This window comes from Lentzea sokolovensis (genome assembly GCF_033949975.1).
Taxonomy (GTDB): domain Bacteria; phylum Actinomycetota; class Actinomycetes; order Mycobacteriales; family Pseudonocardiaceae; genus Lentzea; species Lentzea sokolovensis.
Window position 1 is genome coordinate 341189 of record NZ_JAXAVU010000008.1, and the last position, 56907, is coordinate 398095.

Genomic DNA, 56907 nt, shown 5'->3' on the forward strand with positions numbered 1-56907 from the left:
GGGCCCGCCGGCTCCGGGCGAGGCAGGACCGGTCAGCGCGACACCGAGCACCACTCCTGCTGTGACAAGCGCTACACCGAACGAAAGGAACGGAAGCGGCAAACCAGAACGCATCCGGCAGAAGGTAGCGATCGAATGAGACGAATCCCCCGGAAAACCCTCAAGCATCCCTCGATCGAGTGGTAAAAGAATCGTCACCCACAGCGACAAAACCTACGATGCCGTAACCGACGGTGGCGTAACCAGCGGTTCGTTGTGCATGCTAACTAGTCGCCCGCGGACGGGAGCCCGCGGACAGGCCAGCTCGCACGAGAAAAGGGGGATGTTGTGCTGCTGCGATGGAACAGTCTCGTGTCCCTGGGGGACAGCTTCACCGAGGGCATGGACGACCCGGGCCCCGGGGACACCTACGTCGGCTGGGCAGACCGCTTGGCCGGCATGATCGCCCAGCAGGCGCCTGAGTTCAGGTACGCCAACTTCGCGATCCGCGGCAAGATGCTGCAGGAGATCATCGACGACCAGGTGCCGCTGGCGATCTCGCTCAAGCCCGACCTGGTCACGTTCTGCGGCGGCGGCAACGACATCATGCTGCCGAACAGCGATCCGGACGCACTGGCCGAGGTCTACGAGGTGGCGGTGGCCGACCTCAGGGCCGCCGGGTGCGACGTCGTGATCTTCACGGGCTTCGACACCCGATCGACACCGCTGCTCAGAAGCCTGCGCGGCAAGATCGCCATCTACAACACGCACCTGTGGTCGATCGCCGAGCGCTACCACTGCCGGATGGTCGACCTGTGGGGGATGAACGCGCTGCACGACCGTCGCGCGTGGAGCGCGGACAGGCTGCACCTCTCGCCGGAGGGGCACCAGCGGGTCGCGCTCAAGGCCGCCGAGGTGCTCGGGCTGGCCGACGACCACTCCTGGAACGAGCCGTGGCCCGCGCTGGAGCAGATCGACTGGGTCACCCAGCGGAAGGCCGACCTGAAGTGGGCGCGAGAGCACGTGGTGCCGTGGATCGGCCGCACGCTCCGGGGCGAGTCGATGGGCGACGGCATGGCGCCGAAGAGGCCGGAACTGCTGCCGCTCGCGCGCTGCACCGAGGAGAACTTCCAGTAACAGCGAAAGGCCCGACCGGCATTCTCCCCCGAGTGCCGGTCGGGCCTTCCAGAACGCAGGCGCCTTACCCCCTCGGTAATCCCCCACTCGGCGGCCTGCTAGTCCAACATCCCATGCTTTGGGACCAGACGACTAAACGTCCGCTAAACCTCGGACGACAGTGAGTCCAAAGCGGTCCGCACCTCGACCGCACGGGCCGAGTTGACCTGCGCGTACAGCCGCAGCGCCTCCGTCAATTCCGCTGCCGCAGCAACCCATTCCGCCCGCCGGAGCAACACGCCGCCGAGCACGTGCCTGCCGAAGCCCTCGAGGTACGTGACCTCGGCCACGGCGGCCTGGTCGACGACCTGGCGGGCCAGCGTCTCGGCCTGGTCCAGCGCCCCGGCCTGGAGGTGGAGTTCGGCGAGGTTGGCGAGGCCGCGGATCAACGCCACGTTGTCGCCCGACCGCCGGTACACCTCGACGGCGTGAGCCTGGTGCTGCAACGCGACTTCCACCTGGCCGCGGGCCTGTTCGACCTGGGCCACGTTGTTGAGTCCGTGCGCCTCGCCGACGATGTCGCCGGACTGCTGCGCGAGCTGCACGGACTCCCAGAAGTGCAGCAGCGCCTCGTCGTGTTGCTGCAGGCGGAACAGGACGTCGGCGAGCTGGGCGAGCGTCAGCACCAGGTACTGGCGCTCGCCCAGCTCGGTCGCGAGCCGGTGCGCGCGGCGAGCGTCCGGCAGCAGGACGGGACGTCCCAGCCGGGCGTTCGTCGTGTAGGTCGTGTCCAGCATGAGGACCTGGCCGAGGCGGCTCCCCGTCACCTCGGCCGCGGCCAGACCGAACCCGACCAACGCCACCCACTCGCCGGTGAGTGCACGCACGGTCGCATAGGGGTGCAGCAGTCTGACGAGCTGCCACACCTGGTCGTGCAGGCCCCTTTCAGCGGACGCGTGCACGACCGCGACGATGTTGGGCCATTCCTGGTCGAACCAGTCGACGGGGTCGCCGAACGCCGGCAGCGCCGTGGAACCGTTGTCCCCGAAGGCGAAGTCCAGGCCGTCGCGCGCCGGGCGGATGGCGCGGCGGACGTGGTCGCACGCGACGAGGTAGTAGTTCACCAGGCGCCGCAACGAATCCAGGTCCGGGCGGCCCGCTCCCCGCACGTACAGGCGCACCAGTTCGTGCATCGTGAAGCCGTCCGGCCACGGTTCGACCAGCAGGTTGACCCCGACGAGCTGCGCCAGCCGGGATCGGGCCGACTCGACCTGGATGCGGGTGAGCGCGGCGACGGCGTGAGGCGACATCCAACGGCCGGGCGCGAGCCCGACGGACTGGAAGACCTCGCCCAGTTCGGACGGCAGGTCACGGGTCGACAGGTCCAGCGCCCGCGACACCCCCACCCCCGCCTCCGGCAGGTCGAGGCCGCGCATCCGCTGCCCGTCGTCGGCCAGCTCCCCCACCAGCTCCTCGACCGTCCACTCCGGACTGATCACGAGCTTCGCCGCGGCCACCCGCAACGCGAGGGGCAGCCCTCCGCACAGTTCGGCGAGCTTGCGGGCGGCCACCGGGTCCTCCGACGACAACGGCCTGCCCAGCACCTCGTCGACCAGCGCACGGGCCGCCTCGTCGTCCAGCGGGCCGAGCTTGCGCACGCGGGCGCTGTTGGTGACGACGAGCCGTTCCATGTGGGACCGCGACGTCACCAGCACCACCGAGCCCGAACCGGGCGGCAGCAGCGGCTGGACCTGGTCGAACGACGTCGCGTCGTCCAGCACCACCAGCACGCGGCGGCGGTTGAGCAGCGAGCGGTACAGCCCGACGCGGTCCTCCACGCCGACCGGCACGCCGTCCGCCGGAACGCCCATCGCCACCAGGAACCGGGTCAGCACCTCGCCCGGCTCGGTGTCGCCCAGGGACGCGAACAGCACGCCGTGCGGGAACATCTCGGAGTTCTCGTGCCCCCACGTGATCGCGAGGGCGCTCTTGCCGACACCGGGCGCACCGGTCAGCACGGCGACAGAGGTGGACAGGAGGTTCCTGGTCGAGCACACGTTGTCGAGCCACGACCTGTCGTCGTCGCGGCCGAACAGCCGGGACGCGGACGCGGGCAGCAACGCGGGCGCCACGATCCCGGCGCGCGGGGCGACGGGACGCGACTCGACCGGGCCGATCACGCTCAACGACGGGTCGTCGCGCAGCACCTGTTCGTGCAGCGACCGCAGCTGCGGGCCTGGATCGATGCCCAGCTCCTCGACGGCACGGCGCTGGAACCGTTGGTAGGCCTCAAGAGCGTCGGCGCGCTGACCGGACCGGTAGAGCGCGCGCATGCTGTGGGCGACCAGGCGTTCGCGGAACGGGTACTCGGTGCACAGCCCGCGCAGCTCGCCGACCAGTTCCAGGTGGCGGCCGAGTTCGAGCTCGGCGTCGATGCGTTCCTCCAGCGCCGACAGCCGCAGTTCTTCCAGGTCAGAGGTCATCGGGTCGCCCGGCACGTCCGCGAGCACCGGCCCGCGCCACAGCCCCAGCGCCTCGCGCAACAGGCCCGCCCTGATGGCGGCGGGCTTGCCGCGCGACGACGCCACGAGCTGCCGGGCGCGGTGCAGGTCGAGACGCCACGGGTCGACGGTCAGCTGGTAGCCCGTCGGCGTGGTGCGGATCGTCGCGGAGCCCGCGGGATCGGACTCCTCCAGCACCTTGCGCAGCCGCGAGACGTAGCCGTGCACGATCGTCCGCGCGGTGGCCGGAGGCGTGTCCGTCCACAGCGCGTCGACGATCTGGTCGATCGAGACGGGTCGGTTCGCCTCGACCACCAGCATGGCCAGCAGTCCGCGCATGCCACGGCGGCCCAGCTGGACGAGACGTCCGTCCGCGAGCACCTGGAGTGGACCGAGCACGCCGAACTCGAGTCCGGTTTTGCTCCGCATGCCCCTCCTCCGGTGCGCTGACCTCGTCACTTCAGAAGGTGCGCAACGCCGAGTCTCAGATACAAGTAGGGCCCAAGTTCGCGGGACGCTACTGTTCACACGTGCCGCGAGATCGAAATACCGTGGTTGACCGCGGCGCCGGGTGTCTCCTCGGCGGCGCCCTCGGCGACGCGCTCGGAGCCCCCGTGCAGTACCTCGGCTTGGCCGACATCCAGCGCGAACATGGGCCCGAGGGCGTAATGGGTCCACCGAAGCCCGCGTTGTTCACGGACGACACCCAGCTGACCCTCTTCACCGCCGACGGCTATCTGCGCGCCTGGGTGCGCGGCAAGCGGACCGGCGACTGGGAACCGTCCCAAGAGGTCTGGCACAGCTACCGGCGGTGGCTGATCACCCAGCAGCAACCGGCCCCCGAGCGGGGCGCGGTCGGGTTGCTCGCCGACGAACGGCTGTACGAGAGCCGTTCGCCGGGCCTGACGTGTCTGCGCGCGCTCGCCGCCGAGACACCGTCCACTCCGGAGAACCCGCACAACGAGTCGTCCGGCTGCAACGGCGTCACGCGCACGGCCCCCGCGGGCTTCGCGCCGTCCGCCGCGATCGCCTACGACCTCGGCTGCCGGTTCGCCGCTCTCACGCACGGCGGCACGGGCGGCTGGGTGTCCGGCGGCGCGCTGGCGTTGCTGGTGCACCTGCTCGCCGTGAAGGCGAGGCCGTTGCGCGAGGCGATCGACCAGGTCATCGGCCGGGTGCTGCGCGACGACACGTACACGGCCACGGTCCTGACGCGCGCCGTGGTGCTGGCCGACGACCACGACGGTTCCTCACCCGTGCGCGTCGACCGGCTCGGCAGCGGCTGGACCGGCCCGGAAGCGCTGGCCATCGCGGTCTACACCGTGCTGACGCACCCGAAGCCGTCGCAGTTCGTGGACGCGATGCGCGCCGCCGCCAACCACTCCGGAGGCAGCGACGCCACGGCGGCGTTGACCGGCAACGTGCTCGGCGCGTTGCACGGCACCGACGCGCTGCCCCGCGACTGGCTGATGGGGCTGGAGATGGTGGACGTGCTGGACGCGATGGGCCGCGATCTCGGCATGTCCGCGGTGAACCTGGACTTCAACGAAGACCGATACGCGTAGACAGCCAAGCGCGCGTCGTTGCGAGTCCGCGCTGGTCGTCCGTTCGCCTCTTCGTCGTGACTCGGCGAAGCCCAGTCACGGCGAAGCGGTGGGCGGACGGCCAGCTTCCCGGCGAACGAGCCGGAGTCTGCGAAGCAGCGACCAATAAACACAGAAAGAGCCTGCCGCAGTGCGCTCCCGAATTCGCGCTGCAGCAGGCTCTTCCGCACGAGTAGTTGGTCGACAGCAGGCCGGGACTTGCCCCGAGCGCGAGCTCCGATCCAGCTCTGGATCAACGAAATCATGCCCCGGAGTCAAGGCTCCGTTGGGCGAGCATGTTAACAGATGTGTACCGGAAGTCCAGGGCTCGAGAAGACGCGACGATCTTCGTCGACGATGAAGACCTCGCAGTCCTCCTGCGCCGCCGCCCACTCGATTCCGTCTCTGCCCAGCGCAAACGCCGCTGTGGCAGTGGTATCCGCGATCGCGAGGTCGTCGGAGAAAACCGTCACCGACAGAATTCCCGAGACCGGCTGACCGGTACGACCGTCCAGGATGTGCTGGCCGCGTTCGTACAACGCTGACGTGGCAACGGCTCCGTCCCGCACACCGAGCACGACGCTGAGCTGGTCGGCGAGATCGGGATGCCGAACGCCGACGCGCCAAGGCTTTCCGGGCTCGGGCTCACCTGCCGTGACCACGTCGCCGCCCGCGTTCAGGCAGAACGTCGTCGCGCCGCCCTCGCGCAGCATGTCCGCCGCCCGTTGCACGGCCCAGCCCTTCACCACCGCGCACGGGTCGAGCCCGCGTCCCGGCACCCGTGCCGTGAACGCGCCGCCCGTCGACTCCTCGTACCAGTCGCACAGCGAGAGCACCTCGACCAGATCCGGGGTGAGCTCTTCCCTGGTGAGCTCACCCCGGTCCAGCCGGGACACCTCGCTGCCGGGCTTGAACGGCGAGAACCGGGCGTCCGCCTCGCGCAGCCAGGCGAACGCCCGCTCGGCCAGCGCGGCGTCGCCGTCACGCAGGTCCACCGAGATCGGCAGCCCCATGATCTGCTCGACGCGCCGCACGGCCACTTCTACTTCGCCCCGTCGAGCGCGGCCTGGAGCGACTTCTGGTAACCCTCGGAGGTCGCGGTCGCGCCGGAGACCGTGTCGATGTCCGCGCTCTGCGCCTTCAGCGCCGACTGCCGCAGCAGCGGCAACGCCATCCTGGTCGGGTCGCTGTTGGGCGCCCGCAACGCCTTCACGTCGATGATCTTGGTGCCCTGCAGCGTCACCTGCACCTGCACGGTGCCCTCGGACGTGTTCACCGCGGGCCCGGCGACGTTGCGGTTCTGGGCCTGCTGCTGGGTCTGCTGTTGCGGGGTCGTGGTCTTGGGAGCGGCGCCCGTCGCCTTCGGCGCGGAGCCGGTGGTCTGCGGGACCGTCTTCTGCGGCGCCTGTTGCTGGGTCTGCTGCTGTTCCTGGGCCGGCGGCGCGGCGACCTCGTTGATCTCGCCCTCGTGCGCCGCACCGGGCGAGTAGATCCAGACCGGAACGAGGCCGGCCACGCTCAGTGCCAGAACGGGAATTGCCCTCTTCACGTCGTCGGACCCTCTCAGTTGGCCAGCGCGAAGCGCTCGGCGTGGATCTGGTTGCTGGGCACTCCCAGTTCGTCGAGGCTCTGGATCACCGTGCCGGTCATGCCGCCGGGGCCGCAGATGAAGACGTCGCGGTCCTGCACGTCGGGCACGAGCGCGGCGATGTTCTCCGGGCCCAGCAACGGGCCGTTCGCGGTGATGGTCTTCGACGAACCGGTGACCAGGCGCAGCACCGCGCCCTTGGCCCTGGCGAGGCCTTCGAGTTCACGCAGCAGGACGGCCTCGCGCGGGTCGCTGACCCGGTAGAGCACCACGACGTGACCCTTGATCTCCTCCAGCAGCGCGCGGACCGGCGTGACGCCGACACCGCCCGCGACGAGGAGCGCGTTGGGCTTGGTCTGGTGCATGGTCGTGAAGGCGCCGTACGGGCCTTCGGCGAACACTCGGGTGCCGACCTTGATGTTGCGGATGTCCGCGCTGCCGGTGCCCAGTGCCTTCGCGGTGAGCCGCAGGTACTTGCCGTTCGGCGCCGCGGACAGCGAGAACGGGTTGGCCTGCCACCAGCGGTCCTTGGTCAGGAAGCGCCACAGGAAGAACTGGCCGGCCTTCGCGCCGAGCTGGTCGAGGTCCTTGCCCTCGATGTAGACCGAGACGACGTTGTGCGCCTCGGGCACCACGGCGGCGACGTGGAACTGGTGCTTCCAGTTCCGGTAGAACGGGAGCACCACGCGTCCGATCAGGACGGACCCGAGCGCGAACGCCCACAGGCCCCACCAGTAGCCGGTCGCGAGCGCGGACTTGCGGAACGTGCTGCCGACCGCGACCTGGTGCGAGAACGCGAGGAAGATCGCGACGTAGGTGTACAGGTGGATGAAGTGCCAGGTCTCGTAGGCCATCCGGCGCCGCGCGAAGCGGGCGGAGACGATGCCGACGACCATGATGATCGCCCACGCCACCAGCGCGCGGAGGATGCCCTCCAGCTCGGTCGCCTGCCTGATGACCTCGGCGATCGGGCCTTCGTCACCGGCGTTGCCGAACGCGATGAAGACCAGGTGGCCCATCAGCGTGAAGAAGATCGTGAAGCCGACCCAGCGGTGCCACGAGGTGAGCTTGTCCATGCCCAGGCGCCGGTCGAGCCACGGCAGCCGCGCCACCAGGAGCAGCTGGAACGCCATCGCGAGCGCGCCGTACAGGCCCGCCAGCCGGCCGAAGTTGACCAGCTTGTTCGAGCCGACACCCGCCGCGTTGAACAGGTAGGTCACGAACGCCGCGTTGGCCAGGAGGAACACGTACAGGCCGGCTTTGGCCAGCACCTTGTGCGGCGTCGCCCGGCCGGCCGGAGCCGGTCGCACGGGGTGCTGCAGGGTGGTCGTCACGGCGGGCTCCTCGGTCAGGGCGGTCTCTGGCGGTCGGTCTCGATCCTTGGCGTTCGAGCTGTGGCTCCGCTTTGCACCCGCTGTCGACTTCCTGTCGATCGAGCGCCGGAGCCACCAGGTGACGCACCATGAGCACGTGGACAAGGGGAACTCGGTTCGATTGCTCGTCGTAGATGACGAGCCGCACATCGCTGACCTGGTCGCGACGGTCGCCCGGTACGAGGGCTGGCAGGCCGCGACAGCGCTCAACGGTGAGGAGGCTTTGAGAGAGGCCGCCGAGTTCCAGCCGGACATCGTCGTGCTCGACCTCATGCTGCCTGACCTGGACGGATTCACCGTTCTTGATCGGATGCGGGCGGCAGGGGCGATGGTGCCGGTGGTCTTTCTGACGGCCCGTGACGGCACCGCGGACCGGGTGGCGGGGCTCACCCGAGGTGGCGACGACTACCTCGTAAAACCTTTCTCGGTCGAGGAGCTGATGGCACGTCTTCGGGCCGTGCTGCGCCGCTCGACAGGTCCGTCGTGGAAACGTTCGGTCCTGAAAGTCTCCGATCTGGTGATGGACGAGGACACCCGCGAGGTCCGTCGCGGCGGCAAGCTGGTGACTCTGACGCCGACCGAGTACGAGCTGCTGAGGTACCTGATGCGGCGCTCGCCGGCCGTGCTGACGAAGGCGCAGATCCTCGACCACGTGTGGGAGTACGACTTCGGCGGCCGCTCGAACGTGGTCGAGCTGGTCATCTCCCACCTGCGCCGCAAGCTCGACGACGGCCGCGAGCCGTTGATCCACACCGTGCGCGGTGTGGGGTACGTGCTCCGCCGAGCAGCCGAGTGAGCCGGCGATGAAGTTCGGACTCAAGCCCGTTCGCGACTGGCGGCTAGGCACCCGCCTCGCGCTCGGCCTCGGCGCGCTCGCGCTGACGGTGTTCGTGATCGTCGGCTGGGTCATGGTCACGTCGATGAAGGACTTCCTCGACCGCCGGCTCGACGACCAGATGGTGATCAGCCAGCAGGGCGCGGCCAAGGAGGTCGAGTACTACGGCAAGGTCAGCAAGATCCCGCCGGACTGGTTCGCCGTCGTCTACAAGATCGAGAACGGCGGCGTCACACCCCTGCCCGGCGACCAGCAGCCGCAGGACCGCGAGGAGTTCGACGCCCTCGCGAGGCAGGCGCTGACCGCCGACAAGTTCGAGACCGAGTACCTGCGCGACGAGGGCAAGTTCCGGCTGCGCGCCTGCCAGGTCGTCAAGGACGAGTACATCGTGGTCAGCGCGGCCCCGATGCAGGACAGGGACGGCACGATCTCCCAGCTCGTCACGGTCGGCGTGATCGCGTTCCTGGCCGCGCTGGTCGCGTTGGTGGTGGGCGGTCAGGCGTTGATCCGCAAGGGCATGCAGCCGCTGTCGGACATGGCCGACACCGCGCACGACATCTCGTCGCACGACCTGACCGACTCGGGTGATCTCGCCGTGCGCGTGGACAGCCGAGGCGGCGGCGTGGAGGTCGAGGAGCTGCGTGAGGCGTTCAACAAGATGCTCGCGCACATCGACACGTCGCTGGTCGCGCGCACGGCCGCCGAGCAACGCCTCCGCCGGTTCATCGCCGACGCCTCGCACGAACTACGCACGCCTCTCACGTCGTTGCGCGGCTACGCGGACCTGTTCAAGTACGCGGCGGCCAACGAACCGGGCGAGCGCGAGAAGCACCTGGAGAAGCTGCGGTCGGAGGCGTCACGCATGAGCGTGCTGCTCGACGACCTGTTGTTGCTGGCACGCCTGGACTCCGCGGCGACCGAACCGCCGTTGCGGCCAGAGGAGCTGGACCTGTCGGTGATCGCGGAGGCGGCGGCGGACGCGTTCCGCGCGGGCAGGCCGTCGCACGCGCTGGACGTGGACGCCGACACGGTGACCATGACCGCCGACCCGACCCGGTTGCGGCAGGTGCTCGACAACCTGCTGACCAACGCGGCCGTGCACACGCCCGCGGGCACCACGGTGTCGCTGAAGGTGACGGCCGAGAACGGCTGGGCGGTGATCCGGGTGAGCGACACCGGCCCCGGAATTCCGGAGGCGGACCAGGCGCGGATCTTCGACAGGTTCTACCGCGTGGACGACTCGCGGACCCGTCAGCGCGGCGGCAGCGGCCTGGGCCTCGCCGTGGTGCAGTCGCTGGTGCAGGCGCACGGCGGCAGGATCGAGCTGGCCAGCCGGCCGGGGTCGACGGTCTTCACGATCCGTCTTCCCCGGCGGCCGTGAGCTAGTCGGCCTGCGAGCTCGTCGCCCACAGGTCGATGCCCGACTCGACGGCGTACTTGTCGATCTCGGCGAGTTCGTCGTCGGTCAGCGGCGGCGCCTGCAGGGCCGCGAGGTTCTGCTCCAGCTGCCCCACCGAGGACGCGCCGATCAGCGCCGACGTGACGCGGGGGTCGCGGATCGTCCAGGTCAGCGCGAGCTGGGCCAGCGACTGGCCGCGCGACTTGGCGATCTCGTTGAGCGACCGGATGCGGCCGAGGTTCTGCTCGGTCAGCAGGTCCGTCGACAGCGACTTGCCCTGCGAGGCGCGCGAGCCCTCGGGAACGCCGTTGAGGTAGCGGTCGGTCAGCATGCCCTGCGCGAGCGGCGAGAACGCGATGCAGCCCGCGCCGACCTCCTCGAGCGTGTCCAGCAGCTCCGGCTCGATCCAGCGGTTGAGCATCGAGTACGACGGCTGGTGGATCAGCAACGGCACGCCAGCGCTCTTGAGCAGCTGGGCGGCCTCGCGGGTCTTGGCGGGCGAGTACGACGAGATGCCGACGTAGAGCGCCTTGCCCTGCTGGACCGCGGACACGAGCGCGCCCATCGTCTCTTCCAGCGGCGTCTCCGGGTCGAACCGGTGCGAGTAGAAGATGTCGACGTAGTCGAGGCCCATCCGCGTCAGCGACTGGTCGAGCGAGCTGAGCAGGTACTTGCGGCTGCCCCACTCCCCGTACGGCCCGGCCCACATGTCGTAGCCCGCCTTCGTGGAAATGACGAGCTCGTCGCGGTACGGCCTGAGATCATCCTTCAGGATCTGCCCGAACGTGATCTCCGCCGAGCCGTAGGGCGGACCGTAGTTGTTGGCGAGGTCGAAGTGCGTGACACCGAGGTCGAACGCCCTCCGCGCGATTCCGCGGCCCGACTCGTAGGGCCGGTCGCCGCCGAAGTTGTGCCAAAGGCCGAGCGAGATGGCGGGCAGCTTGAGGCCGCTGCGTCCCGTCCGCCGGTACGTCATCTGGTCGTAGCGCGCGCTATCCGCGAGGTAGGACATGGTGCCCAGAATGTCACGTCCTGATGAGACGGAGCAGGACGAGAAACACATCTTTATGCGGGCAGAGGACGTGCGCGCGAAGGTGCTCGAAACGCAGGACTCGCCCGCAGGCGTGACGATCTACCGGACGTGGATCGACGGCCACCTCGACCTCGACTTCCTGACGATGGTGGGACCGCTGACCCTGGTCGGCTGCCACCTCCCGGAAGAGATGACCCTGCGGCACGCGCAGATCGGCACGATCGACCTCAGCAGCACGAACGTGTGGGGTTTGCGGGCGGAAGGCCTGCGCACCAGGAACTTCGAGATGACCCACGCGCGGTGCGGCGACAAGTTCGACCTCGACCACGCCCAGATCGACGGCACCCTTCAACTGGCCGGCACCAGCGTCGGTTCGTTCTCCGCGTACGGCCTGAAGGTCACCGGCTCCTTCATGGCGACGGAGTTGTACGCGTGGCCGGGGTGGCGCGGTGGATGCGCGCTGTTTTTGGACAACGTCGACATCAACGGCGACCTGGTCCTCGACGACGGCATGATCACCGGGCTCGCCGGTCCCGCGATCACCGCGATCAGCGCGAAGGTCGGCGGCGTGTTCTCCGCCGAGAACGCGATCATCCGCGGTGACTCCGACGCGCTCTTCCTCCTCGAAGCCGACGTCGGCGCGCTGGATCTGCGCAACACCGTGCTGCGCGGGGCGTTGTGCACGGACGGCGCGCGGATCCGTTCCGAGGTGAAGCTCGGCGGGATCGACGCCGTCTCGTCGGAGGCCGACGCCACCATCCGCATGGTGGACACGACGATCGGCGCGGGGCTTCTGCTGACCGGCCTCGTGCGCAGCCGCACGGGCCAGGCCGTGACGCTGCACAGAACGACGGTCGGGGCGAGCCTGACCATCCGCGAGGCGGAGATCGACGCGGACAGCGGCAAAGCCGCGTTGGAGATCAGCAACTGCGACGTCGGCAGCGAGCTCACGATCCGCCCTGACGTTCTCCGCAACCGCGGTGACGGTCTCGAACTCGATCTCTTCACCACGAAGGCAGGCCGGGCACTCGGGCTCGAAGCCGAGGACCTCATCGCGGCCGACGTCTTCACCGTGACACTGAAGGGACTGTCCTATCCGGACGCACCGGAGGACACCGACGCGTGGCTCACGATGCTGCGCGATCACACCTTCGAGTACGAAGCTCAGCCGTACCAGCAACTCGCGGCCGTGCACCGCGCTGCCGGCCACGAGCACACCGCACGGCGCGTGCTGATCGCGCAACAAGAGGACCTGCGCCGTCGCGGCGACCCCGGGAACAAGCTGTGGCACCGGTTCCTCGGCGTCACTCTGGGCTACGGCTACCGCCCCTCCAGGGCGGTGATTGGCCTACTCGTCACGTTCCTGCTCGCGCTTTGTCTCGTGTGGACAACCAACGCCTATAACGGCCTGACACCGGCCAAGGACCGCCCCGCCGACTCGTGTTCACCTGTGAACAGAATCAGTCTTGCGGCGGATCTCGCGATCCCGCTGGTGAAGCTCGGTGGCACACCGAGATGCGAACTGGCGAACGGACCAGCCGGGCAGTGGGCGACAGGGGCGGGCTGGGTCGTGCAGATCCTGGGCTGGTCGTTCGCCACGCTCAGTGTCGCGGGCTTTACCGGACTCGTCCGCAAAAGCTGACCGTCGTACCGCCGGAATGAGACGAGGGCCCGCCCACCTGGGCGAACCCTCTTCTCCAATGGAGCCGGCGAGGGGAATCGAACCCCTAACCTTTCGCTTACAAGGCGAGTGCTCTGCCAATTGAGCTACGCCGGCCGGCTCGTGTTCGCGAACATCGTAAGCGCCCGTTGCGGGTGCTACCTGCGGCGAACGGTCTGCTCTCAGTGTGATCGGATTGCTCCGACCGGAGTCGGACCAACCAACTGAGTGGGTCAATGCGTCGGAGTGAGCGCCTTGACCAGGTCAGGAGGGTAACCAACGGACAGTGATCATGTCCTCCTTTTCGGGTCGCCCGATCGGAGGTGGCCGACGACACAGCAACAGTCGAAGTCCCCGTCACGATCACACGACGGAGGTGCTCAAGATTTCCACGAACAGCCTGCACGGCCCCGCTCTGCCCGATGACACCACGGTTCACCTGGTACTCGATCTCGCCCTGAAGATCGGTGAGGTCCAAATGTCCAGTGGGGCCGGCGCGGCCGATGTGACAGCGACGATTCTCTCGGTCACCGAGAGCTATGGACTGCCGCACACCGAAGTCGACGTGATCTACACCTCTATCAGCGTGTCGTGTCATCGCGGCACAGAGGCGTTGCCGATCACGTCGATACGCGTCGTCCGACAGCGCAGTCTCGACTACACGCGGCTTGCGGACGTTGAGCATCTCGTGCGCAATCTGGGGCCGATCGAAGAAGCGCACGCACGGCTTGAAGACATCACGAACGCCAAGCACCCGTATCCGCGTTGGGTCGCCACCGCCGCATGGGGCGGAATGGCCGCCGCCGTGGCGTTCCTCGTGGGCGGCGGGCTGGTGCTCGCGCTCACCGCCGCGGCCATCACCGCCGTCGTCGACCGGGTCGGGCGAATCCTCAACCGCCGCAACCTGCCGTTCTTCTTCCAGCAGCTCGTCGGCGGTGCGCTCGGCACGGGTGCGGCGCTGGCCATCTTCTCTACCGGGTTGCTGCCGGTGCGGCCGAGTCTGCTCGTCGCCGTCGGGATCGTCGTGCTGCTGTCCGGGCTCGCGCTCGTCAGCACCGTGCAGGACGCGATCTCCGGCTACAACGTCACCGCCGCGGGCCGCACGGTCGAAACCGTGCTGCTCAGCGCGGGGTTGATCGCGGGTGTCGCGCTGGCGATCCGCGCGGCCGTCCACTTCGGACTGGACATCAGGCTCAGCGACCCGTTGCCCGCGCTGATCTCCGCGGTGCCGATGCAGTTCGCGGCCGGCGCGGCGACGAGTGCGTTCTTCGCGCTCGCCTGTTACGCCCGGCCTCGCGCGCTCGTCGCCGCCGCCATCTCCGGCGCGATCGGCACGGCCGCCTACGGACTCATGACCAGCTTCGGCCTGGACGCGCTGCTCGGTTCTGCCGTGGCCGCCGCGATCACCGGGTTCGGCGGCGCGACGATGACCCGCCGGCTGCGCATCCCGACGCTCGTCGTGGTCCAGGCGGGCGTCGTCCCGCTGCTGCCCGGCTGGACCACCTACCGGGGCCTGTTCCAGCTCACCGCGGAGGGCGATCCGGCCGGTCTGAGCACGCTCGTGTTCGCGAGTGGCATTGCTCTCGCTCTGGCCGGAGGGGTCGTGTTCGGCGAGTACCTGGCACAGCCGGTGCGCACCGGACTGGGCCGTCTGGAACGCAAGTTCGCTGGTCCGCGCATGTCCGGGCCGCTCAAACCCTCCAAGCGTCGTTTGGAGTGAAACTCGCTGTGACGGGGGTTACACGGCACGCCGACAGCACGCGTCCGCACTAGCCTCAGATCCGTGAGCATGGACATTGGCGAGAACGGGGCGGAATTCGTAGTCGTGGCCAACCGGTTGCCGGTTGACCTGGAGCGCTTGCCTGACGGAACCGAGCGGTGGAAACACAGCCCTGGCGGTCTCGTCAGCGCTCTCGAACCGTTCCTCCGCTCACACAGCGGCGCCTGGGTCGGCTGGCCCGGCGTCGCGGACACCGAGGTGCCGCCGTTCGAGGACGACGGCCTCCTGCTGCACCCGGTGGAGCTGTCCGCGAAAGAGGTCGAGGACTACTACGAGGGCTTCTCCAACGGCACCCTCTGGCCGCTCTACCACGACGTCGTGGCGCAGCCCGCGTTCCACCGGCACTGGTGGAACGCCTACGTGAAGGTCAACCAGCGCTTCGCCGACGCGACGGCGAAGGTCGCCGCGCAGGGCGCGACGGTGTGGGTGCAGGACTACCAGCTGCAGCTCGTCCCGGCGATGCTGCGCGAGCAGCGACCCGACCTCAAGATCGGCTTCTTCCTGCACATCCCGTTCCCGCCGGTCGAGCTGTTCATGCAGCTCCCGTGGCGCACGGAGATCATCCGAGGCCTTCTCGGCGCCGACCTGGTGGGCTTCCACCGGCCCGGCGGCGCGCAGAACTTCCTCTGGCTGGCCCGCCGGCTCGTGGGCCTGGAGCCGAGCCGCGGCACCGTGGGTGTCAGGACCCGGCCAGGTGTCGTGCAGGTCGGCGACCGCACCGTGCGCGTCGGCGCGTTCCCCATCTCGATCGACAGCGCGGGGCTCGACGCGGTCGCCCGGCGCAAGGAGACGCAGGCCCGCGCGAAGCAGATTCGAGCGGACCTGGGCAACCCCAAGCGCATCCTTCTGGGCGTGGACCGTCTCGACTACACGAAGGGCATCGACGTCAGGATCCGCGCTCTGTACGAGCTGATCGCGGACGGACGCGTGGACCCCGAGGACGTCGCGATGGTGCAGCTCGCAACGCCCAGCCGGGAGCGGGTCGACCACTACGTGACGATGCGCAAGGACATCGAGCAGTCGGTCGGCCGGATCAACGGCGAGTTCGGACGGGTCGGCAAACCCGTCGTGCACTACCTGCACCAGTCGGTGAACCGCGAGGAGCTCGTCGCGTTCATGAGCGCGGCCGACGTCATGGTCGTCACGCCCGTTCGGGACGGAATGAACCTCGTGTGCAAGGAGTACGTGGCCTGCCGATATGATCTTGGTGGAGCTCTGGTGCTCAGCGAGTTCGCCGGCGCTGCCGCAGAACTGACCAGTGCGTTCCTGGTGAACCCCCATGATCTGGACGGTGTCAAGAACGCTCTGCAGGCCGCCCTCGACATCGATCCTGCTGAAGGCCGCCGTAGGATGCGCGCGCTGCGCCGCCAAGTCCTCACCCACGACGTTGATCGCTGGGCAAGGTCGTTCCTGGAGGCGTTGGGCACGCAGACCTCGGTCTGAATCCTTTCAGATCCCCATGACCCATCGAGTGCTCCAGGAGGGGCGTTGACCGCCGAGGCCCTCCCCGCCGAACTGCGCCGCGCGATCGTGCAGCTGGCCAGGACCCCACGACTGCTGGTCGCCAGCGACTACGACGGAACACTCGCGCCGATCGTGGCCGACCCGGAGGCGGCTCGCCCGCTTCCGGAGTCGGTGAACGCGCTCCGTTCGCTGGCGAGCCTGCACGAGACCACCTCAGCCGTGATCTCCGGTCGCGCGCTGCGCGACCTGGCCACGCTGTCCCGTCTGCCTGGCGAGGTCCACCTAGTGGGCTCGCACGGCTCCGAGTTCGACGTCGGCTTCGTCCACGCGCTGGACGCGAACGCCAAGGCGTTGCTGCGGCGCATCGAAGCCGAGCTCGAAGAGATCGCCGACGGCCAAGAAGGCGTCCAGCTCGAGGTCAAGCCCGCCTCCGTCGCGGTGCACGTGCGCCGTGCCGCGAGCGAGGCCATCGGGGAGGCCGTGCTCAGCGCCGTCCGCTCCGGCCCGTGCACCTGGGAAGGTGTGCAGGTCACCGAGGGCAAGGCCGTCATCGAGCTCGCCGTCGTCGAGACCGACAAGGGCCACGCCCTCGACATCCTGCGCCACCAGGTCGGCGCCACCGCGGCGATCTTCCTGGGCGACGACGTGACGGACGAGAAGGCGTTCGCCCGCCTGTCCGGCCCTGACCTCGGCATCCGCGTGGGTGCCGGCGAGTCGCTGGCCGAGCACTACGTGGCCGACCCCGCCGACGTGGCGACGGTGCTGGCGTTCCTGCTGGAGGAGCGCCGCGCGTGGCTGCACGGTGACCAGGCCGTGCCGATCGAGCGCCTGACCATGCTGGCCAACGAGCGTTCGGTGGCCCTGGTGACGCCGGACGCCAAGGTCAACTGGCTGTGCCACCCCGAACCGGACTCCGCGGCGATCTTCGCGGACCTGCTCGGCGGCCCCGCAGCCGGTCACTTCTCGATCAAGCCGGAGCACGGGTCGCTGCCGCTGGGCCAGCGCTACCTGCCGGGCACGATGATCGTGGAGACCCGCTGGTCGCGGCTCCTGGTGACGGACTACCTGGAGCACGACCTCGCCTCGCACCGCACGGACCTGGTTCGGCGGATCTCCGGCTCGACCAACGCGGTGATCACGTTCGCGCCGCGTCCGGAGTTCGGGCAGGTGCCGGTGCGGCTACTGCGCGAGCGCGACGGCCTGCGCGTCGTCGGCACCTCGGACCCGATGGTGCTGCGTTCCCCCGGTGTCGACTGGGAGATCACCTCGGACGGCGTGCAGGAGACCGCACGCGCCGTGGTCCGCCCACGTGAGGGTGCGCCGGTGTTGCTGGAGCTGCGCTGCGGCACCGACGACATCTCCGAGCACGCTCAGGCCGAGTCGGTGCGCCGTGACCGCGCCGCCGGCTACTGGTCGGACTGGGCGGCGGGCCTGCACCTGCCGAAGGTGCAGACCGACCTGGTGCTGCGTTCCGCTTTGACGCTGCGCGGCCTGGTGCACAAGGACTCCGGCTCGATCATGGCCGCGGCCACCACGTCACTGCCGGAAGAGCTCGGCGGCGTCCGCAACTGGGACTACCGCTACTGCTGGCTGCGCGACGGCGCGATGACCGCCGCCGCACTCGTGTCGGTGGGCTCGTTCGCGGAGGCCGACGGCTTCCTGGCGTGGCTGCACGGCGTCCTGGAGACCATCCCGGGCCCGGAGCGGCTGCACCCGCTGTACACGCTGCACGGCACCCAACTCGGCGCCGAGGCCGTCATCGAGTCGCTGCCCGGCTACGCCGGCTCCCGCCCGGTCCGCGTGGGCAACCTCGCGAACCAGCAGGTGCAGCTCGACGTCTTCGGCCCCGTCGTCGACCTGGTCGTGCAACTGGCCACCGCCCGCGGCTCCCTGTCGGACGCCGACTGGACGATGGCCGGGGCGATGGCCGAAGCCGTCTCCCGACGCTGGCACGAGCCCGACCACGGCATCTGGGAGGAACGGCACGCACCGCGCCACCACGTGTACTCGAAGGTCATGTGCTGGCTCACGATCGACCGAACGATCAAGCTCGGCGAACAGTTCGGCCGCGAACTCGACCCCTCGTGGGTGCCACTGCGCGACACCATCGCCACGGACGTGCTCAAGAACGGCTGGAACGACGAGGTCCAATCCTTCACCACCGCCTACGACGGCGACGACCTCGACGCCGCCTCCCTGTTCGTGGGCCTGTCGGGCCTCATCGACCCGACCGACGAACGCTTCCAGTCGACCGTCACAGCCATCGAGGCGGAACTGCGGTCCGGCTCCACCGTCTACCGCTACCGCCGCGACGACGGCCTGCCAGGCGACGAGGGCGGCTTCCACCTGTGCGCCGCCTGGATGATCGAGTCGTACCTGCTCACCGGCCGTCGCACCGAGGCCGAAGAGCTGTTCGGCCAAATCGTCGCAGCAGCAGGCCCCACCGGCCTGCTACCCGAGGAATACGACCCGATCGCCGAGCGCTCCCTGGGCAACCACCCACAGGCGTACTCGCACCTGGGCCTGATCCGCTGCGCCCAGCTGCTCTCGCAGTGATCTCGTAGTTCTGCTGCCGCCGCGGTCCTGCTTCAGGGCCGCGGCGGTGTCATTTCCAGGATCTCCGCTGCGCTCGAAGGCCATCGACTGGGCCTTGGCCGGCGCCACGTGTGCAGTGGCCGAGGCTGGGCCCACCGCTCCCCCGCGCGATTCCTCCTGACGCAACGCGCGAACCCCGGATTTGGTTCCTGCTCTGTCCACAGGCTACCCCGGATCCGGATAGCGCCAGGTCAGCGCTTCGCAAGCCTGTGGACAACTCGCGATCAAGGTCAGCTGTCGATCCAGCCGGCTACCTGAAGCCGTGCGAGAGCTGTCCGTCGTGGGCATGAGTGTTCAGGGCCGCGGCGGCACTTTCTCGATGATTTTCGCGGTCCCCGGCGAGCTGCCGTGCAACGTGATCACGTCGCCACGGATGAGATGCGCCCACGCCGGCGGCACGAACGGCCTGAGCCGTGCGGTCGCGCGTTCGCCCGGACCCAGCACCGGCTTGGACTCGATCCACAGGGCGGCGACCCGCTGGTGTTTGCCGGTGACGTCCCACATCGGGCGTTCTCCCCTGGCCCGCAACGGTTCCGCGTCTACCGACAGGGTCAGCTCGACCCGCAGCAGGCCTTGGATCGACTCCACGCAGCGCCACTGGAACCAGGTCTCGTCCTGGTCCATCTGGGTCGCCGCCTCGGCGAGCAGGGCCCAGTAGCGCGGGGTCTGCCAGGTGTGGCCGTCGAAGTCACCCAGCAGGGTGAGGACCAGTTCCCACTCTTCGAGGTCGAGGTAGTCGAGCAGGTCTGAGCCCTGCACCTCCGCGGGCACCAAGGACGCCGCGAACCGCAGTAACTCACCTATCTCGCTGTCGTGTCTCCCCAACACTCGCGTATTCGATCACAGTCGCGGTACCGGCCACCGGTTGTCCCTCGTGCATGGTGATCACGTCGCCCGGCACGAGGTGCCGCCACCCCTCGGGCGACAACGCCGCCAGCCGGACGATCGCGCGGCCACCGGCCTCCAGTTCGGGCTTCGACTCGATCCACGTGATGGCCACCCGGTAGTCGCCGCCGCCCACGTGCCACAGCGGTCTGAGCACGCCCTGCGCCGGAATCGGGTTCCGCGTGCTCGGCACCAACTGGAGGTCGGCGCGGATCAGGCCGAGCCGAGTCTCGGCCTCCCGCCAGTGGAACCACTGGGACGGCAGGTACAGCTCCTGAGCCGCGGCCGCCAGCAGCTTCCAGTACACCGAGGTCTGCCAGGCGATGCCGCCGAAGTCGCCGAGCAGGTCGAGTGCGAACTCCCACTCGTCCTGCTCGAGGTACTCCCGCACGTCCGCGGCCGAGGCCCCGGAGTCGCTGCGCGCGTCGCCTGGCACGAGTGCGACAGCACGGCGCAGCAACTCAGTCATCTTCTGGCTTGTCCTCGGACTTGCTGCTGCGCTTGCGGTTCAAGCCGAGCAGTTCCAGCGCCGACACCAGATCGTTCGCCACCAGCGCCCGCACCCCGTCCGGCAGCGGGCCGTGGTCCGGCGGCACCAGTGCCTTCTTGAACCCGAGCCGCGCGGCCTCGCTGAGGCGCTTGCCGACGCCGTTGACGCGCCTGATCTCGCCGGCCAGGCCGACCTCGCCGAGCACCACCAGGTCGGCGGGCAGGGCGATCTCGCGTTCCGCGGAGGCCACGGCCAGCACCACGGCCAGGTCCGCGGCCGGTTCGACCAGTCGCATGCCGCCCACGGTGGCGGTGAAGACGTCCTTCTGGAACAGGTTGACCTTGCCTCGCTTCTCCAGCACCGCCAGCGCCATCGAGATGCGCGCCGAGTCGAGGCCGCTCACCGCGCGGCGGGGTGCTGGCAGGTTCGTCTTGGCCACCAACGCCTGCACCTCGCCGAGCATCGGCCGCTTGCCCTCGACGATCACCGTGACGCAGGTGCCCTCGACCGCCTTCTCGCGCCGTGTGAGGAACAAGCCGGACGGGTCCGGCACGCACGCGATGCCGTCGTCGCGCAGCTCGAAGCAGCCCACCTCGTCCGCCGCGCCGTAACGGTTCTTGATGCCGCGCAGCAGCCGCAGACTGGAGTGACGGTCGCCCTCGAACTGCAGCACCACGTCGACCAGGTGCTCCAGAACCCTGGGCCCCGCAACGGATCCGTCCTTCGTGACGTGTCCAACCAGGACGACCGGAAGGCCGCGCTCCTTGGCCATCGCGATCAGTCCTGATGCGACAGTCCGCACCTGCGTGACGCCACCGGGCACGCCCTCGACGCTCACCGTCGACATGGTCTGGATGGAGTCGACGATCAGCATCGACGGCTTCACCTGGTCGACCTGCCCGAGCAACGCGCTGAGCTCGCTCTCGGCCGCCAGGTACATCTCGCCGTGCAGGTTGCCGGTGCGTTCCGCGCGCAGCCGCACCTGCCCCGCGGACTCCTCACCCGTGACGTAGAGGCAACGGCCGTGCGACTCGGCCCAGCGATGTGCCGTCTCCAGCAGCAACGTCGACTTGCCCACGCCGGGCTCACCGGCCAGCAGCACGACGGCACCGGGCACCAGGCCGCCGCCCAGCACCCGGTCGAACTCGCTGACACCGGTGGAGAGCGCCCGTGCCGACTCGATGTCGACCTCGCCGATGGGCCGCGCCGCGGACGTCGGCGCGCCCGCCACCACGCGCGTCACCGACGCGGTGCCTCGTTCCTCGATGCTGCCCCACGCCTGGCACTCGGGGCAGCGGCCGAACCACTTCGCCACCTCGTGCCCGCACTCGGCACAACGGAAGATCGGCCGCGCTGTCTTCGCCACGAACCGAACGTTAGAGCACAGGTCTGACATAAACGTGCGCCGCAGGTCAGAGGGTTTCCAACAGAAACTTCAAGATTTTTCGGCGGGTTTGTCGATCCGGCCCAGGGCTCGTTCGACGCATCAGTGGAAGGACACGACAAACCTGGAGGACACAGTGAGCACCGCAACCGTTTCCGCGACGCAGACCCGCAAGTTCGCTCTCGGCCGCTACGCCACCGTCGTCACCCGCGTGCTGACCGGCCTGCTGTTCGCCACGACCGGCCTGAACGGCTTCGTCATGTTCATGCCCGCCCCGGATCCCAGCACGATGGCGCCGGAGGGCCTGGCCTTCACCGGCGCCCTCTACGCGACCGGGTACATGTTGCAGCTGACGTCCGGTGTGCAGCTTCTCGCGGGGCTCCTGCTGATCGCCGGCCGGTTCGTGCCGCTGGCGCTGGCCCTGCTCGCCCCGGTGGTCGTGAACATCTTCCTGTTCCACGTCTTCCTGGAGCCGAGCGGCATGGTCATGGGCCTGCTCGTGGTCGCCGCCGAGATCGGCCTGGCGTGGGCGTACCGCGACAAGTTCCTGCCGATGCTCAAGGCCTCCTGAACAAACGCGAAACGCCGCCCCCTGAAGCCAGGAGGCGGCGTTTTCGTGTGTCAGGGGGTCAGTGACCGCCGGACTCGTGGCCCTCGCTCGTGCGCTTGTGCTCGGACGGCGCCACGGGCACCTCCAGCGTCACGGAGCCGGCCTTCTCGAACAGGAACGTGACCTTGACGGTCTGGGCCGCCACCACGTCGCGGTTCAGCTTCTTGAGGGTGCAGCGGATCTCCAGCACCTCGAGGCTCGGGTCGACCGCGGCCGACGACGAGGTCGGCGCGACGGAGGAACCCGACGGGCGGCCGCTCGACGACGCGCCCGAGGACGGCGACACGTTCGAGGACGACACGCCCGAGGACGGGGCGCCGGACGACGGCGTCACCGACGACGACGGGTTCGAAGAGGACGGGTTCGACGACGGGGCACCCGAGGTCGGCACGACCGACGAGGACGAGGCAGCGGACGACGAGGGCGCGGAGGACTTCACCGGCGCCTTCGAGGCGTCGTACTCGGCCCGCAGCGCGTACTGCGCCGGGATGTCCTTCGAGCCGACGACCTCGGCCTCGGCTTCCGAGGCCTCCGACTTGATCGACAGCAGCTTGTCCGGGGCGGAGCCCGAGTTCGCGATGACGAACGTCAGCGGCGCGTCTTCGCCTTCGTGGTACCGGTTGCCGTCCGGCGGGAAGGCGAGCATGACGTTGCGCACCGCGATCGGGCCCGCGTTGCCGCTCGCACCGTCGACGGCGGCGACCTGGGTGTCGGTCTGGGTGACCTGACCGGCGCTGCAGCCGACCGCCACCAGGCCGAGGCCCGCGGCCAGCGCTGCCGTCACGATCATCCGGCGAGACACTCCTGAGTTCACGGCTCCAGCGTCCTTCCTAGGGAACAACCACCAGGCAAGGAGCCTAACCGGGAGCCGAATCGAGGACGCGACGGGATGCCAGTCGATCTTCGATGAGACGTACCTTGCACGCGAACAGGTGGTTTGTCAACCCCCCGCATGGCCCTGACCAGCACTAACGGATCATCGAGCAGCGATCGGAGGGTTGCCGGACGTGTTAGGATGGAGGCATCGAAAGGGGCAGAGGACACATGGTTTTCAAGGTCGGAGAGACCGTCGTCTACCCGCACCACGGTGCCGCTCTCATCGAAGCAATCGAGACCCGCGTGATCAAGGGCGAGGAGAAGAAGTACCTCGTTCTCAAGGTAGCGCAGGGCGACCTCACCGTTCGGGTTCCCGCTGACAACGCCGAAATCGTAGGCGTGCGTGACGTTGTCGGCCAGGAAGGGCTCGACAAGGTTTTCGAGGTCTTGCGTGCTCCCCACACCGAGGAGCCGACCAACTGGTCTCGGCGGTACAAGGCCAATCTTGAGAAGCTCGCCTCTGGCGATGTGAACAAGGTTGCGGAAGTGGTGCGCGACCTCTGGCGGCGCGAGAAGGATCGCGGGCTTTCCGCCGGCGAGAAGCGGATGCTGGCAAAGGCGCGGCAGATACTGGTCAGCGAGCTGGCGCTGGCCGAGGGCACCGACGAGGACAAGGCCGAGGTTCTCCTCGACGAAGTTCTCGCCACCGCCTCGTAGTTTTCTCAAACAAACAAATCAGAGCATCGGACTTAGTCGCGAACATGAGTGTTGTCGCGCTCGTGCCCGCGGCAGGGCGAGGTGAGCGTCTGGGCTACGGGATGCCCAAGGCGCTCGTGCCGGTCAACGGCGTCCCGCTGTTGACTCGTGCCGTGCGGGGTCTGTTCGAGTCGGGCCAGGTTCAGCACGTCGTCATCGCAGCTCCACCGTCCGATGTGGACTTGGTGCACACCGCAACCGCCTCGCTGGCTCCGGCCGGCGGGGCGGTGCACGTGCTTTCAGGGGGAGCCGAACGCACCGACTCGGTGCGCCTCGCCCTCGAACACGCGCTCCGCGTGATTCCGGACACCTCGATCGTGCTGGTCCACGACGCTGCCCGTGCCTTCACCCCTCCCGAGGTCATCGCCGACGTCGTCGCCGCTGTGCGCGGTGGATACGAGGCCGTCATCCCGGTGCTTCCGGTCGCCGACACGATCAAGCAGGTGAACGAGGTCGGAGTGGTCGTCTCCACACCTGATCGAGCCGGTCTGCGGGTCGTGCAGACCCCGCAGGGTTTCCGCGCCGAGACTCTCAAAGCCGCCTATTGCTCCGGTATCGCCGCGACTGACGACGCCGGTCTCGTCGAGAAGAACGGTGTCGCCGTGCACACGGTTCCCGGGCACGCGCACGCCATGAAGATCACCACGCCGTTCGACCTCGCGGTCGCGGAAGCACTGTTCAGCGGAGGCCAGAAGTGAGGATCGGCCAGGGCGTCGACGTCCACCCGATCGAGTCAGGCCGGGAGTGCTGGATCGCCGGTCTGCTGTGGGAGGGCGTCGACGGTTGCGCCGGCCACTCCGACGGCGACGTGGCCTCACACGCCCTGTGCGACGCGCTGCTGTCCGCGGCGGGTCTGGGTGACCTGGGTGCCGTTTTCGGCACGTCAGACCCGCGCTGGTCGGGCGCGCACGGCGTTGTCCTGCTCACGGAGGTGCGCCGCCTCGTCGAAGAGGCCGGATACCGTGTGGGAAATGCCACAGTGCAGGTCATCGGCAACGAGCCGCGCATCGGCAAGCGCCGCGACGAGGCCCAGAAAACGCTTTCCGACGCGGTGGGCGGTCCGGTCTCGGTCGCCGGCACCACCACGGACGGCCTGGGTCTCACAGGGCGAAACGAGGGCATCGCGGCGATCGCGACAGCCCTGCTGTTCCCCGTAGCCTGACGAACATGGCCACGCTTTCAGAAACGCAGCGCGAACTCCTCGACAGCCCGAACTACGCCACGGTCGCGACGCTGACCAAGGACGGCAGCCCGCAGACCTCGGTCGTCTGGATCAAGCGCGATGGTGACGACGTGCTGTTCTCCACCGTCGTCGGCCGGGCGAAGGAGCGTCACCTGCAGAACGACCCGCGGGTGAGCATCACCGTCATCAACAAGGACAACCCGTACCAGTACAGCGAGTTCCGCGGTGACGCGTCGCTGACCACCGAGGGCGGCGCCGAGCTCATCAACGAGCTGTCGCACAAGTACCTCGGCAAGGACTACCCGGGCGACGCCGGCACGGACAACGTCCGCGTGATCGTCCGCGTCAAGGTCGCCAAGACCACCGGAAACGCCTAGCTCGGCTGCCTCTGCGCGGGCACGTTGAGCACGGCGAGGCCGCCGTCGAGGTCCACCCGGCTTCGCGGCGGCGCGCCGTCCCCCTCGTCGTCGCGCAGCAGGCGTTCCTCCTTGCGGAACTCGATCTCCTCGCGCTTGCCGGCCTCGAACGTCGCGCCGAGCTCACCGATCCCGGCGGTGGACATCGGCGTGCCCTTCTTCTTGCCCCGCACGAAGCGCTCGACCACGGCGAGCACGAACAACGCCGCCACCAACGCGGGTAACGACATCGCGAACAGGAACCCCAGGCTCATACCTGGACAACTCCCCGTACGTCGGTGTGGTTCCCGCCACTAACATGCGCCTCGTGCCCAAGTACGACGTTTGTCTCTCCTTCGCCGGCGAAGACCGCCCCTACGTCGACGAGGTGGCCCGCCACCTCACCGAGCTGGGCGTCTCCCGTTTCTACGACACCGACGAGCAGGCCGATCTCTGGGGCAAGAACCTCGTCGAGCACCTGGACCAGATCTACCGCCACGACTCGCGCTTCTGCGTGATGTTCATTTCGGAGGCCTACGCCAGGAAGATGTGGACCAAGCACGAGCGGCAGTCCGCGTTCGACCGCGCCCTGGTCTCCGACACCGAGTACGTGCTGCCCGTCCGGTTCGACGACACCGAGATCCCCGCGCTGCGCGTCGGCACCGGGTACCTGGACATCCGCAACCGCACGCCGCGCGAGCTGGCCGAGATGATCGCGAAGAAGGTCGGCGCCCCGGTGGCCGGACCGCGGCCCGGCTGGGAGTACCAGCTGTTCGCCGACACCGTGGGGCTGCACATGCGCAACCTCAAGGACAAGCGGATCAGCCACGAGATGGGCAGCGTCAAGCCGAAGCGCATGATCACCGCGGACGTGGACGCGCTGGACACCTTCATGGCGCGCAGCCGCACGTTCGACGGCATCATCAACGGCATCGCGGACCTGCTCTCCCCCGGCAGGCTGCAGAGCGCGTTCGGCCCGGCCAGCAAGCCCGGCGACAGCGACAAGATCAAGTACCTGGCCAACAGCTTCGTGGAGGCGTACGAGAACCTCCTCGACTGGTCCGCCGACCTGCGCGGCACCACGACACCGGACCGCTTCACCGCGCTCTACAAGGCCGCGTCCCAGCTCGCCGACCAGCCGCTCCAGCAGATCGAGCAGTTCGTCGAGGAGTTCGCGGCCGCCAGCGTCCGCGGCACGGGCGATCTGCGGCTGACCCTGTCCTACGACGCCTCGCTGGTCGAGGCCGAGCTCAAAAAGGTCCAGACCACCTAGCCGTTCGGCACGTAGAGTCGGGGGCGTGACGATCCGCGCCGCGCTCTTCGACTTCTCCGGCACGCTGTTCCGGCTCGAACACCCCGAGCTGGAGTCCAACGGTGCCCTGATGCGTGCCCTCACGGCCCCGGTCGGCATCGCCGACGGCATGGACCCCGAGCTGGCCGACGGCTGGCACCGGCGCGACCTCGACCCCGACGTGCACCGCTGGGTGCACGTGAAGGTCCTGGAGGACGCGCTGGTGCCCGACGCCGAGGCCTTCTACGACAAGCTGCTGCACCCCGAGTCCTGGCAGCCGTACCCGGACACCAGGGCGGCGCTGGAGCACCTCAAGGACGTCCCGGTCGCGGTCGTCAGCAACATCGGCTGGGACATCCGCAGCGTGTTCGAGCTGCACGGCCTCACGCACCTCGTGGACGAGTTCGTGCTGTCCTACGAAGAAGGCGTCATCAAGCCGGACCCGAAGATCTTCACCACCGCGTGCGAACGGCTGGGCGTCGATCCCCGCGATGCCGTGATGGTCGGCGACAGCGAGGAGGCGGACGGCGGAGCGGAGTCCATCGGTTGCTCCTTCCGGCTCGTCAACCCGGTTCCGACGAGTGACCGCCCGACCGCTCTTTTGGATGTGGCCCGTACCATTCCCGTGTGAGCCTCCACATCTACGACACGGCGAGCCGGTCCATGCGGGAGTTCCACCCGCAGGTCAACGGAACGGCGTCGATCTACGTGTGTGGGGCGACCGTGCAGGGCGTGCCGCACATCGGGCACGTCCGCAGCGGCCTGAACTTCGACGTCCTGCGCCGCTGGCTCGCCCGCGACGGGGCTGACGTCACGCTGGTCCGCAACGTCACCGACATCGACGACAAGATCCTCACCAAGGCCGCCGACCACGGCAGGCCCTGGTGGGAGTGGGCGTACACGCACGAGCGCGCCTTCGAGGACGCCTACGACGCGCTGGGCTGCCTGCCGCCGTCGTACGCGCCGCGCGCCACCGGCCACGTCACGCAGATGGTCGAGCTGATGCAGCGGCTGATCGACAAGGGCCACGCCTACGACGTCGACGGCGACGTCTACTTCGACGTGCGCTCGTTCCCCGAGTACGGCGCGCTGTCCGGGCAGCGGCTCGACGGCGTGGAGCAGGGCGAGACGGCGGTGCGCGGCAAGCGCGACCCGCGCGACTTCACGCTGTGGAAGGCCGCCAAGCCCGGCGAGCCGTCCTGGCCGACCCCGTGGGGTGACGGCAGGCCCGGCTGGCACCTGGAGTGCTCGGCGATGGCCACGACGTACCTCGGCAGCACGTTCGACATCCACGGCGGCGGGCTCGACCTGATCTTCCCGCACCACGAGAACGAGCAGGCCCAGTCCCGCGCGGCCGGCGACGGCTTCGCGAACTACTGGATGCACAACTACTGGGTGACGCTGTCCGGCGAGAAGATGGCCAAGTCGCTCGGCAACACCGTGTCCATCCCCGCGATGCTGGAACTGGTCCGCGCCCAGGAGCTGCGGTACTACCTGGTCTCGCCGCACTACCGGTCGCACATCGAGTACTCCGAAGAGGCGTTGCAGGAGGCGGTGACGTCCTACGGGCGCATCGAGTCGTTCCTGCGCCGTGTCGCGGAACGCGTCGGCCCGATCGAGCTCCGCGGCGACATGTGCCCGGACTTCGTCGTGGCGATGGACAACGACCTGAACACGCCCCAAGCCGTGGCTGCGCTGCACAACAAGGTGCGCCAAGGCAACACGGCACTCGCCGACGGCGACCACGAGACGGCCCGTGCGGCCGCCGAGTGCGTACGCCGGATGGCTGACATCCTCGGCGTCGACCCGTTGTCGCCGAAGTGGAACGACGCGTCGTCTGCCGATCTCGGCATGCGACAGGCGTTGACCACCCTGGTGGATCGACTTCTCGTCGAACGCCAAGAAGCCCGCAAGAGCAGGGATTTCGCGCGCTCTGACGCATTGCGCGACCAGCTGCACGACGCGGGCATCGCCGTCGAGGACACCCCCGACGGTCCGCAGTGGACTTTGAAGGACGACTGACTTCCGTGGCTGGCAATTCCAAGCGCAAGGGCGCGATGCGCAATCCGGGCTCGAAGAAGGGCGCGGTCGTCGGCTCCGGCGGGCAGAAGTCCAAAGGGCTGACCGGCAAGGGTCCGACGCCGAAGGCGACCGAGCGCCCGAACCACCCCGCCTACAAGCGGGCGAAGGTGGCGGCGAAGACCGACGCGGTCAAGACGCAGCGCCGGCACACCAAGGAGAAGGCCTCCGCGGAGACCGTGGCGGGCCGCAACCCCGTCGTGGAGTGTCTGCGCGCGGGCACTCCCGCTACGGCGCTGTACGTGGCGCTGGGCATCGACGCGGACGACCGCGTGGCCGAGGCCGTGCGCCTGGCCGCCGACCGAGGCATCACCGTGCTGGAGGTCGCCCGCGGTGAGCTCGACCGGATCACCGGCGGCGCGATGCACCAGGGCCTCGGCCTGCAGGTGCCGCCGTTCGAGTACGCGACCGCGGACGAGCTGCTCGACCTCGCTCAGCGCGCCACCACGCCGCCGTTGCTGGTGGCTCTGGACGGCGTGACGGACCCGCGCAACCTGGGTGCCGTCGTGCGGTCCGCGGCGGCGTTCGGCGCTCAGGGCGTCGTGGTGCCGCAGCGGCGCAGCGCGTCGATGACGGCGGTCGCCTGGCGCACCAGCGCGGGCACGGCCGCCAAGATCCCGATCGCGATGGCCACGAACCTCACCCGGACGCTGCGCGACTGGGCGGAGGCAGGGCTGATGATCGTCGGCCTCGACGCCGACGGTGACGTCGACGTCGACGGCCTCGACCTCGCGACGGGCCCGCTCGTCGTCGTGGTCGGGTCGGAAGGCCGCGGCCTCGGTCGTCTGGTCAAGGAGACGTGCGACCAGACCGTGTCGATCCCGATGGCGAAGGGCGTCGAGTCGCTCAACGCGTCCGTCGCGTCCGGTGTCGTACTGGCCGAGATCGCTCGTCGCCGCCGTCTCGACGCCAAAGGCTGACGCGTCAGACGGCCTTGTCTGACAGTTGCCTGACGTTATCGGCTAGTTCGCGACGCTAAGCGCCTTCATTCGCCGACGTTAGTGATCGTTTTCCTCGCCTGCGAAACCGGTTTCGTTACGCGGGCGGGGAAACGAGATCTCCACACTTGCCAGAACTTCGCGACTCATCGGGATGACAAACGGCGTGGCCTATTCCGCGCCACTCCCGGGCGCGGGTACCTTCGTCTCGATCGCAATTCGCCTGTTTCACCAGGTAGGAGCCGGTGCGGGTTGCGCCGGTCGGCGGAACACGAGACATCCGTTTGGCACCGGCTGACACACACCGTGACCATTTGGGGTCCAATCAGGCGACGCCGAGGTCAACTGTGAAGAAGATCAGCTCTACGTTTCGCTATTGTAACTACTTTAGGTAACTGCTCTGCTCCGTTTAGGTACACACTGTGGTAGGACAGACGTTGAACGGTCAGACAGCTTCTACCGTGATTGTCGTTAGGAATTGATTACCACCGGCGGGGGCGACGTGACTCGGCGTAGAGCGAATCGGGACGTGCCGATTCACCGCGCGCGGGGAGCGGCTGTCCGGAGCACCGCATGACGACCCGCGGCGCGCTCCGCGAGCTCGTGGGTTTGCGCGAGTTCCGCGCCATGTGGATCGGCTCGACCGCTTCGACCGCCGGCGACCAGCTCGCGGCGGTCGCATTGTCACTGCTCGTATTCGAGCGAACACAATCCGCTGCCTGGACCGCTCTCACGTGGTCGCTGACGCTGTTCCCGCCACTGATTTCGGGCCCGTTGCTCGGCTGGGTCGCCGACCGGTTCCCACGACGCACCGTAATGGTGACGACGGCCTGGATGCAGGCCGTGCTCATGGGCGCGATGGCCATTCCCGGCATGCCCCTGTGGGCCATGATCGTGCTGCTCGTGGTGGTTCTGGCGATCTCCTCGCCGTACCTCGCGGCCCAGGAGGCGAGCCTCCCTCACGTACTCCCGCCGAAGCGCTACGACGACGGTGTGGCGCTCTTCGGCACGTCCGTCGACATCGCCCAGATGGCGGGTCTCGCCGCCGCGGGCTTCCTCGTCGCCCACAGCGGCCCCGGCCTCGCGCTCGGGATCAACGCGGTCACGTTCGCCGCCCTGGCGATCCTGGTGCAGACGTCCGTGAAGCACCGCCCGGCCGCCGATCCGCTGGGCCGCAAGAAGAAGGACGACGAAGAACCGCGCGGCGTGCTCACGCTGATGGTGTCAGAGCCGCGATTGAGGACCCTGCTGGGCGTCCGGCTGCTCGCCGGCCTCGCGATGGTCCCGGAAGGACTCGCGGTCCCTCTGGCGGCGAGCCTGAACGCGGTGTGGGCGGTCGGACTGATCCTCGCCATCGAACCCGCCGCGAACGTGCTGGGTGTGGCGCTGCTCTTCCGTCTCGTGCGGGATCCGGCGAAGCGAGAACGGCTGATCGGCCCGCTGGCGATCCTGTCGCTGGCGCCGTTGATCATGTTCGCTTTCAACCCGAACCTGACCTGGACGATCGTTTTGCTCGTGATTGCCGGTATAGGCGGGGCTTATCACACACCCGCTCGTTCGGCGTGGATGCGCCTGCTACCGGACCAGTACCGCGGAAGGGCTTATGGCATTGGGCGCGCGGCGTTGCGTTCGAGCCAGGGCGGTGGAATGGCGCTGGCCGGTGTCGTCGCTCATTCGATCGGATCGGTGACGGCCACGATCGCCGGCGCGGGCGGCATCGGACTGCTGCTCGCGACGCAGGCAACCTTCGCCTGGCGACGTGCTCGGGGTCGCGACGGCACGAAGGCGGTGGCAATCTGAAACAGAACGGTCACCAATAGCGATATCCGTCGTAGAGGCACCATGATGATCTGGATGCGAGATTGAAGCCGACTAGAGGAAGGGTGCGTTCAGAAGTCTCGGTTGCACATGGAAGGACACCTCCTCGTTGCGACAAGCGGCAGCGCGGTGGTCTACGACCTGGTCAGCGGCGGCTTAGCTCATGACTTGCCATGAGCGTAGGGGGTCGTGGTGAAGAACAGTTTGACTGATCGCGGGCGATCGCGGGCACTCGGCTTGACTCCGATTCGCAACTGGGACCTTTGGACCGTTGCGCCCAGTGCGATCGCATACTTTTTCGTGCTCGAAGCGGCCGTGGCCGTTGCCGCCATCTGGCTGCTGACGAAGCTCACCGACGTCGCGACCACCGACTGGCTCCGCTTCGCCGCGCTCATCGCCGCGATCACCATCCACCTGACCGTCGTGCGCAGAGCGGAAGAAGCCCGCCGCAACGAGGCCTCAGGCCCCCACATCGACCTGACCTCGGTCTGGACCTTCGCCGCGGCCGTGGCGCTGCCCGGCGGCCTGGCCGTGATCGCCACGATCTGGATGCGCATCCTGATCCAGCCGATCGCCCGCCGCCAGCCCTACCGCTTCGTCTTCGGCACCGCCTCCATGCTCGCCTCGACCCTCCTGTCGTGGGCACTGGTGCACCTGTCGGGCGTCTCGCTGGCCGCCACCGGGAACATCCCGACGGACCTGAGCCTCGTCCTGATCCTCGCGATAGCCGCCGTCGTCTACTGGCTGGTCCAGGTGATGACCGTCGCGGCCGCGTTCAAGATCGTGACGCCGAACTCGAAGATCCTCGACTTCCTGGGCTCCAAGGTCGACAACATGCTCGAGATGAGCACGCTCGGCGCCGGCGCCATGCTCGGCATGCTCATGACGAGCCACTGGGTCGGACCGCTGTTGCTGACCGTGCCGGTGATCCTGGTCAACGCGCTGCTGTCACGCGCGGGTGAACGCCGGACCCACCTGGAACGCCTGCTGCGCGAACAGGAACAGCTCCACCAGCGCCTGGCCGCGGACGCCCACACCGACTACCGGACGGGCCTGCTCAACACCAACGGCCTCACCGAGTATGCGGGCCGCCTGGCCGAACGCTGCCGCCTGGACGGCGAACCGATGACCGTCCTGGTGATCGACCTCGACCACTTCAAGCGCATCAACGACACCTGGGGCCACCCGGCGGGCAACGCCGTACTGGCCGAGGTGGGCCGGATCCTGCGCGAGAAGCTCCGCCCCGGCGACGTGGCGGGCCGGGACGGCGGCGAGGAGTTCGTGGTGGCGCTGAAGGACACCCCGGTGGCCCAGGGCGTGACGATCGCCGAACGCATCCGCGAGGCCATCGGCTCTCTCGCCGTCCCGACCACCGACAAGCACCGCAACGTGGTCACCCTGTACGGCCGCGAGATCCAGCCCCCGGAACCGGAAGGCGAGTCGCTGCAGGCGATCTCGGCGTCCATCGGCGTGGCGGTGATCCCGGACAACGGCCCGGACATGGCCACCGCCCAGCACTCGGCGGACGCGGCGCTCTACAAGGCCAAGGAGAACGGCCGCAACCAGGTGCGCGTGGCAGGCCTGGACATCCCACCGCGGCTGATGCCCGCGCCCCGTCAGGACGACGTGACCAAGCCGATCAGCTCACGCAGTGCGTGACCGTCGCCAGGACACGGCGCGGCAGAGCAGGTAGATCACGAAGCTCAGTGCCGTCACGAGGGCGCTGACGGGAAGCGCCGGCACGAGCGACAGCAGGATGCCTCCCACCGCGGCGATCTCGGCGAAGACGACGGACAGAATCGTGGCCCTCAAAGGCGACGCGGTGAGACGCATCGCCGCGGCCGCCGGCGTGATCATCAACGCCAGCACCAGCAACGCGCCCACGACCTGAACGGACAGCGCGGTCGCGACACCGACCAGCACCGCGAACACGATCGACAGCGTCCGCACCGGAACCCCGCGCGACACCGCCACGTCCGGGTCCACCGACGCGAAGAACAACGGCCGGTAGATGAACGCCATCACGACCAGGACGGCGATGGACGAGATCACCAGGAGCTTGAGGTCGGTGGAGTCGACGCCGACGATCTGACCGGTCAGCAGACCGAACTTGTTGGACGTGCGCCCCTTGTAGAGCGCGAGCATGAGGATGCCCATGCCGAGCCCGAACGCGAGGATCGCGCCGATCACCGAGTCGCGGTCGCTCTCTCGGCGCGACAGCACACCGAGCAGCACCGCGGCGATGATCGACCCGGCCAGCGCGCCGTACCCGATGCCGATGCCGAGCAGCAACGCCGCCGCGCCACCGGTGAAGGCGAGCTCACTGGTGCCGTGCACCGCGAACGCCATCTTGCGCGTGACCACGAGCGGCCCGAGAACGCCGGCCACCAGCCCCAGCACGGCGGCCGCGATCAGCGCGGTCTGCACGAAGTCCAGTTCGAGCAGGTCGAAGAACGTCACGACGCGGCCTCCGCCGACAGGTGGTGCGTCTGCTCCTCGCAGGCGCCGGCGCCGACCACCAGGATCTGGTCGCGCACGCGCACGACCTCGACCGGCGTCCGGTACAGCTCGGACAGCGTGCGAGAGTTCATGACCTCTTCGGGCGTACCGACGCGGAACCGCCCGCCCACCAGGTACAGGACCCGGTCGACGAGCGGCAGCACGGGATTCAGTTCGTGCGTCACGAAGAGAACCGCGGTGTCGGACTCACGACGCCGTTTGTCGATCAGCTCGGACACGATCCGCTGGTTCGCGAGGTCCAGCGACAGCAACGGCTCGTCGCACAGCATCACGGTCGGGTCGCCGACCAGGGCCTGCGCGACCCGCAACCGTTGCTGCTCCCCGCCGGACAGCACCCCGATCGGCGAATCCGCATAGCGAGTGCCGCCCACGGCCTCGATGGCCGCGTCGACGCGGATCTTGCGTTCCCGGCGGCCGCCCAGCCCGAAACCCCACCGGTGGCCGTCCAGGCCCAGCCCGACGAGATCGCGGCCGCGCAACGTCATGGACTGGTCGAGCGCTCGCTGCTGCGGGACGTACCCGATGGAGTGGTTGCCGCCGGCGATCGAGACCGTGCCGGAGGACAGCGGCTGCAGTCCGAGCAGCACGCGCATCAGGCTGGTCTTGCCGGAGCCGTTCGGCCCCAGGACCGCGAGGAACTCACCGGGTTCGACGTCGAGGTCGAGCCCGTCCCACAACACTCTGTCCCCGTAGGACAACCGGGCCCCGCGTAGCGAGATCGCGCTCATGCCTTGAGCGCCTGCGTGAGCGCGTCAACCTGCTTGCTCATCCAGTCAAGGTAGCCGGTCACGCCCTCGGGCAACGTCTCGGTGACCGCGACGACCGGAACGCCGGCGGCCCTGGCCTTCTCGACCACGCTCTTCGTGACCTGGTTCTCGGTCTGGGTGTTCTCCACCAGGACGTTGACCTGCTTGGACTCGACCAGCTGGTTCATCGACGCGAGGGCGGCGGCCGGCACGTCCGACTCCTCCTCGATGGCCTTGCTGAACGCCTCGGGCGTCACGTCCTCGGCACCGGACTCGTCGATCAGGTAGTGCGCGATCGGCTCGGTCGACGCGACCTTGCGGTCCTTGCCGACACCGGCGACCTTCTTCTCCAGCTCCTCGAGCTTGGTGGTGAAGTCCGCCGTGTTCTTCTCGAACGTCGTCTTCTTGTCCGGCGCGATGGCGCCCAGCTCGTTCGCCGCGGCCTCGGCCACCGCCTGGACGGTGTGCAGGTCGTACCAGACGTGCTCGTTCACGCTGTGGTCGTGACCGTCGGCGTCGGGCGCGCCGGTCTGCGGTTCCGCGTGGTTGTCGCGCAGCGGGAACGCCTCGATCTTCTTGGTGGCGTCGCTGGTGATCAGCTTGGCGAAGAAGTCGTCGTAGCCACCGCCGTTGAACACGACCAGCTTGGCGTCCTTGACCAGCGCCGCGTCCGCGGGCTTGCTCTCGTACGAGTGCGGGTCGGCCGCCGGGTCGTCGAGCAGGGCCTTGACCTCGACCTCGTCGCCGCCGACCGCCTTGATGACGCTGCCCCACACGTTGGTGGAGGCGACGACCTGGATCTTGCCGCTGTCGGCAGACGGCGTGGTCGTGCCGCAGGCGGCCAGGCTCACGACGGCGAGAGTGCCGACCAGAGCGTTGCGGAGAGTCATCACGCCGTCCCTCGATCAGGTAATGGAAACCGTTGTCGAGTTCAGTTTACGACACGAAAAAGCCCCCGACGGTCACGCCGGGGGCTTGAACGTGTGACTCAGGACTCCAGGCGCTCGCCCGTCTCGGGGTGGAACAGGTGGATCTCGGTGTCGTCGCGCACGGCGACCTTCACGTGCTGCCCCAGGGTCGGCGGTGTGCGGCCGTCGACGCGGACGACGAAGCGCTGCGACGAGTCGCCGATCTTCACGGCACCGTGCACGAGCGCGTCGGCACCGAGCTCCTCGACCAGCTCGACGGTCATCTCCATGCCCTCGTCGGTCGACGGCACGATGCCGAGCGCCTCGGGCCGGATGCCGAAGGTGACCTCGTCCAGACCGCCGGCGGCCTCGTGCGCGGCACGGCTCAGCGGCACGATGATGCCGTCGAGCTTCGCGCCCTCCGCCGAGATCGGCACGGTCTTGAGGTTCATGGCCGGCGAGCCGATGAAGCCCGCGACGAACGCGTTGGCCGGACGGTCGTACAGCGCGCGAGGCGTGTCGCACTGCTGCAGCAGGCCGTCCTTGAGCACCGCGACGCGGTGGCCCATCGTCATGGCCTCGACCTGGTCGTGCGTGACGTAGATCGTGGTGGTGCCGAGACGCTGCTGAAGAGCGGCGATGTTCGCACGCGTCTCGACGCGCAGCTTGGCGTCCAGGTTGGACAGCGGCTCGTCCATGAGGAACACGGACGGCTCACGCACGATGGCGCGACCCATGGCAACGCGCTGACGCTGACCGCCGGACAGCGCCTTCGGCTTGCGCTCCAGGTACTTCTGCAGGTCGAGCATCTTGGCGGCCTCTTCGACCTTCGCCTTGATCTCGGTCTTCGGCACACCGCGCAGCTTGAGCGCGAAGCCCATGTTCTCCGCGACGGTCATGTGCGGGTACAGCGCGTACGACTGGAACACCATCGCGATGTCCCGGCCCTTCGGCGGCACGTTCGTGACGTCCTTGCCACCGATCTGGATGGCGCCCTCGTCGATGTCCTCGAGGCCCGCGAGCATGCGCAGCGCCGTCGACTTGCCCGAACCGGACGGGCCGACCAGCACCAGGAACTCGCCGTCGCTCACTTCGAGGGAGAGCTCGTCGACCGCCCGCACCGGCGGGTTGCCGGAGAAGATCCGCGACGCCTTGACGTAGGACACCTCTGCCATGTGACGCACCTTTCACCGCTTGTCTGGGCGCGACGTTATGCATTGCAAGCGCTTACGGGAACAGACGTAAGCGCTTACGTTGCACCGGTTCGCAACGTAAGCGCTTGCGTTCAGGGGTCTGGACGAACCACCACGGTCGCGAGTCCACAAAGGATCGTCGACAACATTGACACATCGACGGGAATTGACCGGAACTCCGCCGAATCGCGCAAAGGTCGACGAAAGCCGCGAAGCCGCAGGTCAGAGCAGTTGAAGGAATTGTCATTCATTTGGCCTGCACCCAATTTGACGAATCCCATACTCTTTTAGCCCGCTCATATCCAGCACACAGGACACGCACTCCGCGGAGGAGATCGATGCAAGCCGGTCGTCATGGGGAGGAGGCTGCGCGAACCGAGACAGGGGAACCGGAGAAGCCCGCACCGGACCGCCAGCCCCGCGAGCAGGCGAAGATCCTCGTGGAGGCCGTCAGCAGGTTCCTCCCTCGATGGGAAGAGGAATCTGAGAAGCCGGCACCGGACCGGCGGCCCCGCAAGCAGGCGAAAATTCTCGCGGCCGGCGGAGGCGTTGCGGCGGCGGCAGTCCTCGCGGCCGTTCTCGCCTTTCCGCTCGGCACGCCCACACCCGGACCGAGCAGCACGCCCACGGCGGCGCCGACGACGACGCAGCCCACCGGTTCCTCGTCCGAGCCGCCTGCCTCGACGACTTCAGCCCCCAACGGTCCTGTCCCCGCGCCGCCGACCGGCACGAGCCCGCCCTCCGACAGGCCGGGCGACGTGACCACCACGACGCCGGCGCCCAGCGTCTCGACACTCGGGGCGCTTCCCGGCCGCTACGACGGTGTCCAGGAGAAGCGCGTGGTCGAGCTCATTCCTCAGGATCGGTACAACTGGGTCGACATCGAGTACTGGCGCCACGACACGTCCACCGCCGGCGAGCTGCAGATGGACGGCACCGGCGTGCACACGGCCGTGGGCGCCCAGCTCGCGGTCATCCCGGACACACCGCTCGCCAACCGTGAGCGCTGTGCGCAGGTGACGTCGTGGCGGGACCGCGTGGAGTTCGGTGAGCTGCACGTGGGCAGTCAGCTGTGCGGGCGCAGCCGCGCCGGGAGGTACGCGTCGCTGGAGGTGCGGACGCTGCCGTCCTCCCCGTCCAGCGACGGCCGGTTCATCTTCTACGGCATCACGTGGAACTGAACGGAGTTCCGGCCCCACCGGCAGGCAGACCGGAACTCCGCTCGGCTAGCCCTTCACGGCGCCGGACGACAGCCCGGTCACCAGGAACCGCTGTACCAGGTAGAACACGATGACGGCCGGAATCGCGACCAGAATGGACGCGGCGGCGAGATGCCCCCACTCGGTCCGGTTCTGCTGCACGAACACCTGCAGCCCCACGGCGAGCGTCTTCGACTCGTCCGCGGCGGACAGGAAGGCGGACGCGAACGCCACCTCGCCCCAGGCCGTCAGGAACGCGTAGAACGACGTGACCGCGAGTCCCGGCTTGGCCAGCGGCATGATCAGCCGCCAGAACACGCCGAACGGGGAGAGCCCGTCCACGCGGCCCGCTTCGTCGATGTCCGTGGGGATCGTGTCGAAGTAGCCCTTGAGCATGTAGGTGCAGAACGGCACCGCGGTCGTGCAGTACACGAGCACGAGGCCGATCGACGATCCCTGCAGCCCCAGCGCGATGAGGATGTTGTACAGCGGCACGATCAGCACCGCGAACGGGAACATCTGCACCACGAGGAACGACATCATCAGCGATCGCTTGCCGGGGAACCGGAAGCGCGACGCCGCGTAGCCCGTCGTCGCCGACAGGAACACCGCGATGATCGTCGTCAGCAACGCGATCAGCACCGAGTTGCCGAACCAGGTGAGGAACGCGCCCTTCTCGCCGGCCAGGATCCGCGTGTAGTTGTCCAAAGAGGACTCGTTGAACAACTGCGGCGTGGTCTCGACCGCGCGGGCGTCCGGCTTGAACGACGTGACGAGCACCCAGAAAACGGGGAACACGGCGACCAGCGAGGCGATGATCAACCCGGCGTGCAGGCCGATGGACGCCAGCGGCGACCGGTCGGTGCGCTTGAGACGGCGCTCCGGTTTCACCATCTGCAAAGAAGAAGCGTCGAGCGTCATCACCACACCTCGCCTTGCTTGCGCAGCGCACGGCGGTACACCGTGGCGAAGACCAACAACACGGAGAGGATGAGCACGCCGTAGGTCGACGCGATCGCGTAGTCACGTGAGGCGCCGGAGAAGAAGCGCTCGAACGCGTACGTGACGAGGATGCGCGTGTTCGGGTTCGGGCCGGCGATCAGGTAGATCACCGGGAACATGTTGAAGGTCCAGATGATGCCCAGCAGGATCACCGTCGACGACACCGAGCGCAGGCCGGGCAGCGTCACGTTCCGGAAGCGCTGCCACGGCGTCGCGCCGTCCATCTCCGCGGCCTCGTACAGGTCGCCGGGGATCGACTGCAGGCCACCGAGAAGCGCCACCATCATGAACGGCACGCCGAGCCAGACGTTGACGACGATCACGGCGAACAGCGCCCAGTCGGACTGGCCGAGCCACACCGGGTCGGGCAGGCCGACGGCGCGCAGCAGCTGGTTGATGATCCCGTACTGCGCGTTGAACATGTACTTCCACGCGAACGCGCTGATGAACGCGGGCACGGCCCACGGCAGGATCAGCATGACGCGGTAGAGCGTGCGGCCCTTCACCTCGCGGTTGAGCAGCAGCGCGAGGCCCAGGCCGATCACGTAGTGGAGGAACACACAGCTGAAGGTCCAGATGAGCGTGCGGACCAGCGTGCTCCAGAACGCTCCGTACGACGAGTCGCCGGACAGGACGTTCAGGTAGTTCTTGAAACCAACGCCGTCGTACGTCGCCGGCCGGTCGAGCACCGGGTTCGCGATGTTGGCCTCGTTGATGTTGGTGAAGGTGAAGAACACGCCCTGGGCGAGCGGGTAGAGCACCAACACCGCGATGACCACCACGACCGGCAGGACCATCGCGTACGCGTACCAGTGCCGTTCCAAGAACCGGCGCACCGAAGATCTCCCTCCGACTAAAAGGGTGGCCGGGAGACCCCGGCCACCCGGTCACTGATCAGCCGATGGAGTACTCGGGAACGACGGTGTCCTTGTAGGCCTTGGCGACCTCGTCGAGCGCCGCCTTGGCCTCCTTCTTGCCGGCGAGGACGTCGGCGTAGGCGATCTTCAGCGGGTCGAACAGCTGACCGCCCTCGGGGATCCACGGACGGGCGTGCGCGGCCTTGGCGACCGGCTCGAACGCGGACACGACGGCGTTGGACTTCACGTCGGCGTTGCTGTACGCGGACTTGCGGGTCGGCAGCAGGCCGAGCTCCTTCGCGACCTGGGCCTGCGACTCGGCCGAGCTCATGCACTGGATGAACTTGATCGAGGACTGCTTGGCCTTGGTGCCCTGGCGGACCACGTAGTCGTGGCCACCGACCGGCGCGCTGCCCTTGCCGGCGGTGTCACCGGGGACCGGCGCGATGCCGAGGTTCGCGGCGTCGGTGAACGCGGCACCCTTGAGGTAGTCGGCGACGGCCCACGGACCGTTGATGACCATGGCGGCCTCACCGGACGAGAACGCGGCCTGCATGTTCGCGTACGAGTTCGTCGGGTCGAGCGCGGTGGACGCGGCCTTGGCGTCGAGCAGGCCCTTGGCGGTCTGCAGCGCCTTCACGTTGTCCGCGGAGTTGACCACGATCTTCTTGGCGGAGGCGTCGACCAGGTCGCCGCCCGCGCCGTAGATGAACGGCAGCGCGTAGTACGCGTCGTTGTTGAGGAAGAACGACTTCTCGCCACCCAGCTTGGCGGCGGCGGCCTTGAGCTCGTCCCACGTCTTCGGCGGCTCGACACCGGCGTCCGCGAGCTTCTTCTTGTTGTACAGCAACGCGAGCGAGTCGGTGACCTGCGGAACGCCGTACGACTTGCCCTCGTACTTCGTGGAGCCCAGCGGAACTTCCAGGAAGTCGCCGGTGTCCTTCGCGAGGTCGGTGTCGCTCAGGTCGGCGACGAGGCCGTTCTTCGCGAGCTGAGGCACCCAGGCGACCTCGGAGCGGAACACGTCAGGCCCCTGACCGCCCTGCGCCGCGGTCTTGTAGTTGTTCAGGGCCTGGTCGAACGCGACGGTCTCGGTCTTGACCTTGTAGCCGTCCTTGGTGGCGCAGGCCTCCGCGATCTTCTTGAAGACCGGGCTCTCGTTGGGACCACTGGTGTCCCAGAAGGTCACTTCGCCCGAGTCGGTTCCGCTGTTGCTGCTCGATCCACCGCTTCCGCAGGCGGTGAGCACGAGGGCGACACCCGTCGCCATGGCGGTCACGAGGGTTGTCCGTCGCATCGTTGCTGCCGTTCCCTCCAGCTGGGGCCTCATCTCCGAGTGAGACAAGGGTCTTGCAAGGTTTTGCGATAATGTTGCGGGCGATTTCACTACCAGAACCATGGTCAGGTCAAGACGTCGACCGTAACCAAGCCGTAACGGCGCTGTCTTGCAAACGCTCGTTGCAAATTTTTTCTGAACACGGCAGGCTTGCGCCAGACCTGATCTGAGCTGGGAGGCAACGTGTCCGGACTGTCCGAGATCGCGAGGGCAGCCGGGGTGTCCATCTCGACCGTGAGCCGTGTTCTCAACAGGCGCGCCGGTGTGAACGAGGAGACCCGGCAACGGGTGCTGTCGGTGCTCGCGGAGATGCCGTACACCCCGCGCGGCCTCGGTGCGTTGCAACGCACCGGCGTGATCGGCCTGCTGGTGCCGGAGCTCTCGAACCCGGTCTTCCCCGCGTTCGCCGAGGCGCTGGAGACGCGGGCCGCGCGCCTGGGCTACTCGTCGCTGCTGTGCAACACCCGCAGCGGCGCCCCGATGGGCGAGGAGGAGTACGTCCGGATGCTCCTGGCCCGCGGGGTCGAGGGCATGGTGTTCGTGTCACCGGAGATCACCAACGTCGAGGTGCCGCTCGGTCAGGCGCCCCGCCCGAGCTACTACGCGAAGCTCCTGGCGGACGGCGTCCACATGGTCTTCCTGAACGGTGCCACGCCCGCGCTGGACGTGCCCGACGTGACGGTGGACGAGCAACTCGCGGGTTACATGGCCACCAAGCACCTGATCGAACTGGGCCACGAACGGATCGGGTTCGTCTCGGGTCCGGCGCGCTCACTGCCGTCGCGCCTGAAGCGCGCCGGATGGGCCGCCGCGCTGGAGGAGAACCACCTGCCGGCGGGCTCGGAGTACGTCGCGCACGCGCCGTTCAGCGCGGAGGGCGGCGGCCAGGCCGTGGCGCAGCTGCTGGACACGGTGACGCCCACGGCGGTGATCTGCTCGTCCGACCACATGGCGCTCGGCGTCATGCGCGAGGCACACCAACGAGGGATCTCGGTACCCGGAGAGCTGTCCGTCGTCGGGTTCGACGACATCCCATTGGCTGCCTATTCTTCGCCCGCTTTGACGACGCTGGCCCAGCCGATCGAGGAGATGGCCGCGGCCGCGATCGACGAGCTCGTGCTGCGCCTGGATCCCGATCGCCGCAGGCAGGGGACCGACAACTACACCCGTGTGTTCCGGCCGCGGCTCGTCGCGAGGGAATCGTCTGCGCCTCCGAAATGAGATGACCGATTGACCTAATTGGTCTGGACCAACTTCTGAACAAGGCAGATGGGTCAACCTGCGCGGATGCGTCATTTGAGGGACGCAGGTCACCCTGACTTCACGAATTGGTTCTGAACCGTTACGGTCCTTTCATGGCGCGGTCGATGCATGTGCGACGTCCGGCAACGTTGGCCTCTCTGGCCGCTGAGCTGGGCGTTTCCCGGACAACGGTGTCCAACGCGTACAACCGGCCCGACCAGCTCTCGCCCGAGCTGCGTCGGCGGGTGTTGGACACGGCCCGAAGGCTGGGTTATCCCGGCCCGGATCCTGTTGCGCGTTCGTTGCGCACTCGCAAAGCCGGGGCGGTGGGCCTGTTGCTCACCGAGAACCTCTCCTACGCGTTCCGCGACCCGGCCGCGATCGGGTTCCTGGAGGGCCTCGCGCTCGCGTGCGAGGACGCCGGAACCGGTCTGCTGCTGGTCCCCGCCAACCCCGAGCGCGAGGACGTCGCTTCCGTCCACCGTGCCGGTGTCGACGGCTTCGTCGTCTACTCGGTGCCGGACGACGACCCGCACCTCGCCGCCGTGCTGGAACGCCCGGTGCCCACCGTCGTCTGCGACCAGCCGGATCTCGGCACCGTGGACCGCGTCGGCATCGACGACCGCGGCGCGATGTACGAGCTCGCGAAGCACCTGATCGGGCTGGGCCACCGTCGCATCGGCGTCGTGTGCATGCGTCTCGCACGTGACCGCAACGACGGCTTCGTGACGCCGGACCGCCAGCACGCCGCGCACTTCCACGTGCAGCGCAACCGCCTGTCGGGCCTGGCGGAGGCGTTCAGCGAGGCCGGCGTCGACTGGTCGCAGGTGCCCGTGGTCGAGCGCTTCGACCACAACATGGTCTCCGGCGCGTCCGGCGCGGCCCAGGTGCTCGACCGCGACCCGCAGATCACCGCCCTGATCTGCACCTCGGACGTGCTGGCGCTGGGCGCGATGACCGAAGCCGCCCGCCGTGGCCTGCGCGTGCCCCACGACATCACGGTGACCGGGTTCGACGGCATCCGCGCGGGCGAGGAGGCCGGGCTCACGACGGTCCGTCAGCCGGTGCTGGAGAAGGGCCGGGCGGCGGGCAAGCTGCTGCTCGACACGAACGAGCGCACGCGGCCGCGGTCGGTGAACCTCGCGACCGAACTGATCATCGGCAACACGTCGGCGGCGCCGCGCGGTGGCGCCGAGGAGCGCTGGTTCGGGCCGTGAGGCCTAGTGCTCGAGTCTGAAGACCACGGGTGAGCTGGCCTTCCCGGCCAGCTTCGCCACCAGCAGGTAGTCGCCGGGCCCGACCCGCGTGTGCGCGCCGCAGCCCGGCGTCGAGGTCGAGCCCGCCCACTTCGTGCCGTAGTTGAAAGCTTCCTTGGGCTGCATCACGCGGGTTTCCGTGCCCACCGCCGAGAGGCAGTGGTTGCTCGACCACAACACGGTCGCACCGTCCGCGGTCAGCACGGTGAGCTCGCGGTGCTGGCGTCCGATGTCCCTGATGCACGGCACCGGGCCGGTGTTGACGACGTCCATCGACAGTTCTGGCTGGTCACCGATGGTGTAGAAGGGCTTGTTGGCCTTCGCCACGACCCCGATCACGTCGTCAGGGCAGGGCTGCGGCGGCCCGGGAGGCGGAGGCGGCGGGGTGGTCTCCGTCGGCGAGGGCGGCGGGGTCGTTGAGGAGGACGACGCGGCGGCCGGGCTCTCGGACATGCTCGGCGGCGGGTTCGAGGACGACGCCGCGGCCGCGTTCGTGGGCTGGGCGGTCTCGCCGTCCGAGCCGAACATCCCGACGATCCAGATGACGAGCAGGAGTGTGACCAGCGCTGCCCCGATCGCGGCGAGGCGGCGGCGCCAGTACACCGTGGGCGGCAGCGGACCTGTGGGCTCGATCACGGCCCGAACGTAGCCCGACCAGGTCTGATCCAGGCGTAGGCGAGCGTCGCTCGATCCGGTGAACGTGATATTGAGCGGAAACCCCTTGTGAACGTGCGCTAACTCCGGTTCCAATCGACGCGGGGTCCGCCGGTAGGCCATGGAGGTGTGTCACATGACCGCGATCGACGAACTGCTCAAGCGGAACTACGAGCTCGGGAACGTGGTTCCAGGAGATCGCTCGTCCGCGAAGCCGTCCCTGCAGGTGGCGATTCTGACCTGCATGGACTCGCGCATCCGGGTGTTCGAGATCTTCGGGTTGAAGCAGGGTGAGGCGCACGTGCTGCGCAACGCGGGAGGGGTCGTCACCGACGACGCCATCCGCTCGCTCGCGCTGAGCCAGCGCAAGCTCGGCACGCGCGAGGTGCTGCTCGTGCACCACACGAACTGCGGCCTGGAGATGGTGACCGAGGACGACTTCAAGGACGAACTGGAGACCGACACCGGTCTGCGCCCGACCTGGGCCGTCGAGGCGTTCAAGGTCGTCGAGCAGAGCGTGCGCGGGTCGATGGCGCGGCTGCGGCGCAGCCCGTTCATCCCGCACACGGACAAGATCCGCGGGTTCGTCTACGACGTGCACACCGGTGAGCTGCGCGAGGTCGACGCCGCCGAGACCGCCGCAGCCTGAAGTTCGTTGTGAAGGGCCCCCTCCGGGGGGCCTTTTCGTTGCGCGACAATGGCAGGCGATGAATCACGAGTTGCTGTTGGGCTGGTGGGACACCACCGCCCGTGACCTGCCGTGGCGCCGTCCCGACTGCACCGCCTGGGGCGTGCTGGTCAGCGAGATCATGTTGCAGCAGACGCCGGTCTCCCGCGTCGAGCCGATCTGGCACGAGTGGCTGGCGCGCTGGCCCGTGCCGTCGGCGATGGCCGCGTCGTCGCAGGGCGAGGTGCTGCGGATGTGGGGCAAGCTCGGCTACCCCCGTCGTGCCATGCGGCTGCACGAGGCCGCCACCGCCATCGCACGCGACCACGGCGATGTGGTGCCGTCGGACATCGAGACGCTGGAGTCGTTGCCCGGCATCGGCAGCTACACGGCTCGTGCGGTGGCCACGTTCGCGTACGGGCAGAAGTGCGCTGTCGTCGACACGAACGTCCGGCGCGTGGTCGCTCGGGCCGTGCACGGAGCCGGTGACGCCGGTCCGCCGTCGACCAAGCGCGATCTCCGTGACGTCGAGGCGATCCTGCCAGAGGCCCAGGACGACGCCGCTGTGTTCTCGGCGGCGTTGATGGAGCTCGGGGCGTTGATCTGCACGGCGAAGAACCAGAAGTGCGCGGACTGCCCGTTGTTCGCGGAGTGCGCGTGGCAGCTGAACGGCCGCCCGGCCTACGCGGGGCCGGAGAAGAAGGTGCAGAAGTTCGCCGGCACCGACCGTCAGGTGCGCGGCAAGCTGCTCGACGTGCTGCGGGGCGCGCCCGGCCCGGTGCCCAAGTTCCAGCTCGACGTCGTCTGGAACGACATCACGCAACGCGAGAAGTGCCTGGTCTCGCTGCTGGACGACGGCCTGGTCGAGCAGACGCGCGACGGCCTGTTCGCACTGCCTGGGGAGCACTGATGCACGCGCTGGTGGCGTTCTTCGACGACGAGGCGGACAAGAAGGTCCGTGAGCTGCAACGACGCGTGGGCGCGAAGCACGAGTACCCGCCGCACCTGACCTACGCCGTCGCGAGCACCATCGGCCCCAAGGTCCGCAAGGAGCTCCGCGAGGACCTGGAACGGCTGTGGCTGCCGGACCTGTACCTGCACACGCTCAGCACGTTCTCGACCTCGGAGAACGTGCTGATGCTGGGCGCCGTGGTCGACACCGAACTGCTCGCGGTCCACTCCGCGATCCACGACGTGCTGGCGAGCAAGGTCAAGAACCCGAGCGCCTACTACCTGGCGGGCAACTGGGTGCCGCACTGCACGCTCGTCCACGACGTCGACGACGAGGCGATGAAGGCCGCGTTCGCCGCGGTGTTCCCGGTCGAACCGATCCGCGCGAAGGTCCGCGAGGTGTCGGTCGTCGACACTCAGACCGGCGAGATCGACGTGCTCAAGAAGGCCTCGACGGCGCCGCGGTAGACCCACGGCGCGGTGGCGTGCACCAGGTGGCCGGCTTCCTCGACGTAGAGGTACCGGCCGTCTGAACGCCGTGCCGCGTCTTCCATCTGGTTCGGCAGCTGACCGCCCTTGCCCGCCTCGATGACGAGCGACGGGCACCGCACGGCGTCGATGAAGTCCCAGTACGCGCGCGTGCCCCAGTGGCCGGCGATCTCGTAGAGGTCGTCCATCTCGGCGATCAGGTGCCAGCCGTCCTCGCGTTCCTCGAAGTACTCGGCGAACACCGGCGAGCCGAAGTACGACGTCACGTGCCCGAGCGACTGGAAGGGCACCGGCCAGGCGTCGAAGAGCCACTTCCACTCGTCGATCGTCCTTCCCCTGTTGTCCGGGGCGAAGTCCTCGACCACAATCGCGCGCACCAGGTCCGGACGGGCCGCCGCGAGACACCACGCGTGCAGCCCGCCCATGGAGTGCCCGATCACCACGGCGGGCCCGAGGTCCAGGTCCTCGATGGCGGCAGCGGCGTCGGCGACGAAGTCCTCGGTGCGGAACGGCCCCCGCCGCGGGTTTCGGCCGTGTCCGCGCTGGTCGATCCCGACCACGCGGCCGAACGGCCGCAGCCACTGCGCGACCGGCCACCAGGCGGTGGCCCTGCTCATCAGACCGTGCAGGAGCAGTACGCCTTGACCCGTTCCGCCGAACTCCACCACCGACACAGGGATGATTAAACGCATGAAGGCCCGCCCGTACCTGATCGCCCTGGTGTTGATCGTGCTCGTCGCAGGTCTGCTCGTCGTGTTCAGAACGCCGAGCAACGACCCGGCGAAGCAGCAGGAGACGTCACCGGAGGCGGCTGTGGAGGCCGGTGCGGGCGCGGGCGACCCCTACTACCCGACGGACGGCAACAGCGGTTACGACGTCACGCTCTACGACCTCGCGATCACCTACGACCCCGGGGCCAAGCAGCTCGACGGCGTCGCGTCCGTCACCGCGACCGCCACGTCCGACCTGTCGCGCTTCAACCTCGACCTGAAGGGCCTGAAGGTCAGCGAGGTGAAGGTCGGCGGCCAGCCGGCGAGGTTCGCGCAGGAGGGCGACCACGAGCTGGTGATCACGCCTGCTGCCCCGCTCGCGAAGGGCAAGCCGTTCACCGCCGTCGTCACCTACGGCGGCAAGCCCACGACGATCGACGACGCCTCGCTTGGCCGCAGCGGCTGGCAGGTCTCGTCCACCGGTGGCGCGTTCGCCGCAGGTCAGCCGCACTCCGCGACGACGTGGTTCCCCGCCAACGACACCCCGCGCGACAAGTCGGCGCTGAAGATCGCGGCCCGCGTCCCCGACGGCTGGACGGCGATCTCGAACGGACTCGAAGGCCCGGTGACGCGCGACGGCGGCTGGACGACGTTCAACTGGTCGGAGGAGACGCCGCTCGCGACCTACCTGGCCACGGTGGCCATCGACAAGTTCGAGGTGGTGCGCTCCCGGCTGCCGAACGGCACGCCGGTGCTCGACGCCTACGCCCCCGGCACGTCCGCCGCCAAGAAGCCGATCCAGGCCCAGGGCCCGGAGGTCCTCGCGTACCTGGAGACGAAGTTCGGCCCGTACCCGCAGCGCGCGGCGGGCAGCATCTGGGTGGCCGACCAGATCGGGTTCTCGCTGGAGACCCAGACCCGGCCGATCTACGCCGCGTGGGCGGACCTGGAGACGGTCGTGCACGAGAACGCCCACCAGTGGTTCGGCGACTCGGTGTCGATCAGGAGCTGGGCCGACATCTGCCTGAACGAGTGCCTGGCGTCCTACGCGCAGTGGCTGTGGCTGGAGAAGGAGGGAACGGACCTCGACCAGCGCTACCGCGAGGGCGTCGAGCAACGGCGCGAGCGCTCGTCGTTCTGGGCGCCGAAGCTCTACGACATGGGCAAGGGCAACGAGTTCCGCGGCGTCTACGACAAGGGCCTCATGGGCATGCACGCGCTGCGCAAGACGGTCGGCGACGACGTGTTCTTCAAGGCCCTGCAGTCGTGGACGGCCGAGCACCGCGACGGCAACGCCACCTGGCCGGAGTTCGAGGAGCACTTCAAGCAGGCCTCCGGGAAGCCGCTGGACGGGTTCTTCAAGGCCTGGTTCCGTGACTCGGGCATTCCCGACGATCAGTACCTGCTGCCTGTCGGAGTCCGGCGCTAGAGTCGGTGTCATGGCAGTCGTGAAGATCAACGCGATCAAGGTCCCCGAGGGCAACGGCCCCGAGCTGGAGAAGCGGTTCGCCGCCCGTCTGGGCGCGGTCGACAACCAGCCCGGTTTCCTCGGCTTCGAGCTCCTGCGCCCGGTCGCGGGCGAGGACCGCTACTTCGTCGTCACGCACTGGGAGACCGATGAGGCCTTCACCGCGTGGCGCGACGGCGAGGCAGGTGCGGCCGCACACTCCGGTGAGCGCGCACGGCCCGTGTCGAGCGGCGCCGACCTGCTGGAGTTCGAGGTCGTGCTCGGGAGCAAGCCCAAGCAGTGATCGAGCAGTCCTACGACCAAGCCGCTGAACTGATCGCCGGCGCGGACGCCGTGCTCGTCTGCGCCGGTGCGGGCATGGGGGTGGACTCGGGTCTCCCGGACTTCCGCGGTACCGAGGGCTTCTGGCGGGCGTATCCGCCCTACGAGCGCCTCGGGCTGAAGTTCGAGGAGATCGCCGACCCCGTGCACTTCGCCGACGATCCCGCGCTGGCGTGGGGTTTCTACGGCCACCGGCTCAACCTGTACCGCGAAACGGTGCCGCACGAGGGTTTCGCCGCGCTGCGCTCGTGGGGTGCGCGCGTCTTCACGTCCAATGTGGATGGTCAGTTCCAGAAGGCGGGCTTCACGGACGTCGCCGAGGTCCACGGTTCGATCCACCACGCCCAGTGCGTGGAACCGTGCACCGACGACATCTGGGAGTGCTCGTTCGACGTCGCCGTCGATCCGTCGACGATGCGCGCGGTGGGCGAGTTGCCGTCGTGCCCTTCGTGCGGTGGGCTGGCGCGGCCCAACATCCTGATGTTCGGCGACTGGGGCTGGGTACCGCATCGCAGCCGGCAGCAGCTGGACGAGCTGACGGAGTGGCGGCGTTCGCACCGCCGGCTCGTCGTGATCGAGATCGGCGCCGGCACCGCCGTGCCGACCGTGCGGCGTCAGGCCGAGCTGGCGAGCGCGGCTTCCGGTTCGCTGATCCGGATCAACACCCGCGAGCCCGCGGTGCGGCACGGCCGGGGCGTGTCGCTGCCGGTCGGTGCCTTGGAAGCCCTCACAGCCTTGGCACGACGAACTGCGTGACGACGGCCCGGTGATCGCTGCCGGGCAGGTCGAACACGTCCACCGTGTCCACCAGGACCTTCGAGTCCACCAGCACGTGGTCGATGGTGACCGGCGGCGGCCAGAACCCGCTGTTCGAGGGCCAGGTGTGGATCAATCCCTTGCCGACCTGGTCGGCGGCGTCGACGTAGCCCTTGTTCAGCAGCCGCGTGAGGCCGACGTGGTCGAGCGTGGCGTTGAAGTCGCCCGCGAGCACCCTGATCGCACCGGTCGAGTCGGGTGAGGGCAGGCCGGCGAGCTCACGCTGCCACGCCTCCGGCCCCGCGGTGACGACCGGCGGCAACGGATGCACCGAGACGACCTCGATGTCCTTGCCCGGCAGGTCCACCAGCGCACCGGCCTGCTGCAACGAGCCCGGCGGCGTCAGGTTCCGCTGCGAGAGCGGGAACTTCGAGGCGAGCCCGCTGCCGGAGCCGCCCGGCTCGTCCAGGAAGACCCGGTTGGGCAGCACCTGGTTCAGCCCGGCCCGGTCGAGGTCGCGCACCATGTCGGGCGTCAGTTCCTGCAGCGCGAGGATGTCGATGCCGCGCTTGCGGACCTCCTGCACGATGAACTGCGCGTCCGCGATGCCGGTGAGCACGTTCGCCGTCATCAGCCTGACCTGCTGCCCCACCCCGTTGGGCCGCGCGTCGGAAAACGCCCGCGGCGCCACGTTCGCGACCAGCACGATTCCGACGAGAGTCATCGTCAGCCCGACGACCCACCTCTTGCGGAACAACGCCAGCAACCCGACGAGCAGGCCGACGACGGTGACGTAGGGGGTCAGCGACGTCACGGCGATCATGTATCGCGACCCGTCGATGCCGAGCAGCCTGACCAACGCCGCCGCGACGAACGCGATCGCGCTCAGGACCAGCAAGAACGTGGCGATCCCGCTCCTGGCCGGCTTCACCTCGGTGGTGGCCACGCCGTGCAGTGTGCCCGAACGCGCGTCGGTCTCCGGTGTGGTCCTCACACCCGAATGGACGGCCGGCACCCCGCCCCCGTTGCCCGCGAAAAATTGTCAGACCCCTCCGCCATGCTGATTCCAACCGACTCAGAGGGGGCCCGATGGGAGCCAAGGACTGGATGCTCTTCTACGCATCCGACGACGTCAGCAAGGTGCTGCGGGCAGCGCCGAAGATCGACCGCGAGGCCACGGCGGCCTTCGTCGAACGCCTCTACCCGTCCCACGACATTCGCCCGATCGAGGACGGCAACCTCCACTACGGCAACCCACCGGAGGGCAAGGTCTACGCCGGCGTCTTCGAGGGCCTGTCGATCATCTGCACGCGGGACGCGGCCGGCGACTCCTACACGGACCTGCCGGAGCAGTTCGTCAACGAGGCCGCGGGCCGCACCCTGTACCTGCACGCGATGCACAGCGTCGTCGACTTCTTCTCCTACGCCATCTGGGCACCGGACGGCACAGTGCGCCGCGCGTACAGCCTCTCCCCCGACAGCGGCGTGATCGCCGACGTGGGCACTCCCCTCCGGTTCGAGGAGAAGTACCTGGCAGGCGACCCGGAGTTCCTCGAATCCCTGGACTCCGACGACGAGTACCCGTTCCGCTTCCACCCGCTCGACCTGGCCGAGGCGGCCCTGCGCGCCCTGTTCGGCTTCAACTACGAGGGCGCGTACGAGGACGACGACCCGGAGCTGGAGGACGTCGTGCTGGCGGGCTACGCCGTGACGCCCCGCTGACTGCCGGGAACGAGGCTGAGGAGGTCGATGATCGCGTCGACCTTCCGCAGCAGGATCTGCGGAAGGTCGACGCGACCACGTCCGGGTTGAACACGTGAGCCGCGCCGACGAGGTCACTGGTGAACGCCACGTAGGCGTGGTCCACGGACACCGGCAGTCTCAGCGGCATCCACAGCGACCGGTCCTCGCTCTCGACGGTGCGCAGCATCTCGCTGACCCGAACCCGCCATCCGTTCCGCGAGAAGTCCAGCGCGTAGTCGAAGCTCGATCCCGACGCCCGGCCGAGCCACTTGAGCACGGTCCCGTACTGGCTCGCCATCGCCCGCGTGAGGTCAGCCGACCACGGCCGCGCACCGGTTCGCCGGTCCGCGGCCGTGCCACCAAGGCTGTCCGCGAACTCGGTCAGCTCGGCCAGGCGGGCGCGTTCCGCCTTCCTCCGGCCGCGCAGCACCAACCCGCACGCCACGGCGGCGAGAACGCCGACGCAGAGCACGAAGAGCTAGAGCCGCACTTCCCAGGTCTGCAACGTCAGACGGTCGCAGCAGGGTGCCGCGGCCGCGCGCCCGGCATGCGGTCGAGCAGCCCGACGATGACGTCGACCACGCCCATCAGCTCGTCCGGGTGGATGGGGTGGAACACCACCAGGTAGACGAAGCCCGACTCGAAGGTCAATGACATCCCCTTCGCCCAGAGGGGAAGGGCTTCCTCGTGGTCGAGGAGCCAGTGCAACGCGTCGAAGTTCAGTTCCCTGGCCGCCGCCGCGGGGTCACTGCCGTACGCGGAGAACTCCTGGTCCATGGGCGGCAGCAGCGGCACCGGCAGCCACTCGGAGCCGTCGCGTTTCGCGGTCGCCGGCTCATAGCCGACGATCTGCTTCCACACCGCCTCGAGTTGGCCGGGCGACAACGGTTGTCCGCTGTTGATGCTGTACTTGTTCGGCCGCGTGACCTTCAACGGCGCCAGGCGAGCGGTGGCGATCTCGATGCGGTGCTCGTGCATCCAGTGCACCCCGAGGCCGCGGTTGTCGTACCGGACAGACGCCTCGGTCGCTCGCACGTGCCACTGACCACGCTGGAAGTCGAGCGACAGATCGAACTGCCGCTTCGACCGGAACGCGATCGAGAACTCGTTCTCGAACGGCTTCCGCAGGTCCGCCGTCCACATGCCCGCCTCGTCAGGACCGAGCACCTTGCCACCGAGTCGCTGCGCCAACGGGGTCAGCGCGGCGATCTGCGCGTCCCGGGCCTTCGCGTGGTTGCGGAACTGGAGCAGGCGCCGCACGACCAGAAACGCGATCGCGGCGGCGGTCCAGGCCAGGAAGTACGGGGTCAGGATGATCTCGTGCCAGATCTTGAGAAGAATGTCCATGATCAGATGTCCAGATACCCTTCGATGCGCTGCTTGGGATGGTCGGTCCCGATGTCGCGGTACTCGCCGGCCTTCTGCTGCATCGACGTGTTCCGAAGACCCTTCTCATGAGTGGGGTTGAGCTGGGCCGCCGCCTCGTTGCCCGCCGCTTCACCCATGGACTTCCAGAAGCCCTTGTTCAGGCGCTCACCGGCCTCGCCCTTCGAGCTGTTCAGCTTGTCGCCCCACTGCTTGTGCAGAGCCGTCCTGGGCAGGCCTGCCAGTGCCTTGTCCGCCGCCTCGACGCCTGCCTTCCGGTCCGCCATGGCCTTCTTGAAGCCGGTGCCGAGATTCTTTGCCCTGCTCGCCAGGCTCCGCAGAAAGTCCATGATCTTGGTGAGCAGCTGGCGCAGCCTGGCGACGATGCGCGACACCCGGCCCGCCGTGGACGCGACCCGGACACCGGTCGCGGCGCCCGCCGCAGCGGTGGAAGCACCACAACTCGGCACCGCGGCGGCCAGTGCGGGAATCCAGATCATGATCAGCCAGGTGATCAGCTCGGTGAGGATCGCCTTGATGACATCCTCGATGACCTGCATGACCATCGACGACATCATCAGCAGCTCTGCCAGTTCGCCCGCCTGGCCCGCGACCCCGTCGATGCCGTGGGCGAACTCGCCCAGCTTCGTGGCAGCCGCCTCGGACGCGCTGCCGCCCCAGGTCGTCACGGTGCTCTGCAGGTCCTCGGTGAACCTCGTGCTCAGGTCGGAGATGCCCTGAGCGATCGCACCGAAGTTCTCGCCGGCCTGCTGCAACGCCGGACCGTCGCCACTGACGAAGTGGATCGCGTCTTCCAGCGGCTGCACGATGGCGATCAGGAAGTTCAGCCCCTGACCGACCAGAAAGCCGAGCGGGTCCGTCACCATCCCCTGGCCGAACTCGACGACCGAGGTGACCAGCGCGGTGCCCTCGGAGCTCAGTCCGGCGATGCCACCGGTCTCGCCCGTGCTGCCCGCGGCTTCCTTCGCCTTGACGAAGTTGCCGTAGATCGGCGCGTTCTCCGCGGCCTTCTCGCCGAGGGTCTTCTCGCCGACCTTGATCTCGATCTGGTGCTCGCCGCCCTCGCCGGCGTAAAAGGACTCCTCTGCCATGCCGGCCTACCCCCTGTCGACCTGGATGCCGTCGAGCAACTTCTTCAGGGCCGCTTCCTGGTCCGCGTAGCCCTGGGCGGTGTCGCGGAACTTCTCCGCACCGGAGTCCAGCCCTTCGGTCATCGCGGTGAGCGTCTCCTTGAGATCACCGAGCATCTCCGTGTACTGCTGCTTCACGAAGATCCCGACCACGCCCCACGACTTGTCGCCGACGTCGGACTTGTCGACGAGACCCGTGACCTCACCGGCGAACCCGCGGTGGCCCTGGAGCTTGTCGGCGTACTCCCGCAACTCCTCCGGTTCGACGCTGAACCCGCTCACCGGCCGTCCTCGTCGTCGAAGAGGTTCAGGAACTTGCCATCCTTTGTGGACGGAGCGGCTGGCGGCGGCTGCGACCTGTCGTCCCAGGCGTTGCCGCGCATGATGTTCTGGTCGGAGAAGTCGTCGTGCGGTTCGGGCGCGGGCCTGCGCGGCGGCGCGGGCGGCTGCCGCACCTGGCCCGCGTTCGGGGGCGGCGGGGGCATCGGTCGCGCGGGAGGCATCGGCGGCCGAGGCGGTGCCGCGGGGGCGGGCTCGTCGGTCCTCACGGCGCGGAGTTCCTCTTTGGACATTCCGAAGAGCTGCGCCTGGGTTTCGAGAACCTGGTCGGACAGCTTCATGTCGTCGCCGATCGCGCCCTCGACGATGCCCGCCTGGCGACGGGCGGCCTCGGCCACGGCCTTCTGCAGCGTCGACATCAGTTCGGCGGCGAGGGCGTGCGGTGGGCGGCGCATCGCCTGGTCGGTCAGCCGGATGTCCTTGATGCTGCCCGACGGACCTGCCACCACCGTCACGGCGCGGTCGGCCGAGGTGGCGACCGCCTCCAGTTCGGTGAGTTGTTGCTGCATCTCGCCGACCTTCGCGAACTGCTGGTCAACGCGCTGCATCTGAGACTGGAACCGCTCGAACTGAGCGACCAACTGCTCGAACGCCGCCGATGGCACAGGGACCTCCTCCTGGACTCACCCGCGCAAGATCACGCGAGCGGAAGACATGGTGGCAGGAGGAGTTTCCGGTTCGCGGCGAAACGGACGAATCGAGGTAGCCGGGTGATCCACACGACAGGGCGCTCAGACGAGAACGGCCCCCAGGCCGGAAGCCTGGGGGCCGTTCTCATGTGCTGCCTAGATCACTCGGACTCGTTCGCCGGAGCGTCCTGCGGCTCGATGGCCGCGGGGGCCGCGAGCTCGACGGGCGGGGCGTCCGGGACGCGGTTCGGCTTGGCCTCGCCGCGGAACACGAACTTCGCCTTGTCGTGCTGGTCCGACTCGCCGTCCCAGCCCTCGACGTCGGTGATGATGATCTGGCCCGGCTGGATCTCGCCGAACAGGATCTTCTCCGACAGGGTGTCCTCGATCTCGCGCTGGATCGTCCGGCGCAGCGGGCGGGCGCCCAGCACCGGGTCGAAGCCGCGCTTCGCGAGGAGCATCTTCGCGCGATCCGTGAGCTCGATCGCCATGTCCTTGTTCTTCAACTGCTGCTCGACGCGGGCGATCATCAGGTCCACCATCTTGATGATCTCGTCCTGCGTGAGCTGGTGGAAGACGATGATGTCGTCGATGCGGTTGAGGAACTCGGGCCGGAAGTGCTTCTTCAGCTCGTCGTTGACCTTGTTCTTCATGCGCTCGTAGTTGGACGCGGTGTCCTGACCCGAGGTGAAGCCGAGGCCGACGGCCTTGCTGATGTCCGACGTGCCCAGGTTCGAGGTGAAGATGATGACGGTGTTCTTGAAGTCCACCGTCCGGCCCTGACCGTCGGTCAGGCGGCCGTCCTCCAGCACCTGGAGCAGCGTGTTGTAGACCTCCTGGTGGGCCTTCTCGATCTCGTCGAAGAGCACGACGGAGAACGGCTTGCGGCGCACCTTCTCGGTGAGCTGGCCGCCCTCTTCGTAGCCGACGTAACCGGGAGGGGCACCGAAGAGCCGCGACGCGGTGTACCGGTCGTGGAACTCGCCCATGTCGATCTGGATGAGCGCGTCGTCCTCGCCGAACAGGAAGTTCGCCAGCGCCTTCGAGAGCTCGGTCTTACCGACACCGGACGGGCCGGCGAAGATGAACGAGCCGGAGGGGCGCTTCGGGTCCTTCAGACCGGCGCGGGTGCGGCGGATCGCCTGCGACACGGCCTTGACCGCGTCGACCTGGCCGATGATCCGCTTGTGCAGCTCGTCCTCCATGCGGAGCAGACGCGTGGTCTCCTCCTCGGTGAGCTTGAACACCGGGATGCCGGTCCAGTTGGCGAGGACCTCGGCGATCTGCTCGTCGTCGACTTCGGCGACGACGTCCAGGTCACCGTCCTTCCACTGCTTCTCCCGCTCGGCCTTCTGGCCCAGGAGCGTCTTCTCCGCGTCACGCAGCTTCGCCGCGCGCTCGAAGTCCTGCGCGTCGATCGCGGACTCCTTGTCGCGACGGACGTCCGCGATCTTCTCGTCGAACTCGCGCAGGTCTGGCGGCGCGGTCATCCGGCGGATGCGCATGCGCGCGCCGGCCTCGTCGATGAGGTCGATCGCCTTGTCGGGCAGGAACCGGTCGTTGATGTACCGGTCCGCCAGCGTGGCGGCGGCGACCAGCGCGGAGTCGGTGATCGAGACGCGGTGGTGCGCCTCGTACCGGTCGCGCAGGCCCTTGAGGATCTCGATGGTGTGCTCGAGCGACGGCTCGCCCACCTGGATCGGCTGGAAGCGGCGCTCCAGCGCGGGGTCCTTCTCGACGTGCTTGCGGTACTCGTCGAGGGTGGTGGCACCGATCGTCTGCAGCTCGCCACGAGCCAGCATCGGCTTGAGGATCGAGGCCGCGTCGATCGCGCCTTCGGCGGCACCCGCGCCG

General features: G+C 68.4%; 55 protein-coding genes and 1 tRNA gene (1 of these 56 running past the window's edge). 30 read left to right on the plus strand and 26 right to left on the minus strand.

Annotated elements, in window-relative coordinates; all coding sequences use genetic code 11:
• Nucleotides 1–327: 327 nt before the first annotated feature.
• Complete coding sequence (locus SK854_RS16210) at nt 328–1116, plus strand: SGNH/GDSL hydrolase family protein (protein ID WP_319975925.1); 789 nt, start codon at nt 328–330, stop codon at nt 1114–1116.
• Nucleotides 1117–1259: 143 nt separating this feature from the next.
• Here the strand turns inward: SK854_RS16210 and SK854_RS16215 are convergent, their stop codons facing one another.
• A complete protein-coding gene (locus SK854_RS16215; protein ID WP_319975926.1) occupies nt 1260–4025 on the minus strand; it encodes an AfsR/SARP family transcriptional regulator in 2766 nt (921 codons plus the stop codon).
• A gap of 122 nt (nt 4026–4147) precedes the next feature.
• On the opposite strand from SK854_RS16215, the gene SK854_RS16220 reads away from it, so the two are divergent.
• Entirely contained in the window at nt 4148–5161 is a 1014-nt protein-coding gene (locus SK854_RS16220; RefSeq protein ID WP_319975927.1) for an ADP-ribosylglycohydrolase family protein, read from the plus strand.
• A gap of 317 nt (nt 5162–5478) precedes the next feature.
• Here the strand turns inward: SK854_RS16220 and SK854_RS16225 are convergent, their stop codons facing one another.
• The 3 genes from SK854_RS16225 to SK854_RS16235 are packed head-to-tail and all read right to left on the minus strand — an operon-like array spanning nt 5479 to nt 8101.
• Nucleotides 5479–6213, minus strand: coding sequence for an FAD:protein FMN transferase (locus SK854_RS16225; RefSeq protein WP_319975928.1), 735 nt, complete (start codon nt 6211–6213; stop codon nt 5479–5481).
• A gap of 8 nt (nt 6214–6221) precedes the next feature.
• Nucleotides 6222–6728: an FMN-binding protein gene (locus tag SK854_RS16230; protein ID WP_319975929.1), complete on the minus strand. Its 507-nt coding sequence runs from the start codon at nt 6726–6728 to the stop codon at nt 6222–6224.
• Nucleotides 6729–6742: 14 nt separating this feature from the next.
• A complete protein-coding gene (locus SK854_RS16235) occupies nt 6743–8101 on the minus strand; it encodes a ferredoxin reductase family protein (RefSeq protein WP_319975930.1) in 1359 nt (452 codons plus the stop codon).
• 136 nt (nt 8102–8237) lie between these two features.
• Here SK854_RS16235 and SK854_RS16240 point away from each other — a divergent pair, with 136 nt between their 5' ends.
• Together SK854_RS16240 and SK854_RS16245 are read left to right on the plus strand one after the other, a co-directional pair.
• A complete protein-coding gene (locus tag SK854_RS16240; RefSeq protein WP_211335635.1) occupies nt 8238–8936 on the plus strand; it encodes a response regulator transcription factor in 699 nt (232 codons plus the stop codon).
• A gap of 7 nt (nt 8937–8943) precedes the next feature.
• Nucleotides 8944–10356: a sensor histidine kinase gene (locus SK854_RS16245; RefSeq protein ID WP_319975931.1), complete on the plus strand. Its 1413-nt coding sequence runs from the start codon at nt 8944–8946 to the stop codon at nt 10354–10356.
• A 1-nt stretch (nt 10357) separates the two neighbouring features.
• On the opposite strand, the gene mgrA is transcribed toward SK854_RS16245, so the two are convergent.
• Nucleotides 10358–11386, minus strand: a complete 1029-nt coding sequence (gene mgrA, locus SK854_RS16250) for an L-glyceraldehyde 3-phosphate reductase (RefSeq protein WP_319975932.1) — start codon at nt 11384–11386, stop codon at nt 10358–10360.
• Nucleotides 11387–11396: 10 nt separating this feature from the next.
• On the opposite strand from mgrA, the gene SK854_RS16255 reads away from it, so the two are divergent.
• Nucleotides 11397–13049, plus strand: coding sequence for a hypothetical protein (locus SK854_RS16255; protein ID WP_319975933.1), 1653 nt, complete (start codon nt 11397–11399; stop codon nt 13047–13049).
• Between the two features lie 59 nt (nt 13050–13108).
• On the opposite strand, the gene SK854_RS16260 is transcribed toward SK854_RS16255, so the two are convergent.
• Nucleotides 13109–13184 (minus strand) — tRNA-Thr (locus SK854_RS16260).
• A gap of 259 nt (nt 13185–13443) precedes the next feature.
• On the opposite strand from SK854_RS16260, the gene SK854_RS16265 reads away from it, so the two are divergent.
• The 3 genes from SK854_RS16265 (at nt 13444) to otsB (ending at nt 18867) form a co-directional block, all read left to right on the plus strand.
• On the plus strand, nt 13444–14787 hold the full coding sequence (locus tag SK854_RS16265) for a threonine/serine exporter family protein (protein ID WP_319975934.1): 1344 nt from the start codon (nt 13444–13446) through the stop codon (nt 14785–14787).
• A 69-nt stretch (nt 14788–14856) separates the two neighbouring features.
• Entirely contained in the window at nt 14857–16290 is a 1434-nt protein-coding gene (locus tag SK854_RS16270; RefSeq protein WP_319976117.1) for an alpha,alpha-trehalose-phosphate synthase (UDP-forming), read from the plus strand.
• Nucleotides 16291–16335: 45 nt separating this feature from the next.
• The gene (gene otsB, locus SK854_RS16275; RefSeq protein ID WP_319975935.1) at nt 16336–18867 is read left to right on the plus strand and encodes a trehalose-phosphatase; all 2532 of its coding nucleotides are present in this window, start codon (nt 16336–16338) and stop codon (nt 18865–18867) included.
• 333 nt (nt 18868–19200) lie between these two features.
• On the opposite strand, the gene SK854_RS16280 is transcribed toward otsB, so the two are convergent.
• From SK854_RS16280 to radA, 3 genes are read right to left on the minus strand one after another with little or no spacing between them, the layout of a single operon-like run.
• A complete protein-coding gene (locus tag SK854_RS16280; protein ID WP_319975936.1) occupies nt 19201–19734 on the minus strand; it encodes a hypothetical protein in 534 nt (177 codons plus the stop codon).
• Entirely contained in the window at nt 19703–20260 is a 558-nt protein-coding gene (locus SK854_RS16285; protein ID WP_319975937.1) for a hypothetical protein, read from the minus strand. The genes SK854_RS16280 and SK854_RS16285 overlap by 32 nt, the downstream gene beginning before the upstream one ends.
• Nucleotides 20253–21677, minus strand: a complete 1425-nt coding sequence (gene radA, locus SK854_RS16290; protein ID WP_319975938.1) for a DNA repair protein RadA — start codon at nt 21675–21677, stop codon at nt 20253–20255. Before radA ends, SK854_RS16285 begins: the two co-directional genes overlap by 8 nt.
• Nucleotides 21678–21801: 124 nt before the next feature.
• Between radA and SK854_RS16295 the strand changes: the two genes are divergently transcribed.
• Nucleotides 21802–22236: a hypothetical protein gene (locus SK854_RS16295; RefSeq protein ID WP_319975939.1), complete on the plus strand. Its 435-nt coding sequence runs from the start codon at nt 21802–21804 to the stop codon at nt 22234–22236.
• Between the two features lie 58 nt (nt 22237–22294).
• Here SK854_RS16295 and SK854_RS16300 read toward each other — a convergent pair whose 3' ends face one another.
• A complete protein-coding gene (locus tag SK854_RS16300) occupies nt 22295–23089 on the minus strand; it encodes a copper chaperone PCu(A)C (RefSeq protein WP_319975940.1) in 795 nt (264 codons plus the stop codon).
• Between the two features lie 230 nt (nt 23090–23319).
• Here SK854_RS16300 and SK854_RS16305 point away from each other — a divergent pair, with 230 nt between their 5' ends.
• The 4 genes from SK854_RS16305 to SK854_RS16320 are packed head-to-tail and all read left to right on the plus strand — an operon-like array spanning nt 23320 to nt 25407.
• Nucleotides 23320–23808, plus strand: a complete 489-nt coding sequence (locus SK854_RS16305; RefSeq protein ID WP_012782996.1) for a CarD family transcriptional regulator — start codon at nt 23320–23322, stop codon at nt 23806–23808.
• Nucleotides 23809–23852: 44 nt separating this feature from the next.
• Entirely contained in the window at nt 23853–24545 is a 693-nt protein-coding gene (gene ispD / locus SK854_RS16310; RefSeq protein ID WP_319975941.1) for a 2-C-methyl-D-erythritol 4-phosphate cytidylyltransferase, read from the plus strand.
• Nucleotides 24542–25009: a 2-C-methyl-D-erythritol 2,4-cyclodiphosphate synthase gene (gene ispF, locus SK854_RS16315; RefSeq protein ID WP_319975942.1), complete on the plus strand. Its 468-nt coding sequence runs from the start codon at nt 24542–24544 to the stop codon at nt 25007–25009. Before ispD ends, ispF begins: the two co-directional genes overlap by 4 nt.
• 5 nt (nt 25010–25014) lie before the next feature.
• The gene (locus SK854_RS16320) at nt 25015–25407 is read left to right on the plus strand and encodes a PPOX class F420-dependent oxidoreductase (RefSeq protein ID WP_319975943.1); all 393 of its coding nucleotides are present in this window, start codon (nt 25015–25017) and stop codon (nt 25405–25407) included.
• Here SK854_RS16320 and SK854_RS16325 read toward each other — a convergent pair.
• Nucleotides 25404–25700 carry a DUF6191 domain-containing protein gene (locus SK854_RS16325; RefSeq protein WP_319975944.1) on the minus strand — a complete coding sequence of 99 codons (297 nt, stop codon included), beginning with the start codon at nt 25698–25700 and terminating at the stop codon, nt 25404–25406. The genes SK854_RS16320 and SK854_RS16325 overlap by 4 nt on opposite strands.
• A gap of 53 nt (nt 25701–25753) precedes the next feature.
• On the opposite strand from SK854_RS16325, the gene SK854_RS16330 reads away from it, so the two are divergent.
• The 6 genes from SK854_RS16330 (at nt 25754) to SK854_RS16355 (ending at nt 33210) form a co-directional block, all read left to right on the plus strand.
• Nucleotides 25754–26698, plus strand: coding sequence for a toll/interleukin-1 receptor domain-containing protein (locus tag SK854_RS16330; protein WP_319975945.1), 945 nt, complete (start codon nt 25754–25756; stop codon nt 26696–26698).
• Between the two features lie 25 nt (nt 26699–26723).
• Nucleotides 26724–27347 carry an HAD family hydrolase gene (locus tag SK854_RS16335; protein ID WP_319975946.1) on the plus strand — a complete coding sequence of 208 codons (624 nt, stop codon included), beginning with the start codon at nt 26724–26726 and terminating at the stop codon, nt 27345–27347.
• Nucleotides 27344–28738: a cysteine--tRNA ligase gene (gene cysS, locus SK854_RS16340; protein WP_319975947.1), complete on the plus strand. Its 1395-nt coding sequence runs from the start codon at nt 27344–27346 to the stop codon at nt 28736–28738. The genes SK854_RS16335 and cysS overlap by 4 nt, the downstream gene beginning before the upstream one ends.
• 5 nt (nt 28739–28743) lie before the next feature.
• Nucleotides 28744–29715, plus strand: a complete 972-nt coding sequence (gene rlmB, locus SK854_RS16345) for a 23S rRNA (guanosine(2251)-2'-O)-methyltransferase RlmB (protein ID WP_319975948.1) — start codon at nt 28744–28746, stop codon at nt 29713–29715.
• A 591-nt stretch (nt 29716–30306) separates the two neighbouring features.
• Nucleotides 30307–31533, plus strand: a complete 1227-nt coding sequence (locus tag SK854_RS16350; protein ID WP_319975949.1) for an MFS transporter — start codon at nt 30307–30309, stop codon at nt 31531–31533.
• 318 nt (nt 31534–31851) lie between these two features.
• Nucleotides 31852–33210 (plus strand): GGDEF domain-containing protein, encoded by a 1359-nt coding sequence (locus SK854_RS16355; RefSeq protein WP_319975950.1) that lies wholly within the window; start codon nt 31852–31854, stop codon nt 33208–33210.
• On the opposite strand, the gene SK854_RS16360 is transcribed toward SK854_RS16355, so the two are convergent.
• From SK854_RS16360 to SK854_RS16375, 4 genes are all read right to left on the minus strand, one after another.
• Nucleotides 33196–34011 carry a metal ABC transporter permease gene (locus SK854_RS16360; RefSeq protein ID WP_319975951.1) on the minus strand — a complete coding sequence of 272 codons (816 nt, stop codon included), beginning with the start codon at nt 34009–34011 and terminating at the stop codon, nt 33196–33198. The genes SK854_RS16355 and SK854_RS16360 overlap by 15 nt on opposite strands.
• The gene (locus SK854_RS16365; protein WP_319975952.1) at nt 34008–34799 is read right to left on the minus strand and encodes a metal ABC transporter ATP-binding protein; all 792 of its coding nucleotides are present in this window, start codon (nt 34797–34799) and stop codon (nt 34008–34010) included. Before SK854_RS16365 ends, SK854_RS16360 begins: the two co-directional genes overlap by 4 nt.
• A complete protein-coding gene (locus SK854_RS16370) occupies nt 34796–35707 on the minus strand; it encodes a metal ABC transporter solute-binding protein, Zn/Mn family (protein ID WP_319975953.1) in 912 nt (303 codons plus the stop codon). Before SK854_RS16370 ends, SK854_RS16365 begins: the two co-directional genes overlap by 4 nt.
• 98 nt (nt 35708–35805) lie before the next feature.
• Nucleotides 35806–36900: an ABC transporter ATP-binding protein gene (locus SK854_RS16375; RefSeq protein WP_319975954.1), complete on the minus strand. Its 1095-nt coding sequence runs from the start codon at nt 36898–36900 to the stop codon at nt 35806–35808.
• 356 nt (nt 36901–37256) lie between these two features.
• On the opposite strand from SK854_RS16375, the gene SK854_RS16380 reads away from it, so the two are divergent.
• The gene (locus SK854_RS16380) at nt 37257–38099 is read left to right on the plus strand and encodes a hypothetical protein (RefSeq protein WP_319975955.1); all 843 of its coding nucleotides are present in this window, start codon (nt 37257–37259) and stop codon (nt 38097–38099) included.
• A 45-nt stretch (nt 38100–38144) separates the two neighbouring features.
• On the opposite strand, the gene SK854_RS16385 is transcribed toward SK854_RS16380, so the two are convergent.
• The 3 genes from SK854_RS16385 to SK854_RS16395 are packed head-to-tail and all read right to left on the minus strand — an operon-like array spanning nt 38145 to nt 41273.
• Entirely contained in the window at nt 38145–39038 is an 894-nt protein-coding gene (locus SK854_RS16385) for a sugar ABC transporter permease (protein ID WP_319975956.1), read from the minus strand.
• A complete protein-coding gene (locus tag SK854_RS16390) occupies nt 39038–39955 on the minus strand; it encodes a carbohydrate ABC transporter permease (protein WP_406601780.1) in 918 nt (305 codons plus the stop codon). The genes SK854_RS16385 and SK854_RS16390 overlap by 1 nt, the downstream gene beginning before the upstream one ends.
• A 58-nt stretch (nt 39956–40013) precedes the next feature.
• Nucleotides 40014–41273 (minus strand): extracellular solute-binding protein, encoded by a 1260-nt coding sequence (locus SK854_RS16395; protein WP_319975957.1) that lies wholly within the window; start codon nt 41271–41273, stop codon nt 40014–40016.
• 222 nt (nt 41274–41495) lie between these two features.
• Between SK854_RS16395 and SK854_RS16400 the strand changes: the two genes are divergently transcribed.
• Nucleotides 41496–42533 carry a LacI family DNA-binding transcriptional regulator gene (locus SK854_RS16400; protein WP_093594115.1) on the plus strand — a complete coding sequence of 346 codons (1038 nt, stop codon included), beginning with the start codon at nt 41496–41498 and terminating at the stop codon, nt 42531–42533.
• 134 nt (nt 42534–42667) lie between these two features.
• Nucleotides 42668–43771: a LacI family DNA-binding transcriptional regulator gene (locus SK854_RS16405; protein WP_319975958.1), complete on the plus strand. Its 1104-nt coding sequence runs from the start codon at nt 42668–42670 to the stop codon at nt 43769–43771.
• Nucleotides 43772–43774: 3 nt separating this feature from the next.
• On the opposite strand, the gene SK854_RS16410 is transcribed toward SK854_RS16405, so the two are convergent.
• On the minus strand, nt 43775–44446 hold the full coding sequence (locus SK854_RS16410; RefSeq protein WP_319975959.1) for a hypothetical protein: 672 nt from the start codon (nt 44444–44446) through the stop codon (nt 43775–43777).
• Nucleotides 44447–44600: 154 nt separating this feature from the next.
• Here SK854_RS16410 and SK854_RS16415 point away from each other — a divergent pair, with 154 nt between their 5' ends.
• Genes SK854_RS16415 through SK854_RS16425 form a run of 3 tightly spaced genes read left to right on the plus strand, consistent with a single transcriptional unit; the run spans nt 44601 to nt 46550 of the window.
• A complete protein-coding gene (locus SK854_RS16415) occupies nt 44601–45113 on the plus strand; it encodes a beta-class carbonic anhydrase (RefSeq protein ID WP_319975960.1) in 513 nt (170 codons plus the stop codon).
• Between the two features lie 58 nt (nt 45114–45171).
• Entirely contained in the window at nt 45172–46041 is an 870-nt protein-coding gene (locus SK854_RS16420; RefSeq protein ID WP_319975961.1) for an A/G-specific adenine glycosylase, read from the plus strand.
• On the plus strand, nt 46041–46550 hold the full coding sequence (locus tag SK854_RS16425) for a 2'-5' RNA ligase family protein (protein WP_319975962.1): 510 nt from the start codon (nt 46041–46043) through the stop codon (nt 46548–46550). Before SK854_RS16420 ends, SK854_RS16425 begins: the two co-directional genes overlap by 1 nt.
• On the opposite strand, the gene SK854_RS16430 is transcribed toward SK854_RS16425, so the two are convergent.
• Nucleotides 46499–47263: an alpha/beta fold hydrolase gene (locus SK854_RS16430; protein ID WP_319975963.1), complete on the minus strand. Its 765-nt coding sequence runs from the start codon at nt 47261–47263 to the stop codon at nt 46499–46501. The genes SK854_RS16425 and SK854_RS16430 overlap by 52 nt on opposite strands.
• On the opposite strand from SK854_RS16430, the gene SK854_RS16435 reads away from it, so the two are divergent.
• Genes SK854_RS16435 through SK854_RS16445 form a run of 3 tightly spaced genes read left to right on the plus strand, consistent with a single transcriptional unit; the run spans nt 47262 to nt 49826 of the window.
• Nucleotides 47262–48710 carry a M1 family metallopeptidase gene (locus SK854_RS16435; protein ID WP_319975964.1) on the plus strand — a complete coding sequence of 483 codons (1449 nt, stop codon included), beginning with the start codon at nt 47262–47264 and terminating at the stop codon, nt 48708–48710. The two genes, SK854_RS16430 and SK854_RS16435, sit on opposite strands and share 2 nt — an antisense overlap.
• Before the next feature lie 10 nt (nt 48711–48720).
• Nucleotides 48721–49032 carry an antibiotic biosynthesis monooxygenase family protein gene (locus tag SK854_RS16440; protein ID WP_030480510.1) on the plus strand — a complete coding sequence of 104 codons (312 nt, stop codon included), beginning with the start codon at nt 48721–48723 and terminating at the stop codon, nt 49030–49032.
• Complete coding sequence (locus SK854_RS16445) at nt 49032–49826, plus strand: SIR2 family NAD-dependent protein deacylase (RefSeq protein WP_319976119.1); 795 nt, start codon at nt 49032–49034, stop codon at nt 49824–49826. The genes SK854_RS16440 and SK854_RS16445 overlap by 1 nt, the downstream gene beginning before the upstream one ends.
• On the opposite strand, the gene SK854_RS16450 is transcribed toward SK854_RS16445, so the two are convergent.
• On the minus strand, nt 49798–50772 hold the full coding sequence (locus tag SK854_RS16450; RefSeq protein WP_319975965.1) for an endonuclease/exonuclease/phosphatase family protein: 975 nt from the start codon (nt 50770–50772) through the stop codon (nt 49798–49800). The genes SK854_RS16445 and SK854_RS16450 overlap by 29 nt on opposite strands.
• A 143-nt stretch (nt 50773–50915) precedes the next feature.
• Between SK854_RS16450 and SK854_RS16455 the strand changes: the two genes are divergently transcribed.
• Nucleotides 50916–51548 carry a DUF6928 family protein gene (locus tag SK854_RS16455; RefSeq protein WP_319975966.1) on the plus strand — a complete coding sequence of 211 codons (633 nt, stop codon included), beginning with the start codon at nt 50916–50918 and terminating at the stop codon, nt 51546–51548.
• 290 nt (nt 51549–51838) lie between these two features.
• Complete coding sequence (locus SK854_RS16460) at nt 51839–52051, plus strand: hypothetical protein (RefSeq protein ID WP_319975967.1); 213 nt, start codon at nt 51839–51841, stop codon at nt 52049–52051.
• A 25-nt stretch (nt 52052–52076) separates the two neighbouring features.
• Here the strand turns inward: SK854_RS16460 and SK854_RS16465 are convergent, their stop codons facing one another.
• The 5 genes from SK854_RS16465 to SK854_RS16485 form a co-directional block, all read right to left on the minus strand.
• On the minus strand, nt 52077–52916 hold the full coding sequence (locus SK854_RS16465; RefSeq protein ID WP_319975968.1) for a hypothetical protein: 840 nt from the start codon (nt 52914–52916) through the stop codon (nt 52077–52079).
• Nucleotides 52917–52918: 2 nt separating this feature from the next.
• On the minus strand, nt 52919–54046 hold the full coding sequence (locus SK854_RS16470; RefSeq protein WP_319975969.1) for a WXG100 family type VII secretion target: 1128 nt from the start codon (nt 54044–54046) through the stop codon (nt 52919–52921).
• 6 nt (nt 54047–54052) lie between these two features.
• A complete protein-coding gene (locus SK854_RS16475; RefSeq protein WP_319975970.1) occupies nt 54053–54367 on the minus strand; it encodes a WXG100 family type VII secretion target in 315 nt (104 codons plus the stop codon).
• Nucleotides 54364–54972, minus strand: a complete 609-nt coding sequence (locus SK854_RS16480) for a YbaB/EbfC family nucleoid-associated protein (protein WP_319976120.1) — start codon at nt 54970–54972, stop codon at nt 54364–54366. The genes SK854_RS16475 and SK854_RS16480 overlap by 4 nt, the downstream gene beginning before the upstream one ends.
• A 242-nt stretch (nt 54973–55214) precedes the next feature.
• Nucleotides 55215–56907, minus strand: the 3' portion of a protein-coding gene (locus SK854_RS16485) for an ATP-dependent Clp protease ATP-binding subunit (RefSeq protein ID WP_319975971.1). Its footprint extends 869 nt past the window's final position; 1693 of the gene's 2562 nt are visible here — the last part of the coding sequence; its start codon lies beyond the right edge, outside the window; its stop codon occupies nt 55215–55217.

Bases quoted from the DNA above. Each gene is read 5' to 3' on its own strand.
- SK854_RS16215 (WP_319975926.1), bottom strand. From the start codon at position 4,025: ATGCGGAGCAAAACCGGACTCGAGTTCGGCGTGCTCGGTCCACTCCAG.
- SK854_RS16395 (WP_319975957.1), bottom strand. From the start codon at position 41,273: ATGCGACGGACAACCCTCGTGACCGCCATGGCGACGGGTGTCGCCCTC.
- SK854_RS16270 (WP_319976117.1), top strand. From the start codon at position 14,857: ATGGACATTGGCGAGAACGGGGCGGAATTCGTAGTCGTGGCCAACCGG.
- SK854_RS16430 (WP_319975963.1), bottom strand. From the start codon at position 47,263: ATGCGTTTAATCATCCCTGTGTCGGTGGTGGAGTTCGGCGGAACGGGT.
- SK854_RS16455 (WP_319975966.1), top strand. From the start codon at position 50,916: ATGGGAGCCAAGGACTGGATGCTCTTCTACGCATCCGACGACGTCAGC.
- radA (WP_319975938.1), bottom strand. From the start codon at position 21,677: ATGTCAGACCTGTGCTCTAACGTTCGGTTCGTGGCGAAGACAGCGCGG.
- SK854_RS16320 (WP_319975943.1), top strand. From the start codon at position 25,015: ATGGCCACGCTTTCAGAAACGCAGCGCGAACTCCTCGACAGCCCGAAC.
- SK854_RS16245 (WP_319975931.1), top strand. From the start codon at position 8,944: ATGAAGTTCGGACTCAAGCCCGTTCGCGACTGGCGGCTAGGCACCCGC.
- SK854_RS16350 (WP_319975949.1), top strand. From the start codon at position 30,307: ATGACGACCCGCGGCGCGCTCCGCGAGCTCGTGGGTTTGCGCGAGTTC.
- SK854_RS16470 (WP_319975969.1), bottom strand. From the start codon at position 54,046: ATGGCAGAGGAGTCCTTTTACGCCGGCGAGGGCGGCGAGCACCAGATC.
- ispD (WP_319975941.1), top strand. From the start codon at position 23,853: ATGAGTGTTGTCGCGCTCGTGCCCGCGGCAGGGCGAGGTGAGCGTCTG.
- SK854_RS16365 (WP_319975952.1), bottom strand. From the start codon at position 34,799: ATGAGCGCGATCTCGCTACGCGGGGCCCGGTTGTCCTACGGGGACAGA.
- SK854_RS16380 (WP_319975955.1), top strand. From the start codon at position 37,257: ATGCAAGCCGGTCGTCATGGGGAGGAGGCTGCGCGAACCGAGACAGGG.
- SK854_RS16325 (WP_319975944.1), bottom strand. From the start codon at position 25,700: ATGAGCCTGGGGTTCCTGTTCGCGATGTCGTTACCCGCGTTGGTGGCG.
- SK854_RS16385 (WP_319975956.1), bottom strand. From the start codon at position 39,038: ATGACGCTCGACGCTTCTTCTTTGCAGATGGTGAAACCGGAGCGCCGT.
- SK854_RS16305 (WP_012782996.1), top strand. From the start codon at position 23,320: ATGGTTTTCAAGGTCGGAGAGACCGTCGTCTACCCGCACCACGGTGCC.
- SK854_RS16375 (WP_319975954.1), bottom strand. From the start codon at position 36,900: ATGGCAGAGGTGTCCTACGTCAAGGCGTCGCGGATCTTCTCCGGCAAC.
- SK854_RS16255 (WP_319975933.1), top strand. From the start codon at position 11,397: ATGTCACGTCCTGATGAGACGGAGCAGGACGAGAAACACATCTTTATG.
- SK854_RS16370 (WP_319975953.1), bottom strand. From the start codon at position 35,707: ATGACTCTCCGCAACGCTCTGGTCGGCACTCTCGCCGTCGTGAGCCTG.
- SK854_RS16415 (WP_319975960.1), top strand. From the start codon at position 44,601: ATGACCGCGATCGACGAACTGCTCAAGCGGAACTACGAGCTCGGGAAC.
- SK854_RS16405 (WP_319975958.1), top strand. From the start codon at position 42,668: ATGGCGCGGTCGATGCATGTGCGACGTCCGGCAACGTTGGCCTCTCTG.
- SK854_RS16285 (WP_319975937.1), bottom strand. From the start codon at position 20,260: ATGACTGAGTTGCTGCGCCGTGCTGTCGCACTCGTGCCAGGCGACGCG.
- SK854_RS16465 (WP_319975968.1), bottom strand. From the start codon at position 52,916: ATGGACATTCTTCTCAAGATCTGGCACGAGATCATCCTGACCCCGTAC.
- SK854_RS16480 (WP_319976120.1), bottom strand. From the start codon at position 54,972: ATGCAGCGCGTTGACCAGCAGTTCGCGAAGGTCGGCGAGATGCAGCAA.
- SK854_RS16425 (WP_319975962.1), top strand. From the start codon at position 46,041: ATGCACGCGCTGGTGGCGTTCTTCGACGACGAGGCGGACAAGAAGGTC.
- SK854_RS16435 (WP_319975964.1), top strand. From the start codon at position 47,262: ATGAAGGCCCGCCCGTACCTGATCGCCCTGGTGTTGATCGTGCTCGTC.
- mgrA (WP_319975932.1), bottom strand. From the start codon at position 11,386: ATGTCCTACCTCGCGGATAGCGCGCGCTACGACCAGATGACGTACCGG.
- SK854_RS16420 (WP_319975961.1), top strand. From the start codon at position 45,172: ATGAATCACGAGTTGCTGTTGGGCTGGTGGGACACCACCGCCCGTGAC.
- SK854_RS16440 (WP_030480510.1), top strand. From the start codon at position 48,721: ATGGCAGTCGTGAAGATCAACGCGATCAAGGTCCCCGAGGGCAACGGC.